Raw genomic sequence first — 52,520 nt, 5'->3', positions numbered from 1 at the left:
ATTCAGATCAACTGAATCGGAAAGCCCCCTCCTCGGAGGGGGCTTTTTGTTGTGCATGCAGTTCCTATCGTTCCGATCTCTCCACCCAAGACTCCTCGCTCTGGCATGGAGCACAACGCCAGACAACGCATTACCCGGCAGGCTGAGACAGCCATCGCCAATCGACAGTGGAGTCGTCTGCGCTTCATCGGCAATCGTTTTGAACGGGCGGGCTGCTACAGGGATTGCTGGTTGGCTCTGACGCAGGCATCGGAAGCAACAACGCGTCACCAACTCCCGATTTGGCCGGGGCCAGCCGTGAACTGCGGCGGCGTTCTTGTGCTGCCCACCACAAGGGATCTGGGAGACGAGTTGCGGATCCTCAGATTTGTCGGCGATCTCAAGGCACATGTCGATCGGGTCGTCGTCTTGAGCGATCCACGGCTCCATCCCCTGCTCAAAAGAAGCTTCCCTGGTGTGGTCTGCTGCGATACATCGGAAATCCCAGACAATGCCGAGCTCTCTCACATGGCAGCCCAGGAGCGTTTGGCCTACTGGTTTGGATCCGATCAACAACAGATTCAGAATGCCTTCCGCCCACTCACGGCACCAGTCACCGCAGGGCAGAGTCCCAAGGGCATCGGCATCAGCTGGTTTTCCAAATCCAGAAACAAAACCTTGCCTGCCGTCGAAGACTGGGCATCCGTGCTCAAGAGCATCCGCCAACCACTGCAGTCCCTGCAATATCTGGAAAAACCAGCACGCATCCGAACGTTGCGGGAGTTGAGCGGTCAACGCATTCGCTCCTCACAACCGATCGACCAGATGGTCGATCTGGATGGGTTTGCCGGACAAGTCGCGAGAGTTCGTGGCGTACTCACCATCAGCAACACCACAGCACATCTGGCGGGGGCCTTAGGCGTTCCCTGCGTTGTCGTACTCGACAACGGCTCGATCACCAACTGGCCCGATCAGGGCGAAACAACCCCGCTCTATCCCTCAACACGACTGATCCGCCGCGGCAGCGATGACTGGGCCACAACCCTGCGTCGAGGTTGGCGCACACTGAGGTCCTTGATCCCACCCCAGTAGAGAATCAGCATGCAAAGCTCCTCGATCAAAAGAGCCAGATCAGCGTGAGCAGCCCAAAGGCGAAGCGGAAACAACGCACCATCATTCAACGCGTGATCCGCTGGGGTCCATGGCATTACCGCTTCTGGCGTGAAATCGCACGCTGGTGCTACGAGCAATCGCTGCACAACCCTGCAGTCGTTTCAGCGGACGTCGGCTTCCCAGCTCACCGGCAACTGCTGAAGTCGTACCAGCAGATCCGCAGGGAAACGCTGGAAGTGGCCCTGTCGGGGCGCTTACCCGCCAACCACGAGATCATGCAGCAACAGCGAACGCTGTATGAATTCGACCGCAAGGTCTGGGGAATGCTGCCCTTGCGGGGATACGGCTACAACTACCCCGCCAATCAGGCGCTGATCCCGTCATTGCGGAGCTTTCTCAAGCATCACCCTGACGTTGTTTCAGCTGCCGTGAGCCTGTTCCCCCCTGGGAAGGTTCTACGGCCCCACAAAGGCCCCTTCAAAGGGGTGTGGAGGTATCACCTGCCGTTGTATGTGGAGGATTTTGGCGACGGCCGCAGTTCCTGCGAACTGATGATTGATGGTGAGAGCTATCACCTGCAGGAAGGTGAGGGATTTCTCTGGGACGACACCTTCATGCACTCCGCCATCAATCGCTCCAGCCAGCCAAGGGTGGTGTTGCTGTTCGACGTCTTTCGCAAAGACCAACCGTTTTGGCTGATCGGCATGAGCTGGATCTTCCTGTGGGTGGCTCAGATCTGGCAGCACGTGCAGAACATGCGCGAGCGTGCAGGGCTGCAATGAATCAGCCCCAAACCCTGATCCAGCACCTTGGCTTGATGCCCCATCCGGAGGGGGGCTGGTACCGCGAGTTGCATCGCAGTCCAGACCAAGTTCAACGACAGGACGGTGCCGAGCGATCTGCCTTGACGGCCATTCTGTTTTTGCTGCCCGCCGGTGCCGTCAGTTGCTGGCATCGGGTGATCGGTGGAGACGAAGTCTGGACCCACATTGATGGGGCGACACTGGAGCTCTTTCAATGCCAGAGCGATGGCACAGGGCTGAAACGTGATGCTCTGCAGGCATCCAACCCCGTCCAGGTGGTTCCCGCCAACGCCTGGCAGGCTGCACGCAGTCTGGGTGACTACACGCTGGTGAGCTGTTGCGTGGGGCCAGGGTTTGACTTCTGTGATTTCGAGATAGCCCGGGAGCAACCCACGACAGAACGTCCGAAATTGCCCCATCCGGAGTTGATCTGAACCGATGGCTTCGTAGCCTCACCACATCGATCAATGGCCATGGGCAGCAGCTTCGGCGACCTCTTCCGAATCAGCACCTTCGGTGAATCCCACGGGGGAGGGGTGGGTGTGATTGTTGAGGGCTGTCCACCACGGCTCAACCTCAGCGTCGAGTCGATTCAGACCGAACTGGACCGACGCAAGCCAGGCCAAAGCCACATCACCACACCGCGCAAGGAAGCGGACCAGGTGGAAATTCTCAGTGGCCTGCTGGATGGCGAAACCACGCTTGGCACCCCGATTGCCATGGTCGTGCGGAACAAGGACCAACGGCCCGGGGATTACAAGGACATGGCGGTCGCCTTTCGGCCCTCCCATGCCGATGCCACCTACCAGGCGAAGTATGGAATACAGGCCCGCAGCGGTGGTGGACGTGCATCAGCGCGGGAAACCATCGGCCGTGTCGCTGCAGGTGCGATCGCCAAACAACTGCTGAAACAAGCAGCAGGAACTGAAATCCTGGCCTGGGTGAAGCGGATCCACACCATCGAAGCCTCCGGCATCGACCCACAGCAGGTTCAGCTGAGTGATGTGGAGGCCAACATCGTTCGGTGCCCCGAGCCAGCGATCGCCGAGCAGATGATTGAGCGCATCGAAGCCATTGGCCGCGAGGGTGATTCCTGCGGCGGGGTGATCGAATGCGTGGTGCGCCATCCCGCTATTGGTCTGGGCATGCCAGTGTTCGACAAACTCGAAGCCGACCTCGCCAAAGCTGTGATGTCGTTGCCGGCCACCAAGGGATTTGAAATTGGGTCTGGTTTCGATGGAACGCTGTTGAAAGGCAGCGAGCACAACGACGCCTTTGTGCCGACCGACGATGGACGGCTGAAGACCGCCACCAACAACTCCGGGGGCATCCAGGGAGGGATCAGCAATGGTGAGCCGATTGTGATCAGAGTGGCCTTCAAGCCAACGGCCACGATCCGTAAAGAGCAGCAGACCATCGATTCCGATGGCAAGGCCACCACACTCGCTGGGAAAGGACGGCACGACCCTTGCGTTCTGCCGCGGGCCGTACCGATGGTGGAAGCGATGGTGGCACTCGTTCTGGCTGATCACCTGCTGAGGCAGCAGGGGCAATGCAGCCTTTGGTGAGCACCACCCTTTAATCAGTTCAGACGGAACTCACCGCTGAGCTAGAGCTCACCGCCGCTGCGGCCGTTTTCGTCTTTGCCGCGCTGCGGGTCCGGGTGCGGCGGGCGGGCTTTTTACTGGCCTGAGCCTTGGCTGAGGCTGGTTTCTTGGCAGCCATCGTTTTCTTCACCGTGCGGCGTGCACGAGTTGTCGTTCCGCGGCTGCGATGACTCAACACCAGGGCCCACTCCTCATCACTGAGGGTGGATGGCTTGCTGCCATGGGCATAAGACAGCTTGGCAGCCTTCTCGATGTCCTTGATCAGATTCGTCCAGGACGTGGCAAAACGCTTGTCAGACTGCGATTTCGCTCCGCTCTCCACCAGGGTCTCCACGACCCCAGCAGCCGAAACCTTCTTGCGCCGACGATTGAAAATCTCCTTCTGAAGCTGAGCGATCAGGGCATCGGCCTTGTCGCTGAGCTTGATCGTGAGCTGCGACATGACGCAGTTGGATAGCTATCTCATCTGTAGCATCTTGGACGCATGTCGCCCAGTGGTTGATATCAGCGCTGGCTTGTCGATTGGTGCAACCAGTCGAGAAGTGCCTGGAAGGCAGGAGGCGATCCCACCACCCTGCGGCCCAGGGCCACGGCGCCATGCCCAGCCTCTAGCCATACGGGGAGATCACTCACCTCAAGACCACCAGCGGCAATCACAAAAGGCAATGGGCCGAGGGGCGCCTGCAAGCGGCTCCAGTAGCCCGGCCCCAGATTGGCAGCGGGAAACAGCTTGACGACACGACAGCCGAACCGAAGGGCCTGATGAACCTCCGTGGGGCTGAAAACCCCAGGCACCAACAACACACCAAGTTCTCTGGCCTGCTCCACAAGCTCCGGGCACCAGGTCGGTGCCATGGCATAGCTGAGATCCAGCCGCGATAGATCGTTGATCGCCTTGGGGCCCGTTACCGAGGCCGCCCCCAGATTCAATCCAGGGCAATGGTCCTGCACCCGTTGCATGAACCCCATCCAACCTGGCTGGTCAAGCCATGCCACCTCAAGATGTCGAAGTCCTGCGGCATGAAGCTGCTGCACCTGCTCCAACAAACCAGAGCCTGAACCTGAAGACACGAGGTCGTCGGGCTCAGGACGAATCACCAACAAAAGAGGCTGGCGCAGCAGGGAAGCCACCAAGAGCTCCTGCCGCACCAGCCATCGGTTGGAGGACGAATCGAAATCAGACGTATTCGGCGACCCGGACGTCACGTTTGATCAGCAACTCCTGAAGCTCTTCAGCATCAACAGTCTCCTGCTCAACGAGCATCTCGGCCAATTCATCCAGAACGGCTCGGTTGTCGACCAGAACCTTGGTGGCGCGCTTGTAGGCCACATCCACCAGCTCGGAAACCTCCTTATCGATCATCGCTGCGGTTTCCTCAGAGAAGTCACGCTCCGCCGCGATGTCGCGGCCAAGGAACATGCCACCTTGCGCGCGCCCCAGGGCGACCGGACCGAGCTCGTCGCTCATGCCGAAGCGGGTGATCATCTGACGCGCCGTGGACGCAACCTGCTGAAGGTCGTTGGAGGCACCAGTGGTGACCTCATCTTCTCCGTAGACGATCTCCTCAGCCACCCGGCCGCCAAGGGCAACGGCCATCTGGTTCTGGAGGTAAGCCCGGGAGTACAGACCCGATTCCATCCGCTCTTCACTGGGGGTGAAGAAGGTCAGACCGCCGGCATTACCACGGGGAATGATCGAGATCTTCTGAACCGGGTCATAGTCCGGCATCAGAGCACCCACGAGGGCATGACCAGCCTCGTGATAGGCCACCAGGCGGGCGCGGCGCTCGCTCATCACACGGTCCTTCTTCTCCGGACCCGCCATCACCCGTTCAATGGCATCACTGATCTCGTCGTTGCTCACCTCAGTGAGCTCGCGACGGGCCGCAAGGATGGCAGCTTCGTTGAGGAGGTTGGCGAGATCGGCACCGGTGTAACCAGGCGTCCGACGGGCAACCTTGTCGAGATCGACATCCTTGGCGAGGGTCTTTCCACGAGCGTGAACGCCGAGGATTTGTAGGCGTCCTGAATAGTCAGGCCGATCAACGGTGACCTGACGATCGAAACGTCCGGGGCGCATCAGAGCCGCATCGAGCACGTCCGGGCGGTTGGTGGCCGCCACGATGATGATTCCGGTGTTGCCCTCGAAACCATCCATCTCCGTGAGGAGTTGGTTCAGCGTTTGCTCACGCTCGTCGTTACCACCGCCGAGGCCTGCACCCCGCTGACGACCAACGGCATCGATCTCGTCGATGAAGACGATGCAGGGAGCATTTTTCTTGGCTTGCTCGAAGAGGTCGCGAACGCGGCTGGCACCAACGCCGACGAACATCTCCACGAACTCAGAACCGGAGATCGAAAAGAAGGGAACACCTGCTTCACCAGCCACGGCCTTGGCGAGCAGGGTCTTACCGGTGCCAGGAGGCCCAACAAGCAAAACACCCTTGGGGATCTTGGCGCCGACGGCCGTGAAGCGATCGGGGTTCTTGAGGAAGTCGACCACCTCGGTCAACTCAAGCTTCGCCCCTTCAATGCCGGCCACATCGGTGAAGGTCACCTGAGTGGAGGGCTCCATCTGAACCCGCGCTTTGCTCTTGCCGAACTGCATGGCTGGGTTGCCACCACCACCGCCTTGGGCGCGCCGGAAGAGGAAGAACAGACCACCAAGCAGAAGCAGAGGAAAGATCAGACTTCCAGCGGCCTGCTGCCAGCCAGGGGTCTGACGGGAGGGCTGCACAGCGATATCAACGCTGTGTTCGGTCAGCAAACCGAGCAGCTCACGATCGGGTGCCAGGTTGACCTGGGCACGACGGCCGTCGTTTTCAACCACCTGAGCGGTGCCTTGATCCGGAGAAATCAGCACACGGCTGATTTGGTCATCCTTCACCGCCTCAACGAACTCGCTGTAGCGGATTGTGTTCACCTGGGGCTGGCTGCCACCGCCGCCACCAAAGAACGCTGGTGCAATCACAACGATCGCCAGAACCAGAAGGGCCCCGAGACCGATATTTCGCCAACGCTTGTTCACAGGTCGCCTCGTAGATGAAGGAATGTTAAACGGGTTCTCAGTCTTCAGGCGGCGCGGAGCACCTCAACCACGCTCTTGAAGGCGAACCACTCGGGAATCTCCTCACCACCGCGCAGCATCTTGCGGAACTGGGTGCCGCTCAGCTTCTTCACGTGCAGGCCACGGGCTTCAGCATGCTCGGCCGTTACGTAGCCCTCTTCCTGGGTGTAGACGAGGTTCAGGGAGGGAACGGTTTCCATCGTGAGCTCAGGAGCACACTCCTTGGCGAAGTTCTGAGCGTCGTAAGGACCGTAGAAGTCGTCACCGGTGAGAGACGATTTGCAGCCGGCCATATCCCGGCCAATGATGAAGTGGGTGCATCCGTAGTTGCGGCGGATGATCATGTGCTGCAACGCTTCACGCGGACCTGCCATGTGCATGGCGTAGGGCAGGTAGGCCCAGCGAATGCTGTCGTTGTTCACTTCGGCCGCCAGACGCTCATAGGTCTGGAAGCGAACGGCACCAGGGATGTCGTCCTGCTGGGTGGGGCCACAGGTGGGATGAACGAGCACCACGGCGTTGTCACTGACGTTCTGTGCATGCAGGGCACGGGTGAACAGTTCGTAGTGAGCGCGGTGAATGGGGTTACGGCACTGGAACGCCACCACGTCCTCGCCTTCGGGAAGGCCTGCACGCACCTCAGCAGGGGTCTTGCAGGGGAACACACGCTCCGGCAGAGCAAGGCCCTGGAGGCTTCCACCCAGATAGAAGCGCTTGCGCTCCATCGTGATCATCCGAACCGCAGGGTGCTCGATGGAGGTGGTGCCATAGCAGCCCTTGGCTTCGGCCACTTTGTTGGGTTCCCACTTGTCCTCTACCTCAAGGAGCGCCAGATCCTGGCCCTTGTAAGTAAGCAGCAGCTTGTCGCCGACCACCACGTCATCGCGGTCGGTGTCCATCACGATCGGCAGACCGAACAGCTGGCCCGCAGCCAGTCGATGACCACTGACCACAGCGTCGTAATCCTCCTGATGCATGAAGCCACGCAGGGGAGAGAAGCCACCAACGCAGAGCAGCTCCACATCACAGGCGTTGCGATCGGAACACTCGATCGTTTTGGTCGCGGCGGCTTTCACAGCGGCACGATCCGCCTCGGCCACCATCAGGTCCACCAGCGTTCCGCCGTAGGGAGCAATCACACCGGATCGTTGGGCGGGAGCGGAAGCACTGGCAGTCATGAGGCCTAGAGAAAGATCGGGCGATTCTCCCAGATCGCAGGAGGATTGCAATAGGCGAAAAAAGGGGGGCCTCAGCCCCCCTTGCAATTTGCTGTGATGATTTTGATCAGGCCTCTTCAAGACGGCCATAGAGATCGCCAGTGATCTTGATGTCGACCACTTCCCGACCCCCCATGTCGGAATCTGAGGGCTGGATGGCGCTGAACACACCAGCGAATTCTCCGGTTTCGGGATCAACCTTGGTGATGGAGAGGCTCATGGTTCCCACACCATCGATATAGCGCTTGTTGTTGTCCTTCTCGAGCTGCTCGTCATCACCACCAAGTGCCACAAGACCCTGGGCGTACTGAACACCGGTGGTCAGAGCCCGACCCTTGGGATCGATGAAGTTGCTGGTGCGGTAGCTGGGGGTGCGATAAGTGCCTTCAAAGTCGGTACTGGTGGTCAGAGCCGAGCCTTCAGCAGTGGCATTGAGGGACTTGCTGGAGAACGTGAAGGGGAACTCTTCGCCACCGGGCACCAGAACGGTGATCGGCTGGAAGTCGATGCCACCTTTCTCCTGGAATTGCAGGCCTGATTCCGTCACCTTCAGATCGCCAAAAACGGAGTCGAGGCTGGAGGTGTAACGGGTGAGGATCTTGCCCTCAACAAACTCGGCTTGCTGACGAATGTTCTTGGGCTCCTCCTTGGCATAGACCTGCACGGGGTGCATGCAGATCTCACGCAGCTCGTAGCTGCCACCGGCCGTCAGAGGAATCGCGCCCCGGGCTGAATCCCCGATCGTGGGGCAATCGTTGGCTTTGCCGGTGTTGTGGATGTCGTCGTAGGTGACGTTGGATCCACCACGCTGGACTGCATCACTGTCGCCACTACAGGCCGTGGTGAAGAACGCGAGGCAGAGCGCCAGCACGACGGCCAGCAGAGGACGAATGCGCATGGAAGGAGCCAATCGGCTGAACGCTAATGGGGACGGAATGCCGTCAGATCTGGATCTTACAGGGCGAAAAATGACGTCAGGGCTAGCCTTTTGCAGCTCTCAACAACTTGTCGAAAGCGCGTGACATCCAACGATCCCGATTCGACCCAGGCACGGATGGCTCAGGCAATGGCCGCCCTGGGCGAGCTGGCAGAGGAGTTGAGGGGAAATCCCGAAGCACTGCTCACCCTGCTGCGTGAGCTGGAGGCCCTGCATCGCGACGTTCAGGACGGTCCATTTCGTCAAAGCCTTCCAGAAAACCGCCAGAAATTGTTCACACTTCTGCAGGGAATGGAGAAAAACGGAGGCTGGCCCTACATCCCTCGTCTTCAGCTGCGCACCTTCATCGACCTGCTCGGTCAGGACTCCATCGACGCCGCGGCCTGATCCCGAACCTCAACCAGAGCATCTAGCAATTGATGGGCCAGAGAGAGCTTTGCCGTCACAGGCAACTCTCGTCTCCAGCCATCTCCAAGCAACCAGCCTCCATTGAGTTGGTCCCCGAAACCCTGACCATCGCGGTCCACGGGATTCACCATCATCAGATCGCAGCCCTTCGCCAGCCGCTTGCTTTCAGCCCGCTCCAGCAAATGGGCATCGCTGCCTGTGAGCGCTGAGAAACCGAGGACCAACTGTCCGGGACGGCGTTGGCGGGTCAGATTCGACAGCAAATCAGGCACTTCGGCCCAACCGGAAACAAGTGCCTGCTGAAGATCCTGCTTGGCCAGTTTGCTTGAGGGAGTGGCATCGCGCCGCAGGTCTGCGACGGCAGCAGCCATGACGAGCACATCGGATCCGGGCTGAGCCAACTGCAGAGCTGAACCGAGTTCGGAGGCACTCTCCACCGCAGTGCACTCCAGGCCTTCAAGCCAGGCGTCGGGGAGATCCAATGGACCATGCACCAGATGAACGGTGGCACCCCGGAAGCGTGCCGCCTGCGCCAGCAACACACCCATGCGGCCGCTGCTGCGGTTGCTCAGGACACGGGCCGGATCAATCGACTCTTGCGTCGGTCCAGCCGAAACAAGAACGGTCATCCCCGAGCAATCAAGGGTCACGCTAGGTATTCCCGAACCGCGGCTGAACACAGACGCAGCAGCCAACTCAATCAACAGCGGATCGGCCATGCGCCCATCGCCGACGCGATCACAGGCCAAGAGACCGGACGCCGGCACGAGGGGGATCACCCCAGGGAAGGATTGAACATGCTGCCAGTTGCGTTGCACCGCAGGGTGACGCCACATGGCCGTATTCATCGCCGGAGCCGCGATGACAGGAGCTTCCATGGCCAGCAGAACACTGGCGAGCAGACCGTCGGCTGAACCCTGGCTCCAGCGGGACAGGCTGCTGGCACTCAGGGGCGCAACGATGGCCAACTCCGCCCACTCCGCCAACTCGATGTGCAACGGCCTGGATGAGGCGGAGTCCCACTGGTCGGCCTCGAGGTAGCAGCGATGGCGACTGAGGCTGGCGAGCGCCACGGGACTCACCAAGGCAGCACCACTGGTGGTCACAAGACAGCGCACCTCAGCGCCGGCCTTAATCAGCGCGCTGACGAGCAAGGGCGTCTTAACAGCAGCAATACTGCCGCTGACGGCCACTAGCACACGCCGCCCGAACAGTGGCGACGACAGTGGCGACGACAGTGGCGACGCCTGCTCAGTCTTCATCAAAAGGCTCTTGGTCCACCAAATGGTGGTACGGAAGAATCAGTTCGGGCCGGTGAATGGCCAGCGCCCGAAGCAGGTGCCAATCCGAAAGGCTGTCGAAAGGAGAGGGGTAATCGTCCTCTTCAAGCCGGCGGGCGAGTTCGGCCGTCGAGGCCTCGTCAAAAGCTTCGAGCCGTTCCTGCGTAAGCATCGAGCCGTCCTCAGACCCCATTCATGTCAGTTTGACGCAGGCCGTGCCGGCTAGCGTTGGCTGACCGGGGAATTAGCTCAGTTGGTAGAGCGCTGCGATCGCACCGCAGAGGTCAGGGGTTCGAATCCCCTATTCTCCACTGCGCTTTTGCAGCGTCGCCTGCCACTCATTGGCCTGTTTGTCCTGGTGGTGTTCAGCACAGTGGCACGACCTTCAGCCCTGCTCACCTTCACACTCCTGGCTGCAGCCGGTGCGATAAGTCGCGCCTCATCACGCCGCACCTGACCCCCCATGAGGTAAAAGGGGTGTTGAACTCCCCCGTAGCCGATGTCGCAATCGAAGCGCGAGCAGGTCGTGAGCCACCTGCGCTACATCCGCCAAGAGCTGCGCGAGATGCACCAAGGAGTCATGGAAGACGGCCTTCTTCCCGAAGCGGGCGAAGTTCGGGGTGTGATGGCACAAATGGAAGCTCTGCTGGAGCTTCTCGAAGGCAAAGCGTCCAGAAAAGCGAAGGCTGAGTCCAAATAACTTTCAACGCAAGCCGTTGTCAAAGCCCTCAGCTCTGGCTTTGCTGCGCCAATCCCCATCACCTGGCCCGGGCTTGCCCCGGGTTTTTATTGAAATCTCCTATCCGTAGTGTCTGATGCCTGCAGGTTGCCTACGGGTGGTGTAAACAGGGGCTGGCAGGGGCATGGCCGGGTGATGGGGATCACTGGTTTCGACCCTGCCTCTTCCCCTGAAACCAGTGCCGTGCGACGGCTTCAATCCACCCGGCTGCAAACCAACGTTGGAGCAGCATTTCAAAGGCTGGATCACTGGGCGCGCAATCCTTGGCGGCGGTTTTCCTTGCTGGCCCTTGCCGGACTCATCGGCTTTTTGATCGGTAGCGCCATCACATCAGTGGCAGGCGTTCTCGGGCAGATGGACCCCGTGGCTGCGCTTGTGGTGGTTCTTGGCACTGAACTCACGATCCGGCGCCGACGCAGCTCCGAACCATCACTGAAGCTGCCCCAACAGCTCCTGGAGCTTGGTCGTATTGGCTTTCTCTACGGTCTCTTTCTCGAAGGGTTCAAGCTGATCTGAAGCAGAACCGTTCAAAACAGACAACCAAGATTGCGATTCATACCCTTCGGAAAGAATCCGATGGGATGCAAATGGCGAGCAACCATTACTTCCTGGAGCTTGAACCACCAGCGGAGCGGTTACGTCATGCACCGCATGTGGTCATCGTCGGCGGAGGCTTTGCAGGGGTGCACGCCTGCAAGGCCCTGGCCAAGGCGGATGTGCGCATCACCCTGATTGACAAGCGCAACTTCAACCTGTTCCAGCCCCTGCTTTATCAGGTGGCCACAGGTTTGGTCTCAAGAAGTGATGTGGCCACACCTCTGCGCGAACTGGTGGGCAAGCAAGACAACGTGCAGGTGCTGCTGGGGGAGGTCACAACCGTGAACCCCGAAGGCAAACAGATCGTTTTCAACGGCAAGGCCTACAGCTATGACCATCTGATCCTGGCCACAGGATCAGGCAGCACTTATTTCGGCCACGAAGACTGGCGCACCTTTGCGCCCCCGATGAAAATCCTCGAACACGCCGAGGAAATACGCCGCCGTCTGCTGATGGCGATGGAGCAGGCGGAGCAGACACCGAACCCCGAGGCACGCCAGTTTCTGCAGACGGTGGTGATCGTTGGTGCCGGCCCCAGCGGCTGCGAGATGGCTGGTGCCGTTTCTGAGCTGATGCGTTGGGCCCTGAACAATGCCTTCAAACAGCTGGATCCCCAGAAAACACGGATCGTGTTGGTGGACCCCGGCGACAGAGTGCTGAGAGCGATGCCAGCGGAGCTCTCCGAAGCGGCCCTTGCGGCTCTCGAACGCGACGGGATCGAGTTTTTGCCCCAGGGCCGCGTCCAAACCATGCGGCCCGGAGAGGTGGTGATCAGCAGCCCCGATGGTGATGTCCGGGTCCAGGCGGCCACGGTGATCTGGACCGCTGGCGTAAAGCCATCCCATCTGGGACAGAAGCTGACGGAAGCCACCGGTTGCGACGTCGATCGCGGTGGAAGGGTCATCGTCAACCCCGATTTCTCGATTCCCAGCCATCCCGAAATCCGCATTGCCGGTGATCTCTGCAGCTACAGCCACACCGTGAATGGAAAGCCTCTGCCGGGCATGGCGGCTCCCGCCAAACAGGCCGGCACATTCATCGGCAAAGACATCGCTGCAATCGTCAACGCACGTGCGCGTCCCACCTTCCGCTACGTCGATTTCGGCAGCATGGCTGTGGTGCACGCCAGTGCAGTCGCCGACCTGCATGGCTTCAAATTTTCCGGGCGCCTGGGCCTGCTGCTGTGGGCCATCGTTCACCTGGCCTTGATCCCCAACCGAGAGAACCGGATCACCTTGAGCATCAAATGGCTGTACGCCCTGGCGACCCGGCAACGGGCCTCGATTCTGCTAACTGGCATGCCCAGCCAGCATCTGGCGCTTGATGCTGAGGATGCCCACTTCCCGATGGCCAGCTGCAAAGGTCCCTCCATCGCAGAACCCGATGCCGCCCTCAAGGCAGCGATGGATTACTACGCCCATCAGCTCAGTGGCCTCCCCCAAACTCAGGAGCTGCTCGACACCAAGGAGGCCTCAGTTGCGGATTCGGAAGCTGCCATCAAATAGAGCAAGGCCATCCGGGTGGGCACGCCATTCCTGACCTGCTCTTCCACAAGGCTGACGCGCGGGTCATCCAGAAGCGAGCCACTCAATTCGACGCCGCGATTGACCGGGCCGGGGTGCAGTACGGGAACGTTCTCTCCGCAGAGCTGCATGCGCTCATGGCTCAGCCCGAAGTCCCGGTGATAGCGCTCCAAGCTGGTGAGCAACTGCTGGCCCATCCGTTCCTTCTGAAGCCGCAGGGTCATCACGGCATCGGCGCCCGGCAGCGCATGCTCCAGGCGCCGCACCACGCTGACCTTGCCCCGTTGCGGCACCGGATCCTTCAGCAGACCCGGGGGCGGAGCATCCACGAAGGCCGAAAAATCCTCGGGAACAAGGCTGGGAGGACCGCACAACACCACATCCGCGCCACAGGCCGTCAAAGCCCAGAGATTGGAACGGGCCACCCGCGAGTGAAGGATGTCTCCGACAATCACAATCCGGCGACCTTGCAGCGCTTCCGGCATGGGGTACTGGGGCGAGAAATGCCGAGCAAGAGTGAGCAGATCCAGCAGTCCCTGACTGGGATGACTGTGAAGTCCATCGCCCCCATTGAGCACCACGGTGCGCTCACCCATCTGCTGCAGATCCAGCGCCAGTTGCTGCGGAACACCGGTGGAACGGTGGCGCACCACCAGAACGTCGGCGCCCATGGCCACGTAGGTGCGCGCTGTGTCGAGAACGCTTTCCCCTTTGCTGAGTGAGCTGCTGGAGGGTGAAAAGCTCATCACGTCTGCCGACAGACGCTTGGCCGCCAACTCAAAACTGCTGCGAGTTCGGGTGCTGGGCTCGAAGAACAGCGTTGCCACCAGACGGCCCTGCAAGGCGGGCAGTTTGCGGGCACCAGTGACGGGCAGTGAACGAAACCGCTGGGCCAGCTCAAGCACAGCTGCAAAGTCTTCCCGCGAAAACGAGGCGAGATCCAGCACGTGTCGATGCGGCCAGCCACTCATGACGACGGCTCCAGCGATGGCGCCCAGCAGCGTGCCTTGGACGGCATGCGGTCACCCCGGGCTCGCCTGCTGACACTGCGACTGCTCCGCAGGTACCAGCGCCATGGGATTGCAGCGCCCTGGGAGATGCCGATCCGCGTGGTTGTCACAAGATCCTGGCTGGCAAACGTGGCTGACCTCGGGGCCATCCACACCCCATGTTCGCCCGTCACCGGACGACTGTCATCACGGCGATCCAGCCCGAAACGACGCGCCAGCAGGCCGGGCCCTGCCGCAATCCGCTCCGGTTCATCCGGCAAGGCCGCAGCACGCAGCAACACGCCATTGGCCCAATCGCTCCGATCGGTGACCACGTTCACGCAGTGGTGGATGCCATAGCTGACATACACATAGAACCGCCCTGGCTCACCGAACAGGGTTTCGTTTTGCGGTGAACGGCGGCGGTAGCCATGACAGGCGGGATCGTCCTGGGAATACGCCTCCGTTTCCACAACCACGCCCCAGAGCAGGCTGCCGTTGTCTTGGCGTTTCACCAACCTGCAGCCCACCAGATCAGGGGCGACAAGTTCTGCGGGGCGACAGAAGAAGATGCGGGGAAGGGCTGGAAAATCTCGGGCGATAGAACTTGTGGCTATTGGAGCGGCTTAAAGCCGAGGAGACATATACGCCTGAAATGAGTTTACTCAACTTAAGCTTAACAAGCCAATCCAGAAATTAATTAAAAAACAGAAGATTGGTAGACACCAATGCGATTCCCAGCCATAAAGAGATTAGCTCGTGCTTACTGGCAGCCATGACCATCTCTTCTCAAATGCAAGAAAAGATAGAGAAAATAGAAAAGCTAGTCCAAGATGGCTATACCCTCAAAAAGACAGAGTACGGATTTATTGATTTCAGAAACTCGTCTGGAAAACCAGTAAGTATTTTCGGGGCATTTAAATCTCCCGCAGGGTTTTCTTGGATAGCATTCTTTTTCCCATTTGCGGTTTGCACCCAAATAAAAGAATGGTCTTATTTCTATATAAATGGCTGCCTATTCGCAATCATAGCCGTCGTCCATGGCATAACCAGCTATGACCCCAACTCGGCTGGTGCTACTGCCATTGGGGTAACCTATGGGTACATGTTTCCTTATCTTAGAAAAATCGCAAAGGACAATGGCGTTTTAGAAAACCCAAAGGGGAAATCAATTTTTGTCGGAATTTTACTTAGCATACTTTCCATAATCCCGTCTCTAATTATTGACACCTTTTTTGGAAATTTCTAACAAAGCCAAAGCTCTTATTCCGAATATCGGATATTGTTGACAGCCAGGTTGGTGACCGTTGAAACCTGGCATATCTTCTGCCGTGACTTGGAGTCCCAGGGTAACTGCTTAGTCCTTAAAACCTAACCTTGAGACTTCTGCTTCAGGGCTCGCTGCACCTGGTAGGCGAAGAAATTTCGCCTTCACAGCCTCCCAATTAATCCTTGCAGGTCTCGCATCTTCTCTTTCTTCAGCACCACAGCAAGAAGGCGTCTGCCTCGCTCTGGAACCTGATTGGTTGCCCGTAACCCTCCAACAGAAGGCATGGATGGCAGCTGCCTGACGCTTCTGCTCTGCTCTCACCCTCAGTGCCTCCAGCAGACACACCTGCTTGCCCTCCACGAGCGGCTGATTGCCATCAGGCTGCGGTCAAAGCTGCCCTGCTGGTAGTCGCTCCAGATCTGGGCACTGATCGCCTGTGCCCTGGCAACAGCGACAGGGTCACTCCAACGACCCAAGCGGTTGATAAACGCATCCCGTCCATCAATCCGCACCCTCACCTGAAGGCTTCCGTTGTTATTCCGCAGGGAGGGAGGCTTCTTCACGGGAAGTCCGCGTCTGATGCCTGGGCTAGAGCCGCCTCCAACACCAAGCCAAGGCAACCGGGTGCACCCGTAGCTCTTCGTAGCTGGGGGGCTCGGAGAAAAATCTGGGCGTGGCTTGGGAGTTGGCTTGGAGATCCAGGGCGACCACTGAAACTTCAAGCCCAGCCAGTGCTCCTTTACCTCAGGGCTCGCTTCACGCAGTGGTGGATGCCGTAGCTGACATACACATAAAACCGCCCTGGCTCACCGAACAGGGTCTCGTTCTGCGGTGAGCGGCGGCGGCAGCCGTGACAGGCAGGTTCATCCTGTGAATACGCCTCGGTTTCCACAATCACGCCCCACAACACCCCTCCATCGCTCTGGCGTTTCACCAATCTGCAACCCACCAGATCGGGACCCACGGTCTGAGCCGGACGGGCAAAAAAATTGAGCGGAAGCGAAACGAAATCGATGACAGGCTGCCGGCTGGCGGCCACGCTTGTTCCAGCTTGAACTTTGCAGGCTGTGGACAGCAACCTCCAGGCACGACGTGATGGGGTGTTTCTGGTGCTGGCGGGTTTGTTCCTCGGAACCCTCGGCATGCTCAACATCCTGGGCCTGACGCGCTTCCTGCAACTGGGCAGCATCGGCGGCTGGCCGATCGTGGTGGCCGTTGGCGCACTGCCTTACCCGATCACGTTCCTCTGCACTGACCTGATCAGCGAACTCTGGGGAGAGCAGAAAGCCAATCAAGTGGTGTGGGTCGGGCTGCTGCTCAACGGCTGGGTGCTGCTGATCCTCTGGCTGGGGGGCGTTCTGCCGGGCATGAGCGGCAGCGATGACACCACCTTTCGCACCATTCAGCAGCTCAGTTTCGGTTCGGTTGGCGCCTCGATGGTGGCTTACCTCACGGCGCAGTTCGTGGACGTGCGGCTGTTCCATTTCTGGAAACAGCTCACCAAAGGCAAGGCGCTCTGGCTGCGCAACAACGGCTCCACCCTGGTGAGCCAGTTGGTGGACACCAGTGCAGTGGTGCTGATCAGCCATTACGGCGCCCATGTGCTGCCTGTGCAGCCGGAACGGTCCGTGCTGCCCCAGCTGATCAGCTTCATTGGCAGCGGGTACCTGTTCAAAGTGCTGGCGGCGTTGACCGACACGCTTCCCTTCATCTGGCTCACGGGATGGCTGCGGGAGTGGCTGGACATTCCTGAAGAGGAAGGCGAACTCACAACAGAAGCCCCGTCATCGATGCATGAAGGGCGCATCCCCTCCAAACTGAGATGAGTTCAGGCCAGGTGATGGACGCAGCCACCTCCAGCTTCAACCTCGGCACTGTGCTTCTTGCCAGCATCGTGCTGTTCCCCTTGGCCTGCCTGTTCTTCGGAACCCGCGGCGGCTACTACAACACCGATCAGTACGACGGCAACGGCACCGCCCACTGATCGGCTGGAGTTGAGCGATCATCAGGTCACTGGTTCAGCCTGAATGACCGCTGCAACTCCCGGTCCTGTCGACAGCACGGACGCCATTCGCCTCGCCCTGCGCAGTTGGCCTGAAGTGGAGAGCTACCTCCAAGGCTGCAAGGGGGTGATCATCCCCCTGGGATCCACCGAGCAGCACGGTCCCACGGGCGCCATCGGCACAGACGCCCTCACCGCAGAAGCGGTGGCCCTTGAGGTGGGTCGTCGCACCGGCGTTTTGGTCACCCCAGCTCAAGCCTTTGGCATGGCGGAACACCACCTTGGTTTCGCGGGAACGATGAGCCTGCAGCCAGCAACGCTTCTGGCCGTTCTGCACGACCTGGTGTTGTCCCTGGGCCGGCATGGCTTCGAACGGGTGTTCGTGATTAATGGCCATGGCGGCAACATTGCAACGGCCAAAGCCGCCTTTGCCCAGGCCCACGGCACCGCCGCCACCCGCAATCTCCCCGTTGCCCCGCAGCTGCGTTGTCGGCTGGCCAACTGGTTCATGGCCGGCCCCGTGATGCGCCAGGCGCGCGATCTGTATGGCGACAAAGAAGGCCATCACGCCACGCCCAGCGAAATCGCTGTCACCCTCGCCATGGAGCCGAGCCTGCAGAGCAAGCAGCGACCGCTGCCCGACCCCGCGCCAGCAGGCCCCATCCATGGACCGGACGACTTCCGGCGCCGTCACCCCGATGGACGCATGGGGTCCCACCCCTCCTTGGCCACCGCCCAGCACGGTGAGGCCTTGCTGGAGACAGCCGCCACCGCGTTGAGCGAGGATCTGCGCACGTTCCTCGGCGAGTCATGAGCCAGATTTCCAGCGACGACGTCCGCAAAGTGGCCCAGCTCGCCCGACTTGATCTACCCGAGGACAAGATTGCGACCTACACCAGTCAGCTGGAGTCCATCCTCGAGTACGTGGGTCAGCTCCAGCAGGTGGACACCGAAGGCGTTCCGGAAACCACGCGAGCCGTGGAGGTGACCAACGTCACCCGGGCCGATGGCGTGGAGCCGACCCCCGTTCGGGAAGACATCCTCAACCAAGCACCCCAGAGAGAGGGGGACTTCTTCCGGGTTCCGAAAATCCTGGCCGACTGAACCCAAATCAGCGGGACACCCAACGCTTGGGCTCGGTTTTGATCGCGATGCGATCAACAAAACCGAGCCAGTGGCGACGCAGCCCCCGACCGGGCATGAAACGGGCTGCGCGCCTCATCTTCCCGCTGCGGCGCTTGTGGCTGCGCACGCCCACAAGGATGTCGTAGAGGAAGTTGTAACCATCCCGGCGGGTCTCAAAAATGCCCAACCGTTGGGGAGATCCCTTGGCATCGAGCAGAGGCTTGGTGGCCTCGTAGGCCGGTTTGTATTCGAACCAGGGAATGGATGGCCAGAGGTGATGAACCAGGTGATAGTTCTGCCCCATGATCAGCCAGTTCATCAGCCTGCCTGGATAGATCCGGGCGTTCGTCCAGCGATTGCGGGAGGTGAACGGCCGATGCGGGAGGTAGTCGAAGAACAAACCCAGCGTCACGCCCACCATCAGGGCAGGGGCAAACCAGCAGTTGAAGATGAACGGCAGGAAGTCAAAGCGTGCCGCCGCCAGCACAATCACCACAAAAATGCTGCGCTCCAGCCCCCACTGCATCAACTCCCAGCGGCGCCAGAGGCGACGCTGAAAGAAAAACCACTCGTGATAGAAAAATCTCGGGGCGATCAGCCAGAGCGGCCCGAACGTGCTGACGATGTGGTCCGGGTCGTTCTTCGGGTCATTCACATGGGCGTGATGCTCAAGATGCACCCGCGTGAACACGGGAAAGCTGAACCCGAGCAACAGCGCCGAGCCATGGCCCATGGCCTGGTTGATCCATCGATTGGGATGGGCTGCGTTGTGGCAGGCGTCATGAATCACCGTCCCTTCCAGATGCAGCGCAAGAAAGCCCGTGCACAGCAGCACCGGCAGGGGCAAGGCCGCCACAAACCAGCCCCAGATGGTCAGAGCCGCCAGGGCATAACCGCCTAGGAAGAGGCCAACGGTGGGGTTCCAGAAGGCCGGCGGGTCAACGAATTCGCGCGGAACCGAGCGATAGCCCATTCCGACCGGACGAGGCTGCTGTTGTTGAGCAGTGCTCTGATGCATCCGGAGGTCAGGCAACAGGTCTGTAACGATCCCGAACCACGGTAGGGAAAGGAATGCCCACCGGGGGACTTGAACCCCCACGACCAAAGCCACTGGTACCTAAAACCAGCGCGTCTACCAATTCCGCCAGGTGGGCAACGCCCCGACTTTAGAGATCGCACCAGAATGGGAGCAGACCGCCACACCTCGGATGCTTGCGACCCTCAGCGGCGATCTCTGCCTCCTGCTCGGCCTGGCACTCCTGTTGCTTCCCCTTCTGGCCGTTGAACTCAGTCGTCCCCGCGATGGTGTTTGGGGCGCGGTGGTCTTGCTGCTGGGTCTCGTTCTGGTCACCAGCACAGACCGTCTACGGGGAGCGCCGATGCTGGCGGTTCTCTGCGCCGGCCTGTTGATCGCACGCTTGGGATCCGAGGTCGGACAGGCCCGCTGGAACAGCCTCAGCGAAACCGAGCAGCAGCGGTTCACCTCGCTCGATCATTGGCGCACCAGCCTTCAACAACTGTTGATCACTACGGGCCGAGTGGGCGAAGGCATCAGCGGCATTGCCAAACAACTCAAACCGGCCGGGAAATCAGGGGTTACGGGCAAAAAATGGGTGCGTCCCGAGTCCCCCGAAACCACTGACGCAAGCGACACCGAATCAGCCGAAGCCGCCAAGGTCACATCTCCAGAGGGCGAAGACTGATAATCCCGAGGCCAGAGCAGGGACCCCGTGAGCAAGGAGACGCGCGACGCCGCCGCTGAGGAACGCCCCTCCTACAAACACACCCTCAATCTGCTGCAGACGGGATTCGGCATGCGCGCCAATGCCGTCCAACGCGAACCTGAACTGCAGGGCTTCTGGAAAGACCACGGCATCGACGGCGAGCTGGGCCTGAACAACAGCGGCCCAACCTTCACCCTCCATGACGGCCCGCCCTACGCCAACGGTGCGCTGCACATGGGGCATGCCCTCAACAAGGTGTTGAAGGACGTCATCAACAAATATCAGGTACTGAACGGGCGGCGAGTGCGCTACGTACCGGGCTGGGACTGCCACGGTCTGCCGATCGAGCTCAAGGTGCTGCAGTCGATGGATCAGGAGCAGCGCAAGGCGCTGACACCGATCAAGCTGCGCAAAAAGGCTGCCGCCTACGCCCGCAAACAGGTGGATGGCCAGATGAAAGGCTTCCAGCGCTGGGGCATCTGGGCGGACTGGGAGGAGCCGTATCTGACTCTGCAAAAGGAGTACGAATCGGCTCAGATTCGGGTGTTTGGCGAGATGGTGCTCAAGGGGCACATCTACCGGGGTCTGAAACCAGTGCACTGGAGCCCAAGTTCACGCACCGCTTTGGCCGAAGCGGAACTGGAGTACCCCGACGGCCACACCAGTCCCAGCGTCTACGCCGCCTTCCCAGCCGTGGAGCTTCCAGCGGCGCTGCGGGATGCACTCAAGGCCGAGGGCCTGGACCTGCCCACGGATACGGACGCCCTTGGGAAGGCCCTGCAGGTGGCGATCTGGACCACCACCCCCTGGACGCTGCCGGCCAACCTGGCGGTGTCGGTGAATGAAAGGCTCGAATACGCCCTGGCCGACGACGGTGAAGGCCGACTGCTGCTGGTGGCTGCCGATCTGATCGAGACGCTGAGAGGCACCCTGGCGCGCCCACTGAGCCGGCGCGCCACCGTCAAAGGTGCTCTGCTCGCTGGGCTGACCTACCGCCACCCGCTGCTGGATCGCACCAGTCCGGTGGTGATCGGAGGCGATTACATCACCACCGAATCAGGCACAGGCCTCGTGCACACCGCACCTGGTCACGGCGTCGACGACTTCCACACCGGCCAGAAGAACGGCCTGCCGGTGCTCTGCCCTGTGGACGAAGCCGGCAACCTCACGGACGAGGCCGGGCCGTTCGCGGGCCTGAATGTGCTCAAGGATGCCAACCCCAAGATCATTGAGGCGCTGGAGTGCGCCGGGGCCCTGCTCAAGCAGGAGGCCTATGGCCACCGCTACCCCTACGACTGGCGCACCAAGAAACCCACCATCTTCCGAGCCACGGAACAGTGGTTTGCCTCCGTGGAAGGGTTCCGTCAACAGGCCCTGGATGCGATCGCCGCCGTGGAGTGGACCCCTGCCTCCGGTCGCAACCGGATCGAATCGATGGTCAAGGAGCGGGGCGACTGGTGCATCTCCCGTCAGCGCACCTGGGGGGTGCCGATTCCCGTCTTTTATCACCGCAGCAACGGCGAGGTGCTGCTGAACGCCGACACCCTGGAGCACATCCAGGCGTTGATCGCCGAGCACGGTGCCGACGTCTGGTGGGAGAAAGACGAAGCGGATCTGCTGCCGCCCGCCTACGCCGACCAGGCCGATCAGTGGCGCAAGGGCACCGACACCATGGACGTGTGGTTCGACTCCGGCTCAAGCTGGGCTGCCGTCGCCAGCCAGCGGGACAACCTGAGCTATCCCGCCGACCTGTACTTGGAAGGGTCCGACCAGCACCGCGGCTGGTTCCAGAGTTCACTGCTCACCTCTGTTGCCGTGAATGGCCACGCTCCCTACAAGCGGGTGCTCACCCATGGCTTCGCCTTGGATGAGAAGGGCCGCAAGATGAGCAAATCCCTCGGCAACGTGGTCGACCCGATGGTGATCATCGAGGGGGGCAAGAACCAGAAACAGGAACCGCCCTACGGCGCCGATGTGCTGCGGCTCTGGGTGAGCTCGGTGGATTACTCCGCCGATGTGCCGATCGGAGCGGGGATTCTGCGCCAGCTGGCCGATGTGTATCGCAAAGTGCGCAACACCAGCCGCTATCTGCTGGGCAACCTGCACGACTTCAATCCGGCAACCGACGCGATCCCGATTGCGGAACTGCCGTTGCTGGACCGCTGGATGCTGCAGCGCACGGCCGAGGTGATGGACGACATCACAGAAGCCTTCGAAGGTTTCGAGTTCTTCCGCTTCTTCCAGCTGCTGCAGAACTTCTGTGTCACCGATCTGTCGAACTTCTACCTCGACATCGCCAAGGACAGGCTCTACGTGAGTGCCCCCGCCGACCAGCGCCGGCGCAGCTGCCAGACCGTGATGGCCCTGATCATCGAACGCCTGGCCGGACTGATCGCCCCTGTCTTGTGCCACATGGCCGAAGACATCTGGCAGAACCTGCCTTACCCCGTGGAGGAGACATCGGTCTTCCACCGCGGCTGGCCGAAGGTCCCAACCGAGTGGCGTGATGCTGCTCTCAGCGCTCCGGTACAAGAGCTGCGGGAGCTCCGCGCCGCCGTCAACAAAGTGCTTGAAGATTGCCGCGGCCGTCAGGAACTTGGCGCGTCGCTTGAGGCAGCCGTACGGATTGACGCCCGCCGTCCGGAACTCCAGGCCGCTCTCTCCTGGCTGAGTGAGACGGGGGATCCCGAGGTAGACGGTCTGCGGGACTGGCTGCTGGTCTCACAACTGCAGATTGGCGGCGAGCCCTGGGCCGAAGTGCTGGCCAGCCAGGACGACGAGCTCGCATCGATCGAGGTGAGCCGAGCGCGGGGAACCAAATGCGAGCGCTGCTGGCACTACGAGGGGGATGTGGGTCAGCACCCGGAACATCCCCACATCTGTGGGCGCTGTGTTGGGGTTCTGGAACGCCGGACTCACCAGTTGGCCTGAGCCAGGAGATCGTTCGGCGGCATCGGTCCAGCCAGGACAACCTCTTGACCTGGCGACAAGGGCCCCTGCAGCAGCTCAGCCTCATCGAGGCTGGTTCCCTCAGGGAGAACGGAGGCATCAGGGTCAAAGGCGGTTGGATGGGTGGTGCTGCTGCTGAACCCACGGAAGATCAGCAACTCAAACGGCTCATCCACGACCTGACCCCGTAGGCGGACAACTCGCTGGGGCTGAACACGCGTTCGCTCTTCCAGGGCCTGAACCAGCGCCTGGTCAGTCATCAGAAATCCCCCGCCACGCGGCCGTAACGGGGCAAACGCACCAACAGCCACTGCAGCAAACCAGCCAGATAAGCCACCAGGGCGACGTACCCCACAAAGGCAGCAACGGCCTCGGTCCACAAACCACCGAACAGAAAATTGAACACCGTGGCCGCAAGACCATGGATGCCCTGAGGAGCTTCCAGCCAGGTGAGGCATGCCGGGGACTCCAGCTGTTGCATGCAGCCCAAACCCGTCACGCTCATGCCCAGGCTGATGAGAGCAAACCCACTGAATGCCCAACGCCACACCTTCACGGCAAGGGGCAGCGGACGCCAGAGCGGCTGGTCGGCCAGCTCCTCATTGATGTCGACCCAGAACCACAGGCTGATCACCATCAACACCGGTGCGACAACCGCCATGGCGTAGCCCAAGGGCCGCTGATCCGTCAGCAGCAAGAGGCTGATCGCCATCAGGCTGGCCACTTTCCAATAGATCCCGAGCAGCCGAAGCACCAACGGCTCGCGACGCCAGGACGACCAGATCAACAGGACCAGAGGCACGCCAACGGCGAAGGTGGCGGCCAGGCGATAGGTCAGCCACACCAGAGCGCGGTACGTGAGCTCGTTCACTGGGGACTGTCACAGTGCCGCCATTATCAACGTCCCGAGCTGTGCTCCAGGGTTGATAAGGTCCGCTTCATGGCACCGTTCGCACCGTTCAGCTGGTTTCGCTCCGGGGGCGCTGAAGCCAGTTGCCGGACAGGGTTGTCTGGCAAAGCGTCCCTGGATGAAGCCGTAAGGGATGTGGTCGAGCAACTGGGCCGATCCAAGGGCGAAGCCGATCTCGCCCTAGTCTTCACCTCCACGGGTTACGCCACCGACCTGCCGCGGCTGCTACCAATGCTTCGCGCCCAGATCAGCGCGAAGCATTGGATCGGATGCACCGGTGGCGGCGTGGTGGGCACCCGCGGCGACGGAAGCGCCGCGGAACTGGAGCAGACACCTGCTTTGAGCGTGACGCTGCTCTCCCTGCCGGGGGCATCGATCGCCACTCAACACCTGAGCATCGAGGAGCTGCCTGATCTGGATGGAGCCGCCCAGCAATGGCAAGACTGGGTTGGCATCACCCCCGAGGCTGCCCGCAGCCAGATCCTGCTGATCGACCCCACCAGCAGTGGAATCAATGACCTGATCAGCGGGCTGGACTACGCCTATCCGAGTGCCGAAAAGATTGGCGGCATCGCAGCACCCCACAACAGCCCGCACGGATCGTTGCTGCTGGATGACCAGGTCGTCACCGGCGCAGTGGTGTGTTCCATCGGGGGAAGCTGGCGGCTCGAAACCGTTGTGGCCCAGGGATGCCGCCCCATCGGCCCGGTCTTCTCAATCGAGCAGGTGCAGCGCAACGTGTTGCTGGAACTCAGTGATGGCAGCACCAAGGCCAGCCCCATCAATTGCCTGCAACGGGTTCTGGCGGACCTCAGCGAACGGGAGCGCGAACTGGTGCGTCACTCGTTGTTCCTCGGTGTGGAACGTAGCAGCCTGCGGCTGAACGCCAACGGAGCAGCCTCGGAAGCGAGTGCCTTCCTGATCCGCAACCTGATCGGAGTCGATCCCAACAATGGCGCCGTGGCCGTTGCAGAGCGGGTGCGCGCCGGCCAAAACGTGCAATTTCACCTGCGCGAAGCAACGGCCTCCCAGGACGAAGCCGTTGCCCTGCTAACGGCAGCGACAACTGATTCTGACGACACGGTCCACTTCGGACTGCTCATGGCCTGCCTGGGACGGGGGCAGGGGCTGTTTGGTCGAGCCGATGGCGACATCAGCCTGGCGCGTCAACTAATGCCAGACCTGCCTGTGGCGGGAGCGTTCTGCAACGGTGAGATCGGACCCGTCGGCGGGACAACACATCTGCATGGCTACACCGCCTGTTGGGGCTTGCTGCGCAAGGACCCCGACAGCTCCTCCGGCAGTGGCTCTGACAATCTCGATTGAACCGGATCGCACCGCTTCAGAACCTTGCGTCAGCACGTCAATCCCCTCAGCAGCTTCTTCCAGTTGCCGCTGGAATTACCACCACCCGAGCAGCTGTTTCGCGTTCCTGATCAGCCGATCCACCTTGATATCGGCTGCGCCCGTGGACGCTGCCTGCTGGGCTTGGCCGAGCGTGATCCCCACTGGAACCATCTCGGCGTTGAAATCCGCCGACCGCTGGTGACGTCTGCCGATCAAGACGCGCTCGCCTCGGAGCACGGCAATGTTCGGATCCTGTTCTGCAACGCCAACATCAGCCTGGAAGGCTGGATGAAGGCCCTGAGGCAGGACCGACTGCAGCGGGTCTCGATCCAATTCCCCGATCCCTGGTTCAAACGCAGGCACCACAAGCGCCGGGTCCTGCAGCCGGCGCTTCTGCTCGCCATCGCAACAGCCCTGCAGCCCGGCCGTGAGCTGTTTCTGCAGAGCGATGTTCTGGACGTAATTGAGCCGATGGTGGCTCTCACCGAACTCAGCGACTGTTTCGACCGCCCCGCCGAGGACCAACGTCCCTGGCGCGCCAGCAACCCGCTTTCGGTTCCCACGGAACGGGAGCGCTACGTGCTTGAGCAAAACCTCCCCGTCTACCGGGTGCTCTATCGCCGGAACCAGAATCCACTTCCTTCCGTGTCAGATCTGGAACAGCGCTGGCAGGAGATCGATAATCCGGCGGAAGCACTCACCACCTGAAGCCCCACGATGGCCTCTGCGGATGCAACCCAGACGGCAAGCAGTGGGGCCCTGTTGGTGCGCTGGCAGGGGGTGATCACTCCGGATCAGGCGGTGCCGAAACGCCTTGAAAGGCTGGCGGGACTCCTGCTGCTGGCCTTGTTCACGGGTCTTCCTTTCTTCACACGCACAGGCCTGGCCCTGGTGATTGCAGCCTGCGGCGTTCTGTGGCTGCTCTGGTGCCTCTGCAGTCCGCCACCTCAGCGAGTCGGAACCATCTCGCGCTGGCTGATGCTTTTTCTGGCCATTGCGATTGTGGCCACGGGGTGTTCTCCAGTTCCAATCGCCGCCAGCAAAGGCCTGATCAAACTGCTCAGCTACCTGGGCGTTTATGCCTTGCTCTGCAAGCTGCTGCTGAGCAACAGCCGATGGTGGAACTGGCTGATCGCCGGACTGCTGAGTGGCGGCCTCTTCAGCAGTGTTCTGGCTTTGCGACAGCTGTATGCCTCCAGCGAGGCACTGGCGGGCTGGGCCGATCCGAATTCCATCAGTGCCGGCACCGTTCGGATCTATGGCCCCCTGGGAAACCCCAACCTCCTGGCGGGTTACCTGCTGCCGCTGATTCCCTTCGCAGCGATCGCACTGGTGCGCTGGCGTGGGGTGGGAGCCCAGCTGTTTGCCGGAACCACATTGGTGTTGGCATCAACAGCCACGCTGTTCACCTACAGCCGCGGCGGCTGGCTGGGAATGGTTGCTGCCGGTGCCGTGCTGCTGTTGTTGCTGCTGCTGCGCTGGACACGCCACTGGCCTCCGCTTTGGAGACGTCTTGTGCCTCTGGCCGTGCTGCTGGTTGGAGCCGCTTGCCTTGTGGTGGCGGCCACCCAGATCGATCCGATCCGCACGCGCATCACCAGCCTGCTGGCGGGACGGGGGGATAGTTCCAACAACTTCCGCATCAACGTCTGGATGGCGGCCATCCAGATGGTGCAAGACCGTCCCTGGCTGGGCATCGGCCCTGGCAATACGGCGTTCAACAGCATCTATCCCCTGTATCAGCAACCGAAGTTCAACGCCCTCAGTGCCTACTCCGTTCCCTTGGAAATCCTGGTGGAAACCGGCATTCCCGGGCTGCTGGCCTGCCTGGGATTGCTGGCCAGCTGCCTGAGGCAGGGCCTCAAGCAGCTCAATGCCGATGCTCCAAGCGCTTTGGCATCCATCGCCAGCCTCGCTGCCATCGCTGGCCTGCTGATGCAGGGCAGCACCGACACAATTTTCTTCCGCCCCGAAGTGCAGCTGATCGGCTGGTTTGCTCTTGCCAGCCTGGTGAGTCGACCCAGGGAATCATGAGACTGCTCGCTGGATTCGATGCCGGACAGACGCACACCCGCTGCCGCCTCAGCGTGGTTCAGAACGACATGCACCAGCCTGTTGGAGAAGGCGAGGGCCCCGGAGTCAGCCACCTGGATGCCCCCCAGGGTGAACGTCGTTTCCTCGAGGCGATCAGCACCAGTGCGCAACAGGCCCTGAAAAATCATCCCGATGGCGTGATCCAGGCGGCCGTTGTGGGAGCCAGCGGCATCGAACACGGAACAGCGTTGCAACAGCGTGCTGAACGTTTGGTGGGGCAAGCCCTGGCCATCGGTGATGACACAGGCTTGACCAAGGTGCTGGTCACTGGAGACGAACGCACCGCCTTGCGAGGTGCGATCCCTGAAGGCGCAGGAATCCTGGCGATCAGCGGCACCGGAATGATCGTGCTGGGCCGAGACGAGAAGGGCCATGAACACCGCTGTGGCGGCTGGGGATGGCTGCTCGATGGAGCCGGCTCGGCCTTTGATCTGGGCCACCAGGGATTGCAGCTGACCCTGCGCATGGCCGATGGACGCCTGCCCGACCATCCGCTGCGCCTGCAGATCTGGAATCAGATGGGCTGCGACAGCCACGCCGCAGTGAAAGCCCGGGTGGTGCAGCAGGACTTCGGCACGGCTGACTTTGCAGCCTTGGCTCCACTGGTGGTGGAAGCCGCAGCCAAGAACTGCCCTGGCGCGGAGGAGATCGTTCAGGGATCGGCAGCAGCCCTCTCCCGCTGCATCAGCACCGTGGCCCAGCAGCTTTCCCTGCGCTCCCCCCTGGTGGTCTGCCATGGAGGAGCCGTCACCCGTCTCCAGGGGTTCCGCACAGCCGTGCAACAGGCCATCCATCAGTCGATTCCCGAAGCCCGATGGGGCAAAGCCAGGGGCGATGCCTGTGATGGCGCCCTCTTGATGGCCGCGGGCTTAAGCCTCAGGCCGCGTTGAGATGATCCTCGGCAACGGCGGCCAGATGCCCCGTCCAATGCTCCACAGCGTCCGACTGCTCGGCTTCCACCATCACCCGCAAGACGGGCTCTGTACCACTGGCCCGCACCAAAATGCGACCGGTCTCACCCATCGACTGCTCCGCTGAAGCAATGGCGTCGGTGAGAGCAGTGCAAGCGCTCCAGTTCTTACGGCGCAAACGGTCGATCACCCGCACATTGACCAATTTCTGCGGGTAGGCCTGAAAACTGCGGTCCAACCAATCGCTGAGGCTGATGCCCTGGGCATGGCACAAGGTGGCCAACTGAACGGCGGTCAGAACACCATCGCCACACAGCCCATGGGAGGCGGAAAGGATGTGGCCGGATTGTTCTCCACCGAGGCCCGCGCCACTGGCCACCATCGCGGCATGGACGTGCTGATCTCCCACCGGCGTGCGATCAAGGGTGCCGCCCCGCTGCTGCCAGGCACGCTCGAAGCCAAGGTTCGACATCACAGTGGCCACCAACCGCTGATCGGGGAGCGCCTGCTGCTCCTGCAGCACGGATCCCCAGAGAAACAGCACGTGGTCGCCGTCGATGATCCGGCCGCGGCCGTCCACCGCCAGCATCCGATCGGCATCACCATCAAAGGCAAAACCCATCGCCGCTCCGCGCTCGATCACAGCCCGTTGCAGCGGTTCCAGATGGGTTGACCCGCAAGCCACGTTGATGCGGGAGCCATCGGGTTCCCCATGGAGCACGGTGAGATCAGCCCCCAGGGCACGGAAGGCATCGGCACCGCACGCCGTCGCGGATCCCCAGCAGAGGTCCAAAACGATGGGAACGCCATCCAGTCGCCGTTCAGCCACCGATTGCTGCAACACCTCTCTGTAGCCATCCAGGAGATCGGCGCTGGATCGCGCCACACCGCAGCGGAATGTTGCTTGCTCAGCCATGGGCGTCTGCCCCTGCAGACCGGCTTCCACCTGGGCTTGACGGGACGCGCTGAGTTTGGCGCCATCGGCCCCAAACACTTTGATGCCGTTGTCTGCAGGGGGGTTATGGCTGGCGGAGACCATCAGGCCGCCGGCGGCCCCCAGCTGGCGGATCAACAACGGAACCGCCGGCGTCGGACAGAGCCCAAGGGTCCACACATCGCGACCAGCGGCCGTCAAGCCGGCCGTCAGGGCAGCAACCACCATGCTGCCGCTGGTCCGGGAGTCCATCCCGATCAGAACAGGACCTTCCGCCTGCAAAACCCGACCGACCCAATAGCCCACCTGAAGACATAGAGCGGGGGTGAGAACCGTGCCGGCGAGCCCACGGATTCCATCGGTCCCAAACCCTGGCGCAGCGTCACCGAGAGCGGGGCCGATCGGGGAGCACGCCTCTTGAACCATGGGTCTCAATCGTGGACAGCACCATAGGAAGCACCTCTGAGGCTGATTCCCAGGGACGTGACAGGTGCAGCTCTGCCCTCCACGGCCCACAGGCGATCAAAGGCTCGCCAACTCTCTTTGAAGCATCAGAATGAAACAAGTTCAAGGTTGGGTGTGCAGGCAGGGCCGCGAATCGGAACGCTGCTGCTGCTTTCGGTTGCTGGTTTCAGTGGGTTGGCTGCATGGGGCGGGCAGCTGCTTCTGAACAAGCAGCATCAGCGCCTCACGCCTGAGATCTCGCAGGCAAGGCTCTGGCAGCACTACCGCTGGGCCATCGATCCGCAGACCCGTCGAGAGGCCGCCCTGTTGATGGTGGCGAGGGATGGGTCACCGCAACTGCTCCATGGCCAAGGCTGGGGGCGCGATCCGATGGCGGCCGTGGTGCTCGAACGGGCAGCCCTCACCGCTGCCACGCAGGGCAAGCCATCGGACGCTGCTGAGACCTGGCAGCGCCTGTTGGATCGCTTTCCCGAAGCACCCGGCTCCGCTTGGGCTCGATTGGCGCTTGGCAACAACAATCCCGTTCTTCATCAGCAGCTGCTCCAACAGCAACCCGCACACCCCGCAGCACTGACCCTGGCGGCTCGGGATGGCTCCGAAGCGCTAGCAAGCCATCAAGGCGCCTTGCACCTGGCCCGTTGGAATGCGCGCCGAGCCGGCGCCCTTGGGCTGATGCGTGACGCCTGCGAGGCCACGGGGGCGCGGGCACCTCAACCCGACCAACGCCAAACCTTGGCGCAAGCACTGGCAAAACAAGGCCATGCAGACACCGCAGTGACCTGTCTTCAGGAGCTTGAGGCCTCCCCTGAGACCCAGCTGGCCATCGGTCGTTCCCTGATGCTGCATGGCGACCCTGATGCAGGCACAGCCCGGCTGCTGACCCTGGCGCAGAACCACCCAAACCACCCCGCCAGCCTTGAAGCAGCACGGATCTTGAGCGAACCGCTCGATGCCCAGCCTGGGGTTCTGGATGCGCTTCCGGCTGCCCTTGAGGAGCGCTCAGCCGCTGTTGCAGCAGCTCGCGTGCGACTCGCCGGCGGCGATGGGGCGGATGCCGCCCTGAGCCGCTGGCCCAACGACCCCGACATCTGGCAACTGCAATGGGACCTCGCCCGCGAGGCATTTCTGGCTGGAGATTGGGATCGTGCCCGTGCCCTGCTGGAACGCCCCGATAAAAATGGCCCCCTGCCTCCACCGTTGGAGACGCGGCGGCTGTTCTGGTTGGGGCTTAGCCACAAGCAACTCGGCGAAACGACAAAGGCAGAACGCAGCTGGCGCCGCCTGATCGGGGCCTTCCCGGGGGGCTACTACCGCTGGCGCGCCATGGAGCACCTGGGTGTGGCCGAACCCCTGGCGTTGCGATCCCCAGACCCGCAGCAGGAGCCGCCAGCCTGGCAACCGCTCAACAGCCATCACCGCCTGGTGAACGAGCTTTGGCGCCTGGGCCAGGTGCACGCCGCCTGGGAGGCCTGGCAGGCCCAGGCAGACCCTGCAGTCCCGCCGCCACCTGAAGAACGTCTCGCCGAAGGCAGGCTGCGCCTCGCCATCGGGGACACCTGGATGGGACTGGACCAGCTCTGGTGGCTCAGCCTCCGCTGGCGTAATCCGAGCTGCCATCAACGGACTCTCCTGCATCGCAGCCAATTCCCTCGCCTCTTCGAAGCTGAGATACAGACAGCGGCAGAGCAAGCAGGCGTTCAGGCCAATCTGCTGCGAGCGATCGCCAAACAGGAATCACGCTTTGCTCCTGGTGTCGTCTCCCCTGCTGGGGCTGTAGGCGTGATGCAATTGATGCCCTCCACAGCCACAGAGATGGCTGACGCACCAACCAGCACGCTGATGCTGAAGGATCCCGCCGACAACTTCGAACTGGGCGCGCGCTACCTCAACCACTTGCTGGAGCAATGGGAAAGCGACCCCTTTCGCAGCATTGCCAGCTACAACGCCGGGCCTGGTGCTGTGGCCTCTTGGGCACAACCCTCGGATCAAGACGACGATGCACTCTGGGTGGAACGCATTCCCTACCCGGAAACACGCTTCTACACCAAGAAAGTGCTGGACAATCTGCTCGGCTACCTAGGCGGCAATCAATCGTTCTGCAACGAGACTGGCGCTGGGATGGGGCAGAAGCGTGCCGGCGACGATGCCAGCGATCACGACCAAACTCATCAGAAGCAGGCAGATCCCGGCGGCGGGCAGAACACCGATGCGGATGAGATCGAGCCTGGCCAAGAGCACGGCTGAGGCCAGGATCAACACGTCGGTGAGCACATTGAGCTTCAGCAGATAGATGCCACCGGTGATCACCACCAGCAGCGTGACCACCAACGTCATCACCCGGCTCGACGCCATCAGCAACGACACCTGGCGCAACAGCAGATCGGGCATGGTGCAGAAGATGACAACCACCTGGGTCTGCAGCAGCACGAGACACCAGAACCAGGCCGCACTCACGCCATTGAGAGACGTGAAGGAGGGCTGAACAATCTGCCAATGGTTGCCGAGCACAACCGCAACGAGAAACAGCACCGTCAGCAACGGCGCCCGAACCGGAAGGCTTAGCAGTCGCAGAATTGGCATGGCGTCAAGGTAGCGGCGGCCTTTCGAAGGAGCTGCCAGAGTGATCGCTGCGGTTGACGTGCGATGACAGGCACCCCGGAGTCTTCGCCCCTGGGCACAGCGCAGCGATGGGTGCTGGTGCTGATTGCGGTAGCTCTGGCCATGGGCCTGGTTGTCCTACGCGGAGGCATTCAGAGCGAAAGTCCGATGGAGCAGCTGGCGAGACGATCCCTCGACCCACAAACAGCGTTAACCAACGGACGCCCAACGCTGATCGAGTTCTACGCCGATTGGTGCCAGGTCTGCAGAGAGATGGCACCTTCGATGCTGGCTTTGGAGAAGCAATCGCGAGATCGACTCGATGTTGTTCTGGTCAACGTCGACAACCCCCGTTGGCAAGATCTGGTTGATCGCTACGACGTCAACGGCATTCCCCAGTTGAACCTGTTCAACGCTGAGGGGGAAGCCAAGGGGCGATCCCTCGGCTTGCGCAGCGCTGAGGAACTCCAGCTGCTCACCACAGCTCTGCTTGAAAATCAGCCGTTGCCGGCCTTGCCTGGCGTCGGCAACGTCAGCCAACTGCTGACGCCCCCCTCTGCGAACAACGCGGTGGCAGGGGCCTCGAGCCCAGCCAACGCGGGACCCCGCAGCCATGGTTGACACGCCTCGCCATGATCACCACAACTCGTCACTCTGACGCTCCCATGGACCGCTTTCGGGTCGATCTGATCGCAGCTACGCCGAACCCGCAGCAATGCGTGTACGCCGCCATGCATCAGGACTACAGCGAAGGATTCGTGGCCGGAGATCGTGCCAACTGGCCCGATGAGCAGCGGGCTGGAGAGATCTGTGTGAAACGCCTGCTGTCTGGAGAGCGCGGCCACTACGGCCCTATGGAGCATGCGCAGATCGTGCTGAACGTGGGCTGGTTCCCGCACTCGGTGATGCAGCAGGCCCGCACCCACCGGGTTGGGGTGAGCTTCGATGTGCAGTCGATGCGTTACACCGGTGAACGCATCTGCCGTGCAGCGGATGGGGCCCTGGACCTGGAAGAGGTGTTCTATCTGCGGCCCATCGGCGAGTACAGCGATCGGCAGGGCAAGAAATACGCCTACACCGAAGCACTACGCCAACAGGATCTTGATCTCTGCCGTAGCGCCGCCGAGCGCTACAGGGATCTGCTCAGGGCGGGCTTCTCCGAGGAGCACGCCCGCGGCATCCTTCCCTTCGACTACCGCCAGCATTTTGTGGTGAGCTTCAGCCTGCGGGCGTTCCTGCACTTCATGGACCTGCGGGCCAAGCTCGATGCCCAGCTGGAGATCCGCCAGCTCTGTGATCTGATGTGGCCCCACATGGTGGAGTGGGCCCCTGAATTTGCAGCCTGGTACGAGAAGAGCAGGCTGCACCGGGCGCGTTTGGCCCCCTAATCAGAGAGAACTAGACCTTGGCCAGCGTCACCCGTTCCGGTTGGTGCTGGTACTTGCCTTGTCGATCGCTGTAGGTGGTCGAACATGGATCACCCTCAAAAAACAGCAGCTGACAGATGCCCTCATCGGCATAGATGCGGCAGTCAGCACCAGAACTGTTGCTGAATTCAAGGGTGAGGTGACCCTCCCAGCTCGCTTCTGCCGGGGTGGTGTTCACGATGATTCCAAGGCGGGCATAGGTGCTCTTGCCCAAACAGATCACGGTGATGTTGGGGGGAACCCTCAACTTCTCCAGGGCCACACCGAGGCCATAGGAATGGGCCGGGAGAATGAAATATCGCCCATCTTCATCCTCATGAAGGGGAGTGGGTTCGAGGTTGGCCGGGTTGAACCGCTTGGGGTTCATCACCGTGCCTGGAACATGCCGGAAGATCAGAAATTCCTGGGGAGAAAGGCGTAGGTCGTAGCCGTAGGAGGAGCAACCAAAACTCAGCACTGGCCGCAGCTTCTGCTCGGGCTCCAGGTGACGGACCAAACCGCTCTGGAATGGCTCGATCATTCCCTGCCCGGCCTGTTCAGTGATCCAGCGATCGCACTTGAGCATCAGAAACCTCGGCGCAACTCCGTGACTTGATCTGCCATCTCCACCACACCGGCGGGGATTGCAGGTCCAGTGATGATCACATCCATCGAAGCGGGCCGCTGCTCAAGGGCTGCAATCACGTCCGCCTCATCCAGGTATCCGAAGGCCACGGCAAGGCCGAGTTCATCCAACACCAGCTGGTCGAGATCTCCCTGGATCAGATGCTGACGGCAGATGGACCAAACCTCAGCCACCGCCTCCGCACCACCGGGATGCCCCGGCGAGGAGAGGCAGAGGGGCACTTCCGGCCGCAGCCAGACGAGGCCTCCGCAGAGCTGCACCCGGCCGGCCGGTCCCTGCTGCACGCCCCCTTTAAGGAACTGACTGATCAGAACACGACTGCCCAAGCCGGCAGCTCGCATGGCCTGGCTGAGAACACTGGCGAAACTGCCTCGATAAGGCGCCGTATGCACTTGCAGCTGCCCTTCGGGAGCCACCAGATGTAGGGGTGGCGGATCAGTGACGGCAGGCAAGGGCCTCAGGCCCGCCCGTTGCAAGGCCTGCTGATCCCGATCCAGGGAATTTGGGAAGGATTGGGGGTCGGCGAGGCTTGTGGTCATCACGGAAGCATCTGTCCGGGCGACCCCGGCGAGACCTTGAATGTAGCGGCGAGATCACATTCCACAAGGGGATTGACACCACCCATGGTGTTTGGACAGGGCGAGAACCAACCGCCTGCGAGGCTTGACGAACTGCACACCACCGATGAGCCAATCCCCTGAACAACGCACTGATGGCCGTCGCCCGCAGCAGTTGCGACCGTTCTCGGTGACCTGGAATCCCATGGGGTTTGCCTTGAGCTCCCTTGTGGTTCACACCGGCCGAACCGCTGTTCTCTGCAGCGTTTGCTTGGAGGACAAGGTTCCCCGCTGGCGCAAGGGAGAAGGATTGGGATGGCTCAGCGCCGAATACCGGTTGCTGCCCGGATCCACCCCACAGCGGCAATCACGGGAGCTGATGAAACTCTCGGGTCGCACCCAGGAAATTCAGCGGCTGATCGGCCGAAGCCTGCGCGCCGTGATCGACATGGAGCGCTTAGGGGAGCGCACCTTGCTGATCGACTGCGACGTGATCCAAGCGGACGCCGGCACCCGGACGGCCTCGATCACCGGGGCTTGGCTCGCCCTGGACCAAGCCTGCCGATCACTGGTGGACCAGGGAGTGCTGGAGCAATCGCCCCTGATCGATCAGGTGGCGGCTGTATCCGTGGGCTTGGTTGATGGCCAGGCCTTGCTGGATCTGGACTACAGCGAAGACAGCCGAGCCGAGGTGGACCTGAACGTTGTGCAGTCCGGCGATGGCCGTCTGCTGGAAATCCAGGGAACTGCGGAGGGTGCGCCCTTCAGTCGCAGCCAACTCAATGAGCTGCTGGATTTAGCAGAGCCGGGATTGACATCCCTAATGCAGGCTCAACGCCAGGCCTTCAACGAGCACAGCAGCGTTACGTAATAACCGCTACATGGCGGCCACCGCCGGCTCCGTAACTTCGCCACACCAGGGGGTTGTCATGACCAGTAGCCGAGGTTTCAGCCGATACGCCCCGCAGATGGTGGCTCCAGCTCCCAGCGCAGAGCCCGCCAATCGTTCTCTGCTGGAGATCATCCGGGATCTCGATGGCGCCAGCAGTGAACTGGTGGATCGCAACAAGACCATCTTTTTCCCTGGAGATCCCGCAGAACGGGTGTATCTGATCCGCCGGGGGGCCGTTCGTCTGTCCCGCGTCTACGAATCGGGAGAAGAGATCACCGTGGCCCTGCTCCGCGAGAACAGCCTCTTCGGGGTGCTGTCACTGCTGACAGGCCAACGGTCCGACCGCTTCTATCACGCTGTGGCCTTCACCCGGGTCGAAATGGTGACGGCACCAGCGACCTCCGTGAAGGCCGCCATCGAAGCAGACACCAGCGTTGGCCTGCGCTTGCTTCAGGGTCTCTCCAGCCGGATTCTGCAGACCGAGACGATGATTGAAACCCTCACCCATAGGGACATGTCATCCCGACTGGTGAGCTTCCTGCTGGTGCTTTGCAGGGACTTCGGCGTGGCAGATGAGCTGGGCATCACCATCGACCTGCGCCTGTCCCATCAAGCCATCGCTGAAGCAATTGGCTCAACACGCGTCACAATCACGCGTCTGCTGGGAGACTTGCGTCAATCCGGTCTGGTTCAGATTGACCGCAAGAAAATCACCGTTCTGGATCCGATCGCGCTGGCCAAACGCTTCAGCTAGGCCTTCCATCGCCCGACTTGTGCAGCGATGAGCGGCTGGGCACTGATTCTGGTTCTGTTGGTGCTCGGGGGCGTGCTGTCGACCCTGGGCGACCGCTTGGGCAGCCGCGTCGGCAAAGCGCGACTGAGTTTGTTCAGCATGCGCCCACGGCGCACTGCCGTTTTGATCACGGTGTTGACCGGCAGCCTGATCAGCGCACTCTCACTTGGCCTGATGCTTCTGGTGAGCCGGCAGTTGCGGGTGGGCCTGTTTGAACTGGATGCCCTGCAGGAGAAACTCCAAGACAGCCGTCAGCAGCTAAAGGCAGCCGAGCGGGAACGGGACAAGACCCAAACGGAAACCAAACGGATCGCCATTGAGCTCGAGCAATCACAGCAACGGGCCAACACCCTGCGCCTCGAACTGGCTCCTCTTCAGAAGGAGCTGGCCCAACTCGAAGCCGAACGTGAACGCCTCAGTCAGGACATCGCCTCCCGCGATGCGGACATCCAGCGCACAGAAGCCGAACTCAACAGCGTTCGCAGCCGCATCCGAGCCGGTGAGCAGGAACTCAAAGAACTGGAACGCAATCTGGTCGCCTTGCGGCGTGGATCGGTGGTGATCAGCAGCGGACAGACCTTGGCAAGAGCAACGGTTCGACTCGATGCTCCGGACCAGGCCAAACAGGCTGTCGACAGGCTGTTGCAGGAGGCCAATCTCAACGCCTACGGGAAAGTGCGACCTGGCGAAGCACCCGAACGGCAGTTGATCCGCGTTCCGCGCAGCGATGTGGAACGCCTGCAAAGCATCATCCGCAAACCAGAGACCTGGGTGATCTCGCTGCGCTCAGCCACCAATGTGCTGCGAGGTGAAACAGCGGTGTACGCCTTCCCCGAGGTGCGTCCGAACCGGCCGGTGACCCAACGCGGAGACGTGCTGGCCACCACCACACTGCAACCGGATGAACGCACTTCAGAGGGCATTCGCACACGATTGAACCTTCTCCTTGCCTCGGCCTATGCCGAAGTGCAGCGGCGGGGATCCCTGACCGAAGGCCTTCAGTTCGATGGATCAGCCCTCTCCCAACTGGCCCAGACCCTGATGGAAGGACCCAGCCAAAGCGTGGTCTTGGAGGTGATTTCCGCAGGGGTCAGCGACAGTGCCGATCCTGTCGTCGTCACCATTCAGGCCTCCCCATGAAACGGGTGGCCGTCCTCGATCCAGGCCGCTGCAAATGTGGTCTTGTGCTGGCCGATCTTCAGCTCGGCCTCGTGCGCGAAGGGCATGTGCTGGCCCCGGAGGCCGTCGAACCCTGGCTGGAGCACTGGAATCAAGACCAAGCTCTCGACCGCATCCTGATCGGCGATGGCACGGGAAGCCGAGCCTGGATCCAGCGACTGGAACGGCTGGGCCATCTCACTGTGGTTCCGGAGCAGGGAACAACCCTGAGGGCGAGACAGCGTTACTGGGCGCTGTGGCCAGCTCGAGGTTGGCGACGGATGCTGCCAGCAGGACTGCGCATTCCACCGGTGGATCTGGATGCTGTTGCAGCTTTGGTGATGCTTGAGGAGCACCTGCAATGCCGCCTGAAATGGCCTGAGCCTGATCCCACGTTCTCGCTCAGAACCTGGCCCGGACCATGAAGGTGTAATCACCCCCTGGTTCCAGCCTGTAATCAGAACGCACCAGAAACCGCCGCAGGGCATCCTCGATCAGGGCACGTCCCAGGGATGGCTCAACCACAAGTTCACCGCGATCAAAGGCCCAGGAAAACTGCCACTCAAACCCTCCAGCAGAAACTTCGCCCTCCACGCACTTGGCTTGAAAACACTGGCGGAGCACCCGCAAATGGGCCGTTGTCGCCGGAAGTGCCGGCATCAGTCGACCGACTCCAGGTCATAGCGGAACCCGTTGATCCAGGTTCCAGCGCGCTCAAAGCTCTGGCGCTGAAGACGTTGAATCCCATCCAGAACAGCATCGAGAACAGCGCCGACACAGGGTTGCTCCGCCTTGCTGAACGGACCAAGAACATGGGACACCGTTCGGGCGCGGCGTTCGGCAGGGTTCTCAGCCGGCGCACCAATGCCGATCCGCAGCCTAGGGAACCCCTGGGTACCGAGATGCTGGATAGTGCTGCGCAAACCGTTGTGCCCGCCGGCACTGCCCTGGGCCCGCAACCGCAAACGACCCAGCGGAAGATCCATGTCGTCCACCAGCACCAACAATTGGTGAGGCTCCAGGCCGAACCAATCGAGAGCCGCACGAATGGCACGACCGCTGTCATTCATGTAGGTCTGAGGCATCAGCAAGCGCAGCCGCTGCTCACCAACCCCTGTATCGGCTGCAAGACCGTGCAACTTGGCCTGCTGACGAAAACTGAACCCAGAGCGCTCACCCAAAAGCTCGAGGGCCATGAAGCCGATGTTGTGACGGGTGCCGGCGTATTTCGCACCCGGATTTCCCAGACCCACCACCAGCTTGAGATCAGTGGTCATACCGCTGGAACGACTCAGTCGCTGGGGGGAAGTTCTTCAACCGGCTTCGCAGCCTCACCGGAAACTTCCGGATCAGCCATGGCTTTGTTGATCTCTCGTTCGAATTCCTTGGAGGCGGATTGGAAGCCCTTCAGGGTTTTACCAAGAGTCCGACCAAGCTCGGGCAGGCGTTTCGGCCCGAAAACCAACAAGGCAACGGCGCCGATAACCGCCATTTCGGGGAGACCGACGCCGAAGATGTTCATGGGTGCAGATCAGCCGAGGCCGTTCCAGTTCACGTTGATGCCCTCGAGGATGAGGGACTTGTTGTACAGCTGAAGAATCACCAGCAGAAACACCAGGAACAGCACCATGAAGATGCCCATCACGGGAGTGGTGCCCCATCCGGGAACCACCTTGCCGTACTCGGAGTTCAGTGGGCGGAGAAGGTCTCCCAGACGGGTGCGTTGTGCCATGGCGACGCCGGGTCTCGGGTGGTTTGAAGTCTCGATACTGTAGGGGCCGACTCCGGTTCGGGGTTGATCCTGTCGAGAGATGTGATGGAAACGTCGTCCCCAGCCCTGTCCGTCGCCATTGGCGTGCTCGCCGTTTTGTTCGGACTCACCGGATTTGGCGTGTATCAGGCCTTTGGCCCTCCATCAAAAGCACTCGACGACCCGTTCGACGATCACGAGGACTGATCCACCACCAGGGAGACGAGTTCCCCTGGGGTGATCACCACGGCGGGAGCGGACATTGAGTCGGCTTCCCTGCGGACCCTCCACCCCGCTCCGGGGGTCCAGCGACAGCGCGCTGATCCCGAATTGAGCAGCTTCAGCACGCAACCATCGGCATGGCGCTCCAAACCCACCGGCGTGAGTGGAAACGGCAGCGATGGAAACCATTGGCGCTGCTCCGCCGGCAAGTCCGCACACCACCCGGGCTCACGAAACGCAATGGCCGCCTGAGACACACCGGCATCGCTCCATGAGCCGGCGAACGGCATGAGGGCCAAGCGCTGGCGATGCCACCCCCGATCAGCACTGGGATCTGGCCAGGTCGGGCCCCGCAGCAGCGAAATGCCAAGTCGATCTGAAGACCAATCCACACCCTGGGGGCCGTCCAGCAACACGGCCATCCCGCCTCCGGGAGCCGCCGACTGCGAGGCGAACCAGGAGATCACAGGCACTTCCCAACGGGCTTGTTCCCGAGCCGTCATCGGTGCAGCCGGCCGTTCGATCACCCCTCCACTGGTGTCGGCAGCGATGCGGACGGCGGGGGTCGCCAGCGGCAGCTCAAAACGCAGCAACTCATGGGTCTGGCGCCAGTCGATACCGCAAATCAGCTCCAGCCAGGGCGTGTCGGCCTTCAGCCGCAGGTCCAGACGCAGGCAACTGGCACCGAGCTGGCGCCGCAGCACCAGATGCGCCACCAGGGGGCCCTGATCGAGCCACTCCAGGGAATCCGTACAGAGCACACCCAGGGGCTGAGATCGGTAGTCCACCGCAAGATCCCAGGCATCCCAGAATTCGTCCCGATCCCGATAGCGCTCCAACTGCAGGGAAGACGACAACTGATCCCGTCCATCGCGATCCCGCAAAGCCAGCAGTCCGGCCGAGGAGACATCGAGCTCGATCAGACCGTTGCCCACACGCCAAGCTCCCGCCCCCAGCGACGTGATAACCACAGCCTGACGGGGCTCAGCCGCACAGGACGTCAAGCCTGGTTCACGCCGGAGCGGCACCGAACAAATCCCGTGCTGACGCGGTAGCTGCACCCAGGTACCACCAGCAGCGGCATTTTGCTGCGGTAGTGAAACGGCATCCGCTGACCACGATCCCGCAGGAAGGCGAACCAGAGGCGACCAGGACGCCAAAGGCTGCAGACCCCACCAACTCCACACCGCTGCTGTGTCCTCTGGACGCGGCAGCCTTGCCAGCCGCCGATCGCGTTCCTGGCGGGCCTGGCGCCGGGCCGAGCGCCAGACCGGTTCCGCCTGGTCAAACACCTCCGGGATAGAGGTTCCCGGAAGGATGTCGTGAAACTGCTGAAACAACAGCGGGCGCCAATCGCTGCTGCCGCTGTCGCGACCTGCGATCGCCAACAGGGCTGAGACTGCATCAGCCTCCCGTAAGAGCCGTTCAAGCGTTCGGTTGTGGCGCTTCTGATCCGGACGGCTGGTGGCGCAACCGCGGTGCAACTCCAGGAAAAGCTCATCTCGCCACACAGGCCAGGCCTGATCACCCTGCTCCAGCTCGGCCAAGAACTCCCGCACCGTGCCGGCTCGGGTGGGCAAGGCGGCTGCTTGCCCTTCCCAGAGCTCGATCTGCTCCAGCAACTCCTCGGTGGGACCACCACCGTGATCACCAACACCTGGAATCCACAGCGCCGCCTCCAGCCCCGTGGCCTGATGCCAGGCCCGCTGCTCGTCCAGCATCTCCACAGGATCGGCGCGGCGCCCGATCGGCGGCAGCATCAGGCTGTGCAGTTCCGACCGTCCCCGTCCGCGCCAGCGGAACAAGCGGTGGGGGAAAGGGTTGTCAGCATTCCAGGCCAGCTTGTGGGTGCAGAACCAGCGCACACCGGTGGCTGACGCCACGGCAGGCAGACCAGCAGAGAAGCCAAAGCTGTCCGGCAACCAGGCCAACTCATGGGTCCACTCCGGGAAACGGCGGCGGCTGTCGTCCTGACCGAGAGCGAACTGGTTCCACAACGACGCCGTGCTGACCAGCACACAGTCGCTCTCCACCCAGGGGCCATTGATCGGTTCCCAGCGGCCGGCCCGACTGGCCGCCTGGATTTCCGCAAAAAGAGCTGGCCGATGTTGCTCCACCCAGGCGTAAAGCGCCGGCGTGGAATGGGCAAAGCGCAGCTCGGGCCAGCGACGCATCAACGCCAGCGCTGATCGGAAGGTGCGTTCAGCGGCCTGCCAGGTATCAGCGACCGGCCAAAGCCAAGCCAGATCGAGATGTGCATGACCCAGCCAATGCAACAACCCTCGTGGCGGCTCTGCCTGGTGCAGGTGCGCTGCAACAGCAGCCTGCGCCTCTGTACCGCTGGGATCCAGCTCCGCCCAATGCGGCGGCAGGTCTCCGTCCGCCGCCAGATGCAGCTCCAGGGCCGCAGGCAACAGCGTGCCCTCGTGATCGGGGCCTGCGGTCTGCGGCTCCAGGTCGAGATGGCTGCTGATCAGAGCTCCATCGTCATGCAGGGGGCTGCAGAGCTCCAGCACAAGATCCAGTGCAGCCCCCTGACGACAACGCCCAGGCAGCGGCCAGCGACAGGCGGTATCGAACAGATCCCCCTCATGCACCAGCACGCCATCCACCCAGAGACGCATCTGCTCGGCCCACCAGCTCAGCACCAGCCGGGCACGGCAGGAATCACGGTTACTCCAGCCATCAGGCCAGCTCAACCGCTGCTCAAGACGCAACCATTGGCGTCCCCTGGGCCAGATCAGCAGGCCGCGCTTGGCCCAGTCCGGCCGGTGCGTTGCTCCCCAGCTTTCATCGAGAAAAAACCCTGCCTGGGCGGCGCCTAAGCGGCGCCAACCGGCACGCAGATCACGCCGCGAGCGACTGCGAAACGTTTCAATCCACTCCGATCGACCGACTTGATCAGGGTTCATTCCCCTGCTGACGCTGTCATGCCCCATAGGATGATGCCCTTGTCACAGACGCCGGTCGGTCTCCATGCTCGCCCTCAAGATCTCCGTTTACTCGGTCGTCTTCTTCTTCCTCGGCATCTTTGTGTTCGGGTTCCTTGCGAGCGATCCAAGCCGCACCCCTAGCCGCAAAGACCTGGAAGATTGATTCAGCCTCCCGATCAGACCGCGCCACACACTGGTCTGATCGGAGCTTGATTTCTGAAATGAGCTGGCAAGCTCATGGGCCGCAGCAGGAATGCCTTGGCGGCGCACCGCCTTCTTTTTGTCTTGACCGGAACCCTGATCACAGGGTCGATGTCCGTGTTGCCCGCATCGGCAGGTTCAGCTGAATCAACGCCAGAGAAAGTTGCTTCTACACCGGCGAGCCTGAAAGTACGAGCTGACCGCCAACACACCCATACAAAGTCGAAGGCCACGATCGCCGAAGGCAACGTTTCTGTTCAGCTCGGAAACGCTGAACTGCGCGCCGATCGGATCGAATTTGATGCGGCCTTCCGCACCCTCTATGCCCGCGGCGCCGTTCGTTTCAGGCGCGGCAATCAGTTTTTCCAAGCGTCGAGCTTTCGCTACAACCTCGTCCAGAACGAAGGGCAGCTCAACGATGTTTACGGGGTCATCGACCTTGAAGAGCCCCTCACCAACCCATTAACCACGTCTCGAACGGCATCAGCCCCACCGGAGCCACCCACGCCAGCCAGCCGTGAAGGCATGCCGACCGTGGCCTGCCCGCCACTGCTTCCTCCGGTTCCCGACTGGCATCCACAACCGTGGGCAGTGACGGCCTGGGGCGGGCAGATGATTGATGCCGCCTTCGGTGACACCTTCCTGTTCAACGGTCGGATGCGTCCCGAAGCCGTGTTGGGCGTCGGCGTGCAGAAACGGATCATGCGTGCAGGTCCACTCGCCGTTGAACTTGAGGCTGACCTGTTCAGCCACATCGCCAAGCAGCAACAGGGCGGCGAGTTCAACCAGAGCAAGCCCTATGCCGATCTGCCGGCACAGAGCTTCGGCGAGGGGGTGCTGGGGATTGGAGCACGCGTCTGGGTTCAGCCTTGGCTGAGCTTCAGCGTTGTTGAAGGCATCAGCTACAACTCCAACGTCAGCCTTTACGAGAAAACATTCCGCGAGAACTACACAAAGCTGTTGAACTACCTCGGCTTTGAGGTGGAGGCAGCAGTGTCCTCCGACCTGTCGCTCGTGGGCCGGATTCACCACCGTTCCGGTGCTTTCGGCACCTATGGAGGCGTCTCTGAGGGGAGCAACGCCTACTTGCTGGGCCTGCGCTACCGCTGGGGACGGGAGACACCCAAGCAGGAGAGCGTCGTGATGCCGCCCCTGCCGGAATGTGACGACCCTGATCGCGGCCAGCGCGTCAAGCCCACCTCTCTCTCCGAGCGCCTCGACTCGATTGCCCTCGGCGATGGAGGAAGCCCTCAACGCCTTATCAGCAGCGATGGAACAACAGAGCAACCCACGATTCCGCCAGCCCAGCAGCAGGCCATGCGGACTGAAGCGATCGCCAGGATCGACCAACGCATCTCAGACGTCGACCTCCAGGGCAGCTTCAGCATCGAACGGCGCAGCGGCATCCCCGTTCAACGCCTGAATTCCTCGGTCAGGGATGAAAACCGCTTTGGCGTGGTCAAAGTTCCCCAACTGAAGAGCCTGGGAAGCACGAATTTCCTCAACGGCACGATCAGCCGCTGGAGGGTGCAAGCCTCGAAGATCCTGATCACGGCGGATGGCTGGGAGGCTGATCGCATGGGCTTCAGCAACGATCCCTTCACGCCGACGCAAACCAGAATCGATGCAGAGGACGTGATCGCCCGTGAGCAAGCCAATGGCGATGTGCTCATCTCGGCGCGACGCAACCGGCTGATCGTTGAAGAGCGGCTGCCCATCCCGGTCACCCGTCGACAGCTCATCCAGAAGGAAGAGGAAGTGGAGAACCGCTTCGTTGTTGGCATCGACAACCGGGACCGAGACGGACTTTTTGTGGGACGCAACCTCAAGCCACTCACCATCGGTACGAGCACGGAACTGTCCGTTCAACCCCAGTTCATGGTGCAGCGCGCCATTGACGGCGACTTCAACAGCGCCGCTGATCTCTTTGGCTTGGACGCCAAACTGCGCGGCCGCTACGGGAACTACAACCTGGACGCCGACGCAGACATCAGCAGCTTTGATCCCGCAGACATCCTGAGCAGCAGCCGCTATTGGGGAAGCTTCGGCCGGGATATCGACATGGGCGGCTTGGGCGTGCTGAGCACCAATCTGTTCGGGGCCTACCGCTACCGCACGTGGAATGGATCCCTCGGTGAAACCGACATCAATGCGGCCTACGGCGTCTATGCCCAGACCAAGGGCAAATGGTCGACAGGCGAAGTGGATCACGATTACCTCATTCGCGGTGCTGTCGGGGACTACGACGCCGATCGCTTCAACAGCAACCGCCATTTGCGCAGTGGGCGGGGCAGCTTTTTCGCCTCCGTCACCAGCAAGATTCCTTTGCTCAAGGGGAAGACAGCTGAGCTCATCCCAACCGCGGCTTACCGCTACTCCCCCGTTCCCATCGTTCCGGGGCTGAGCTTGAACACCAACGTCAACACCTCGATTGCTGTGTACGGCGATGGCCGTCACCAGGAGACCCTGAGTCTCAGCGGTGGCCCCACCATCACGCTGGGCACCTTCAGCAAGCCCTTCCTCGATTTCACGCAGATCTCGATCGTCGGCAGCGGCTCCCTGAAAAACGGCGACAGCCCGTTCGCTTTTGATCGCAACGTCGATCTCGCCACACTTGGGGTTGGCCTCACCCAACAGATTGTTGGGCCGGTCGTGCTGAGCACAGGCGTCAGCTACAACGTCGATCCCGGTTCGAAGTACTACGGCAGCACCGTCAACTCCAACATCGAATTGCGCTGGCAACGGCGCAGCTACGACGTGGGGGTCTACTTCAATCCTTACAAGGGCATTGGTGGCGTTCGCTTCCGGCTCAACGACTTTGACTTCAAGGGCACAGGTGTGCCGTTTGTGCCTTACACCCCAACGAACTGGATGGACACGACCAACGCGGATCGGCCCTTCTGATCAATCACCGCCACCGATGATCAGATCGCTGCCGAATAGCGAAGCTCCGGCGTAGCGCATGCCGGAGGTTTTCACGTTCGGTGCATAGGCATTGATCACCTGGGCCTCCCGAAGATCGGCATTGCGCAGGTCCACGCCGGACAGCTCAGCATTGGTGAGGTTGGCTCCCCGCAGGTCAGCACCTTCCAGCAACGCTCCCGTCAGGTCAGCACCTTCCAGATTCGCCTCCCGCAGATCGGCGCCGCGCAGATCACTGCCTCGGAAATCTGCGCCGATCAGATGGGCCTGACGGAAATCCGCCTCGCGGAGGTCACAGCCTGGACAGCTGCGGTCCAACGGATCATGGGGCTCAATCTGAAGTGGAACGGCACCAACGGGAGCCACACCGGCAACAACCAACAGGGGCGCCAACGGCAACAACAACCGCGAAAGCAAATGAGCCATTGAGATCCAACCTCCGAATGCAACCTCCTATCTCTTTCATAGACACAGGAGTCGCGCTTGGCTGTTACTTGGCGGCGAACTGGTTGATGTAGGGCAGTGTTTGCATCAATTCCGCAACCTGGGGCCCATGGTCCAGGAGCTGAGACGTTGCATCCCAACGACCGCTGCGCAGCATGTCCAGAGGGCCGGGATCGATTGACACAGGCCAACTGGAGTCGGCTGAGGTCAGTTGCAAACCGGCAAGATCGAGGCTCCAGGAGCGCCCCGGATCGCCATCCACCTGGGCCTGAATCGCCTTGATCTGCTCTGGAGCGGCCGTTGCACAGGGAATGCCAAGGGCGAGGCAGTTGCCGTAAAAGATCTCGGCAAAACTCACCCCAACCACCGCGCGAATTCCCCAGCGCATCAACGCCTGAGGGGCATGCTCACGACTGGAACCGCAGCCGAAATTGCCGTTCACCACCAGGATCGAGGCCCCCTGATAACGGGCCTGATCAAAGGGATGCTCACCGGAGAGTTCAAGGCGGTCGTCGGCAAACACCTGGTCACCTAGCGCCTCGAAACTCACGCATTTGAGGAACCGTGCCGGAATGATCCGATCCGTGTCGATGTCTTCACCGGGGACGGCGATGGCCGTTCCACTCACCTGTTGAATCGGACCAGTGGGGAAGAGAGCCATCACGATGCGGACGGAGAAGTCAAAGTACGGACATCGGTCACACGACCGTTAACAGCAGCGGCAGCCACCATGGCTGGACTCATCAACAACGTCCGGCCACTGGCCGATCCCTGCCGACCCTTGAAATTGCGGTTGCTGGAGCTGGCACTGATCTGACGCCCCTCCAGCCGATCCGGATTCATCGCCAGACACATCGAGCAGCCGGGCTCTCGCCACTCAAAACCTGCGGCACGGAACACTGCATCCAGCCCTTCCGCTTCAGCAGCTTTCGCCACCTGCTCTGACCCGGGGACCACAAACGCCTTGATGCCTTCAGCCACCTGGCGCCCACGGGCCACATCGGCAGCGGCACGCAGATCACTGAGACGACCATTGGTACAGCTGCCGATGAAACAGACATCCACAGGGACCCCTGCAATCGCCGTTCCCGGCTGGAGATCCATGTAGCGGTAGGCCTCCTCAGCAATCGGACGCTCGCCTGGATCCAGCTGATCAAGGCTTGGCACCGCTTCATCGATCCCCAGTCCCTGGCCCGGGGTAATGCCCCAGGTCACCGTGGGTGGAATCGCAGCGGCATCAAACACCACCTCGTCGTCGACCGTTGCATTGGCATCAGTGGCCAGGGAGCTCCACCAGGCGACAGCACGATTCCAGGCCTCACCCTCGGGCGCATGGGGGCGACCTTTCAGATAGTCAAAAGTGACCTGATCGGGATTGACGTAACCGCATCGGGCGCCCCCCTCGATCGCCATGTTGCACAGGGTCATCCGCTCTTCCATCGACAACGCCTCGATGGAAGAGCCGGCGAACTCATAGGCGTAGCCAACGCCGCCCTTCACCCCCAGGTGGCGAATCACATGCAGGATCAGGTCCTTCGCTGACACGCCCTCGGCGAGAAGGCCATTCACCTGAATCCGGCGCACCTTGAGCTTGTTCATGGCCAGGCTCTGGCTGGCCAACACATCGCGCACCTGACTGGTGCCGATCCCGAAGGCAATCGCCCCGAAGGCGCCGTGCGTGGAGGTGTGGGAGTCACCGCAGGCCACCGTCATGCCCGGCTGGGTCAGGCCCAGCTCGGGGGCAATCACATGCACGATGCCCTGCCGGCCGCTGCCGATGTTGTTGAGAGGGATGCCGTGCTCCTGGCAGTTCCGCTCCAAGGTGCTGAGCATCTCCTCCGCCAACGGATCGGCGAACGGCCGTTGCTGAGACGTGGTCGGCACGATGTGGTCCACCGTGGCCACCGTGCGCTCAGGACAGCGCACCGTCAGCCCCTTGTCCTTCAACGCCGAGAAGGCCTGAGGACTGGTGACCTCATGGATCAGATGCAGACCGACAAACAGTTGGGTGGAACCGCCGGGGAGCTCCGCCACCCGATGCAGGTCCCACACCTTGTCGTAGAGGGTGCCGGAACTCAACAGTTCAGCCGCAAGAACCGTCGACCCTAAACCTGAGCGAGCAAGCGAAGACGCAGACGGTCCAAGCCGCGGATCACGCTCATCCTCTGAATGGCCTCACGGCCCCGCCGCTCACCGAAATGCTGCACCCAGGCCTCACAGCCATCGGGACCAGCCAAGGCCAGGTGCACCAGACCCACCGGCTTCTCAGCACTGCCACCGCCAGGGCCGGCGATGCCGCTGACGGCAATCGCCCAATCGCAATTGAGTTTCTCCCGGGCTGCCCGCGCCATCGCCTCGACCACAGGCTGTGAAACAGCGCCATGGGCAGTGAGCAGATCCGGAGACACCCCAAGCACAGTCTGTTTCACCGCATTGCTGTAGGCGACGACGCCACCCTGAAAAACCGACGAGGAGCCTGGAACAGCCGTCAGGGCTGCCGCCAATCCACCACCGGTGCAGGACTCCGCCACCGCCAGCGTCTGGTGCCGTTGCTTGAGCAGGTCGATCACCACCGACGCCAGGCTGTCCGCATCGACGCCGTAGCAGTGGTTGCCCGTGCGACGGCGCAGCTCAGCTTCCAGCGGCACCAACAGCTGAGCGGCGGTATCGGCACTGGGCGCACAGGCCGTGAGCCGCAATTTCACATCGCCGAGGGAGGCATAGGGAGCCACTGTTGGGTTGGTCGACGCGAACAAATCGGCAACGCGCTCAGCCAGATCGGATTCACCAATGCCGGTGAAGCGGAGCTGACGGCTCACGAACACACCGGAAGCTCCACCATTGGCTTGTAGCCAGGGGGCGGCTGTTTCCGCCCACATCGCCCGCATCTCCGCAGGCACACCCGGGAAGGTGAGAATCGTGAAATCAGGCCGGGGAGACCAGATCATTCCCGGTGCCGATCCCTTTGGATTGGGGAGAACCTCCGCTCCACGGGGCAGATAAGCCTGGCTACGGTTGCTGGGAGCAACCGGCCGGCCAACGGCCGATAACTTCCGCTGGATCTCCTGCCAGAGCTCGGGCCGCTCCTCCAAGGGAGTCTCGAAAGCAGCGGCCAGGGCCTCAGTGGTGAGGTCATCGGGGGTTGGGCCCAAACCCCCTGTCGTCACCAGAACCCTGCAGCGCTGCGATGCTTCGCGTACGGCAGAGATCAAACGCTCTTTGTTGTCGCCAACAACGGTTTGGCGGTAATGCGGCAGACCCAAGCCGGCCAACTGTTCGGCAATCCATCGGGCATTGCCGTTGAGGATGTCCCCCAACAACAGCTCTGTGCCCACGCACAGGATTTCAACACCCGATTCAGCCACGCGGTTCGCCAAGGGCCGCAGGATCAACAGGGGTGGAACAGGGGTTGGTGTTCAACAGAGCCCGCTCATGCTGCAGCTGGCGACGGCTGATCACCACCGTGGCCACAAGGATGGCCGTGGCCAAGGCCAGCCAGAGGAAGCGCATCTCGGCATTGGCCACCACAAGGGCCAGGGCAGCAAGCCACTGGGTGAAGACGTAGATCAACAGCACCGTGCGCCGATGACTGAACCCCGCGCGTAACAGGCGGTGATGGAGGTGACGGCGGTCGGGATAGAAGGGGGAACGGCCTTCCCGCAGACGGCCCATGATCACGGCCGACATGTCAGCCAGAGGCAGCGAGAGAATCAGCAACGGCAACAGCAGGCTCACCGTCGTGAGCCCCTTGGCGGGTCCCACGATGCTCACGGCAGCGAGGGTGAAACCAAGGAAATAAGAGCCCCCATCCCCCATGAAGATGCGGGCAGGGTTGAAGTTGTGCCTCAGGAAGCCGAGGCAGCAGCCCGCCAGCGCTGCGGCAAGGAATCCAGCGGCCACCTGATGCAGCGAAAAGCTGACGGAAACCAGCCCAACAGCGGCAATGCCAGCAACTCCCGCAGCAAGACCATCAAGGCCATCCAGCCAGTTGATGGCATTGGTGATCCCTACCAGCCAAACCACAGTGGCCAGCAGGCTGAGGCTGTCAGGCAGAGCAATCGGACCGGCTGAAGCGGTGAACCAGGGGAGATCGATTGCCCCGATCCGAACGCCCTGGCTCCACACCGCACAAGCCACGGCAACCTGTCCAGCCAGCCGCGGCCAGGGCGAGAGAGCAAAGAGGTCGTCGGCCAGGCCGATCAGAAAAAAACACAGCGAACCGGCCAGGGTGCCCCAGATCAGCTGATCCTTGGCCGGCGCCAGCAGGCCGAAGCCCCCCATGGACCAGACCGTCGCCAAAGCCAGGGCAAAACCCAGGACCATGGCAATGCCCCCCAACCTCACCATGGGGGTGATGTGCTGCTTGCGCTCATCCGGTTGATCAGTCCACCCAAAGCGCAAACCCAGCCGGCGCACTTGGGGCACCAGCACCATGGTGGTCACCGCAGCCAGAAGAAAGCTGACCGAGGCGACCGCAATAGGGCTGGCCAAGAGGTTCACGCAGGCTCCAGGGAAAAGACGATCCCCCGGTCAGAAGGAGTCACCCCAATCCTAGGGAGCTTGCAACCGTTCAACCAGGCAGTGCCTCGGCCCATTCGAGAGCCAAGGCCAAGCCTTAGGCCAGAACCGGCTGCTTGCGGTCGGCGTAAAGGGGAAAGCGCTCACAGAGGGCGGCCACCCGATCGAGGCAACGCTGGCGAATCGCATCATCCTCAGGATTGAGAAGACGATCAGCAATCACATCAGCAACCTCCCGGAAGGCCTGCGCGTCAAAACCACGGGTGGTGAGAGCAGCTGTTCCCAGCCGCAGGCCGCTGGTGACGAAGGGCGATTCGGGATCGAAGGGAACGGTGTTTTTGTTGGCCGTGATGTGCACATCACTCACCAACAGATCAGCCACCTTTCCGGTCATGCCGATGCCACGCAGATCCAGCAGCACCACATGGTTGTCGGTGCCGCCGCTCACGACATCGATGCCGCGGGCGATCAGCTGTTCAGCGAGGGCTGCCGCATTGGCAACCACCTGCTGGCTGTAGGCCTTGAACGAAGGCTGCAACGCTTCACCGAAGGCCACAGCCTTAGCAGCAATCACATGCTCCAACGGGCCGCCCTGACTGCCAGGGAACACGGCCTTATCGAACTTCTTGGCGAACTCAGCATCACGGCAGAGGATCAGGCCGCCGCGGGGGCCGCGCAGGGTCTTGTGGGTGGTGGTGGTCACCACATCGCAATGGGGCACCGGGCTGGGGTGCACACCAGCAGCCACGAGGCCAGCGATGTGAGCCATGTCAGCCAGCAGATACGCACCCACTTCATCAGCGATGGCACGGAATGCGGCGAAATCGATGGTGCGTGGATAAGCGGAATAGCCGCAAACGATCAGCTTCGGCTTGTGCTCCAACGCCAGCTGGCGGATCGCCTCCATATCAAGGCGTTGGGTCTCCTTGTCGACGCCGTACTGAACAACGTTGAACCACTTGCCGCTGACGTTGACCGGGGAACCATGGGTGAGGTGGCCGCCATGGGACAGGTCCAGCCCCATGATCGTGTCACCGGGCTGCAGCAGGGCGAGGAAAACAGCGAAGTTGGCCTGGGCACCGCTGTGGGGCTGGACATTGGCCCAGGCGGCACCAAACAACTGCTTGGCCCGCTCGATGGCCAGCTCCTCAATGGCATCAACGTGCTCACAACCGCCGTAATACCGCTTGCTGGGCAACCCCTCGGCGTACTTGTTGGTGAGCACAGACCCCTGGGCCTGCATCACCGCACGGGAGGCAAAGTTCTCCGATGCGATCAGTTCCAGGTGGGTTTCCTGACGCTGACGTTCTTGATTGATGAACGCGGCGATATCCGGATCCGACTGAGCCAGATCAGCGTCGATGGCGCGTCCAGAAATCTGGCCCATGAAATGTCAGTAAAGCTTTGACCAATCGTAAGAAACCGCAGCGATCAGCCCGAGCGATCAACCAAAAAAAAACTGCCCGTTGAGGGCAGTTGAAACGCGCCTG

At 61.6% G+C, this 52,520-nt stretch carries 56 protein-coding genes, 3 tRNA genes and 2 pseudogenes (1 of these 61 cut by a window edge); 31 read left to right on the top strand and 30 right to left on the bottom strand.

Translation table 11 applies throughout. From position 1 onward, the window contains the following. Positions 1 to 105: 105 nt before the first annotated feature. The 4 genes from DXY35_RS06490 to aroC are packed head-to-tail and all read left to right on the top strand — an operon-like array spanning position 106 to position 3,463. Complete coding sequence (locus tag DXY35_RS06490) at positions 106 to 1,071, top strand: hypothetical protein (RefSeq protein WP_115081593.1); 966 nt, start codon at positions 106 to 108, stop codon at positions 1,069 to 1,071. A gap of 44 nt (positions 1,072 to 1,115) precedes the next feature. Further along, complete coding sequence (locus tag DXY35_RS06485; RefSeq protein ID WP_115081592.1) at positions 1,116 to 1,874, top strand: aspartyl/asparaginyl beta-hydroxylase domain-containing protein; 759 nt, start codon at positions 1,116 to 1,118, stop codon at positions 1,872 to 1,874. Continuing rightward, positions 1,871 to 2,329, top strand: a complete 459-nt coding sequence (locus DXY35_RS06480; protein WP_115081591.1) for a cupin domain-containing protein — start codon at positions 1,871 to 1,873, stop codon at positions 2,327 to 2,329. The genes DXY35_RS06485 and DXY35_RS06480 overlap by 4 nt, the downstream gene beginning before the upstream one ends. A gap of 39 nt (positions 2,330 to 2,368) precedes the next feature. Beyond that, a complete protein-coding gene (gene aroC / locus DXY35_RS06475) occupies positions 2,369 to 3,463 on the top strand; it encodes a chorismate synthase (RefSeq protein WP_115081634.1) in 1,095 nt (364 codons plus the stop codon). A gap of 19 nt (positions 3,464 to 3,482) precedes the next feature. On the opposite strand, the gene DXY35_RS06470 is transcribed toward aroC, so the two are convergent. The 5 genes from DXY35_RS06470 to DXY35_RS06450 all read right to left on the bottom strand — a co-directional run bounded on the left by DXY35_RS06470 (position 3,483) and on the right by DXY35_RS06450 (position 8,684). Next, positions 3,483 to 3,944: a hypothetical protein gene (locus DXY35_RS06470; RefSeq protein WP_115081590.1), complete on the bottom strand. Its 462-nt coding sequence runs from the start codon at positions 3,942 to 3,944 to the stop codon at positions 3,483 to 3,485. Between the two features lie 62 nt (positions 3,945 to 4,006). Beyond that, the gene (locus DXY35_RS06465) at positions 4,007 to 4,651 is read right to left on the bottom strand and encodes a bifunctional 4-hydroxy-2-oxoglutarate aldolase/2-dehydro-3-deoxy-phosphogluconate aldolase (protein ID WP_244272950.1); all 645 of its coding nucleotides are present in this window, start codon (positions 4,649 to 4,651) and stop codon (positions 4,007 to 4,009) included. 28 nt (positions 4,652 to 4,679) lie between these two features. Continuing rightward, positions 4,680 to 6,530 carry an ATP-dependent zinc metalloprotease FtsH gene (gene ftsH, locus DXY35_RS06460; RefSeq protein ID WP_006851961.1) on the bottom strand — a complete coding sequence of 617 codons (1,851 nt, stop codon included), beginning with the start codon at positions 6,528 to 6,530 and terminating at the stop codon, positions 4,680 to 4,682. A gap of 44 nt (positions 6,531 to 6,574) precedes the next feature. After that, on the bottom strand, positions 6,575 to 7,747 hold the full coding sequence (gene sat, locus DXY35_RS06455; RefSeq protein WP_115081588.1) for a sulfate adenylyltransferase: 1,173 nt from the start codon (positions 7,745 to 7,747) through the stop codon (positions 6,575 to 6,577). Positions 7,748 to 7,853: 106 nt separating this feature from the next. After that, a complete protein-coding gene (locus DXY35_RS06450) occupies positions 7,854 to 8,684 on the bottom strand; it encodes a photosystem II manganese-stabilizing polypeptide (RefSeq protein ID WP_115081587.1) in 831 nt (276 codons plus the stop codon). 156 nt (positions 8,685 to 8,840) lie between these two features. Between DXY35_RS06450 and DXY35_RS06445 the strand changes: the two genes are divergently transcribed. After that, positions 8,841 to 9,110, top strand: a complete 270-nt coding sequence (locus DXY35_RS06445; protein WP_244272948.1) for a hypothetical protein — start codon at positions 8,841 to 8,843, stop codon at positions 9,108 to 9,110. Here DXY35_RS06445 and coaBC read toward each other — a convergent pair. Beyond that, positions 9,083 to 10,393 (bottom strand): bifunctional phosphopantothenoylcysteine decarboxylase/phosphopantothenate--cysteine ligase CoaBC, encoded by a 1,311-nt coding sequence (gene coaBC / locus DXY35_RS06440; protein WP_115081585.1) that lies wholly within the window; start codon positions 10,391 to 10,393, stop codon positions 9,083 to 9,085. The two genes, DXY35_RS06445 and coaBC, sit on opposite strands and share 28 nt — an antisense overlap. Beyond that, the gene (locus tag DXY35_RS06435; RefSeq protein WP_025362051.1) at positions 10,383 to 10,583 is read right to left on the bottom strand and encodes a DUF2555 domain-containing protein; all 201 of its coding nucleotides are present in this window, start codon (positions 10,581 to 10,583) and stop codon (positions 10,383 to 10,385) included. The genes coaBC and DXY35_RS06435 overlap by 11 nt, the downstream gene beginning before the upstream one ends. A gap of 66 nt (positions 10,584 to 10,649) precedes the next feature. Here DXY35_RS06435 and DXY35_RS06430 point away from each other — a divergent pair. From DXY35_RS06430 to DXY35_RS06415, 5 genes are all read left to right on the top strand, one after another. Next, a tRNA-Ala gene (locus DXY35_RS06430) sits at positions 10,650 to 10,722 on the top strand. 8 nt (positions 10,723 to 10,730) lie between these two features. Further along, on the top strand, positions 10,731 to 10,868 hold the full coding sequence (locus DXY35_RS12655; RefSeq protein ID WP_170950527.1) for a hypothetical protein: 138 nt from the start codon (positions 10,731 to 10,733) through the stop codon (positions 10,866 to 10,868). Between the two features lie 42 nt (positions 10,869 to 10,910). After that, positions 10,911 to 11,111 carry a hypothetical protein gene (locus DXY35_RS06425; RefSeq protein ID WP_011363323.1) on the top strand — a complete coding sequence of 67 codons (201 nt, stop codon included), beginning with the start codon at positions 10,911 to 10,913 and terminating at the stop codon, positions 11,109 to 11,111. A gap of 174 nt (positions 11,112 to 11,285) precedes the next feature. Beyond that, entirely contained in the window at positions 11,286 to 11,666 is a 381-nt protein-coding gene (locus DXY35_RS06420; RefSeq protein ID WP_115081584.1) for a DUF565 domain-containing protein, read from the top strand. A 71-nt stretch (positions 11,667 to 11,737) separates the two neighbouring features. Next, positions 11,738 to 13,252, top strand: coding sequence for an NAD(P)/FAD-dependent oxidoreductase (locus DXY35_RS06415; protein WP_115081583.1), 1,515 nt, complete (start codon positions 11,738 to 11,740; stop codon positions 13,250 to 13,252). On the opposite strand, the gene DXY35_RS06410 is transcribed toward DXY35_RS06415, so the two are convergent. Both DXY35_RS06410 and DXY35_RS06405 read right to left on the bottom strand, forming a co-directional pair. Beyond that, on the bottom strand, positions 13,192 to 14,241 hold the full coding sequence (locus DXY35_RS06410; protein ID WP_115009533.1) for an aspartate carbamoyltransferase catalytic subunit: 1,050 nt from the start codon (positions 14,239 to 14,241) through the stop codon (positions 13,192 to 13,194). The genes DXY35_RS06415 and DXY35_RS06410 overlap by 61 nt on opposite strands. Next, a complete protein-coding gene (locus DXY35_RS06405) occupies positions 14,238 to 14,876 on the bottom strand; it encodes a DNA-3-methyladenine glycosylase (protein WP_115081582.1) in 639 nt (212 codons plus the stop codon). Before DXY35_RS06405 ends, DXY35_RS06410 begins: the two co-directional genes overlap by 4 nt. Before the next feature lie 158 nt (positions 14,877 to 15,034). Between DXY35_RS06405 and DXY35_RS06400 the strand changes: the two genes are divergently transcribed. Then, positions 15,035 to 15,508 carry a hypothetical protein gene (locus DXY35_RS06400; protein WP_115081581.1) on the top strand — a complete coding sequence of 158 codons (474 nt, stop codon included), beginning with the start codon at positions 15,035 to 15,037 and terminating at the stop codon, positions 15,506 to 15,508. Positions 15,509 to 16,286: 778 nt separating this feature from the next. Here the strand turns inward: DXY35_RS06400 and DXY35_RS06390 are convergent. Next, positions 16,287 to 16,568: pseudogene (locus DXY35_RS06390) on the bottom strand (DNA-3-methyladenine glycosylase); the annotation flags it as partial. A gap of 28 nt (positions 16,569 to 16,596) precedes the next feature. On the opposite strand from DXY35_RS06390, the gene DXY35_RS06385 reads away from it, so the two are divergent. The 4 genes from DXY35_RS06385 to gatC are packed head-to-tail and all read left to right on the top strand — an operon-like array spanning position 16,597 to position 18,635. Next, positions 16,597 to 17,355, top strand: coding sequence for a queuosine precursor transporter (locus DXY35_RS06385; RefSeq protein ID WP_170950526.1), 759 nt, complete (start codon positions 16,597 to 16,599; stop codon positions 17,353 to 17,355). A gap of 14 nt (positions 17,356 to 17,369) precedes the next feature. After that, positions 17,370 to 17,513, top strand: coding sequence for a hypothetical protein (locus DXY35_RS12650; protein ID WP_170950905.1), 144 nt, complete (start codon positions 17,370 to 17,372; stop codon positions 17,511 to 17,513). Positions 17,514 to 17,556: 43 nt separating this feature from the next. Further along, positions 17,557 to 18,345, top strand: coding sequence for a creatininase family protein (locus DXY35_RS06380; protein WP_115081579.1), 789 nt, complete (start codon positions 17,557 to 17,559; stop codon positions 18,343 to 18,345). Continuing rightward, positions 18,342 to 18,635: an Asp-tRNA(Asn)/Glu-tRNA(Gln) amidotransferase subunit GatC gene (gene gatC, locus DXY35_RS06375; protein ID WP_115081578.1), complete on the top strand. Its 294-nt coding sequence runs from the start codon at positions 18,342 to 18,344 to the stop codon at positions 18,633 to 18,635. Before DXY35_RS06380 ends, gatC begins: the two co-directional genes overlap by 4 nt. Positions 18,636 to 18,642: 7 nt before the next feature. Here the strand turns inward: gatC and crtR are convergent, their stop codons facing one another. Both crtR and DXY35_RS06365 read right to left on the bottom strand, forming a co-directional pair. Further along, positions 18,643 to 19,674 (bottom strand): beta-carotene hydroxylase, encoded by a 1,032-nt coding sequence (gene crtR / locus DXY35_RS06370; protein WP_115081577.1) that lies wholly within the window; start codon positions 19,672 to 19,674, stop codon positions 18,643 to 18,645. Positions 19,675 to 19,728: 54 nt separating this feature from the next. After that, a tRNA-Leu gene (locus tag DXY35_RS06365) sits at positions 19,729 to 19,810 on the bottom strand. A gap of 54 nt (positions 19,811 to 19,864) precedes the next feature. Here DXY35_RS06365 and DXY35_RS06360 point away from each other — a divergent pair. After that, positions 19,865 to 20,359, top strand: a complete 495-nt coding sequence (locus tag DXY35_RS06360; protein ID WP_115081576.1) for a Ycf66 family protein — start codon at positions 19,865 to 19,867, stop codon at positions 20,357 to 20,359. 27 nt (positions 20,360 to 20,386) lie between these two features. Then, complete coding sequence (gene ileS, locus DXY35_RS06355; protein ID WP_115081575.1) at positions 20,387 to 23,311, top strand: isoleucine--tRNA ligase; 2,925 nt, start codon at positions 20,387 to 20,389, stop codon at positions 23,309 to 23,311. On the opposite strand, the gene DXY35_RS06350 is transcribed toward ileS, so the two are convergent. Together DXY35_RS06350 and DXY35_RS06345 are read right to left on the bottom strand one after the other, a co-directional pair. Beyond that, on the bottom strand, positions 23,296 to 23,589 hold the full coding sequence (locus tag DXY35_RS06350) for a hypothetical protein (RefSeq protein ID WP_115081574.1): 294 nt from the start codon (positions 23,587 to 23,589) through the stop codon (positions 23,296 to 23,298). The two genes, ileS and DXY35_RS06350, sit on opposite strands and share 16 nt — an antisense overlap. Further along, complete coding sequence (locus DXY35_RS06345) at positions 23,589 to 24,200, bottom strand: DUF3177 family protein (RefSeq protein WP_115081573.1); 612 nt, start codon at positions 24,198 to 24,200, stop codon at positions 23,589 to 23,591. Before DXY35_RS06345 ends, DXY35_RS06350 begins: the two co-directional genes overlap by 1 nt. A gap of 69 nt (positions 24,201 to 24,269) precedes the next feature. Here DXY35_RS06345 and DXY35_RS06340 point away from each other — a divergent pair, with 69 nt between their 5' ends. Genes DXY35_RS06340 through DXY35_RS06325 form a run of 4 tightly spaced genes read left to right on the top strand, consistent with a single transcriptional unit; the run spans position 24,270 to position 28,570 of the window. Further along, on the top strand, positions 24,270 to 25,565 hold the full coding sequence (locus tag DXY35_RS06340; protein WP_115081572.1) for an FIST N-terminal domain-containing protein: 1,296 nt from the start codon (positions 24,270 to 24,272) through the stop codon (positions 25,563 to 25,565). 24 nt (positions 25,566 to 25,589) lie between these two features. Then, positions 25,590 to 26,294, top strand: coding sequence for a tRNA (guanosine(46)-N7)-methyltransferase TrmB (gene trmB, locus DXY35_RS06335; RefSeq protein ID WP_115081571.1), 705 nt, complete (start codon positions 25,590 to 25,592; stop codon positions 26,292 to 26,294). Positions 26,295 to 26,303: 9 nt separating this feature from the next. Continuing rightward, entirely contained in the window at positions 26,304 to 27,620 is a 1,317-nt protein-coding gene (locus DXY35_RS06330) for an IctB family putative bicarbonate transporter (protein ID WP_115081570.1), read from the top strand. After that, complete coding sequence (locus DXY35_RS06325) at positions 27,617 to 28,570, top strand: BadF/BadG/BcrA/BcrD ATPase family protein (RefSeq protein ID WP_115081569.1); 954 nt, start codon at positions 27,617 to 27,619, stop codon at positions 28,568 to 28,570. Before DXY35_RS06330 ends, DXY35_RS06325 begins: the two co-directional genes overlap by 4 nt. Here the strand turns inward: DXY35_RS06325 and glmM are convergent. Further along, the gene (glmM, locus tag DXY35_RS06320) at positions 28,557 to 29,951 is read right to left on the bottom strand and encodes a phosphoglucosamine mutase (protein ID WP_115081568.1); all 1,395 of its coding nucleotides are present in this window, start codon (positions 29,949 to 29,951) and stop codon (positions 28,557 to 28,559) included. The genes DXY35_RS06325 and glmM overlap by 14 nt on opposite strands. A gap of 348 nt (positions 29,952 to 30,299) precedes the next feature. Here glmM and DXY35_RS13185 point away from each other — a divergent pair. Beyond that, positions 30,300 to 31,979: pseudogene (locus tag DXY35_RS13185) on the top strand (transglycosylase SLT domain-containing protein); the annotation flags it as partial. A gap of 87 nt (positions 31,980 to 32,066) precedes the next feature. Here the strand turns inward: DXY35_RS13185 and DXY35_RS13100 are convergent. Then, entirely contained in the window at positions 32,067 to 32,570 is a 504-nt protein-coding gene (locus tag DXY35_RS13100; RefSeq protein ID WP_244272945.1) for a hypothetical protein, read from the bottom strand. Positions 32,571 to 32,633: 63 nt separating this feature from the next. Between DXY35_RS13100 and DXY35_RS06305 the strand changes: the two genes are divergently transcribed. Both DXY35_RS06305 and thyX read left to right on the top strand, forming a co-directional pair. Next, positions 32,634 to 33,209, top strand: a complete 576-nt coding sequence (locus DXY35_RS06305) for a thioredoxin domain-containing protein (protein ID WP_115081567.1) — start codon at positions 32,634 to 32,636, stop codon at positions 33,207 to 33,209. Between the two features lie 44 nt (positions 33,210 to 33,253). After that, positions 33,254 to 33,976, top strand: a complete 723-nt coding sequence (gene thyX, locus DXY35_RS06300; protein ID WP_114988139.1) for an FAD-dependent thymidylate synthase — start codon at positions 33,254 to 33,256, stop codon at positions 33,974 to 33,976. 10 nt (positions 33,977 to 33,986) lie between these two features. On the opposite strand, the gene dcd is transcribed toward thyX, so the two are convergent. Together dcd and DXY35_RS06290 are read right to left on the bottom strand one after the other, a co-directional pair. Continuing rightward, complete coding sequence (gene dcd / locus DXY35_RS06295; RefSeq protein ID WP_006849961.1) at positions 33,987 to 34,580, bottom strand: dCTP deaminase; 594 nt, start codon at positions 34,578 to 34,580, stop codon at positions 33,987 to 33,989. Continuing rightward, positions 34,580 to 35,179 (bottom strand): cob(I)yrinic acid a,c-diamide adenosyltransferase, encoded by a 600-nt coding sequence (locus DXY35_RS06290; protein ID WP_115081631.1) that lies wholly within the window; start codon positions 35,177 to 35,179, stop codon positions 34,580 to 34,582. The genes dcd and DXY35_RS06290 overlap by 1 nt, the downstream gene beginning before the upstream one ends. 145 nt (positions 35,180 to 35,324) lie before the next feature. Here DXY35_RS06290 and rph point away from each other — a divergent pair, with 145 nt between their 5' ends. From rph to DXY35_RS06270, 4 genes are read left to right on the top strand one after another with little or no spacing between them, the layout of a single operon-like run. After that, entirely contained in the window at positions 35,325 to 36,068 is a 744-nt protein-coding gene (rph, locus tag DXY35_RS06285; protein WP_115081566.1) for a ribonuclease PH, read from the top strand. 58 nt (positions 36,069 to 36,126) lie between these two features. Beyond that, a complete protein-coding gene (ntcA, locus tag DXY35_RS06280) occupies positions 36,127 to 36,843 on the top strand; it encodes a global nitrogen regulator NtcA (protein WP_006850810.1) in 717 nt (238 codons plus the stop codon). A 27-nt stretch (positions 36,844 to 36,870) separates the two neighbouring features. Next, the gene (locus DXY35_RS06275; protein WP_115081565.1) at positions 36,871 to 38,022 is read left to right on the top strand and encodes a DUF3084 domain-containing protein; all 1,152 of its coding nucleotides are present in this window, start codon (positions 36,871 to 36,873) and stop codon (positions 38,020 to 38,022) included. Then, on the top strand, positions 38,019 to 38,465 hold the full coding sequence (locus DXY35_RS06270; RefSeq protein ID WP_115081564.1) for a resolvase: 447 nt from the start codon (positions 38,019 to 38,021) through the stop codon (positions 38,463 to 38,465). Before DXY35_RS06275 ends, DXY35_RS06270 begins: the two co-directional genes overlap by 4 nt. Here the strand turns inward: DXY35_RS06270 and DXY35_RS06265 are convergent. Genes DXY35_RS06265 through psbH form a run of 4 tightly spaced genes read right to left on the bottom strand, consistent with a single transcriptional unit; the run spans position 38,443 to position 39,772 of the window. Next, entirely contained in the window at positions 38,443 to 38,700 is a 258-nt protein-coding gene (locus DXY35_RS06265) for a DUF3146 family protein (protein WP_011363294.1), read from the bottom strand. The genes DXY35_RS06270 and DXY35_RS06265 overlap by 23 nt on opposite strands. Continuing rightward, positions 38,700 to 39,317 carry an aminoacyl-tRNA hydrolase gene (gene pth, locus DXY35_RS06260; RefSeq protein ID WP_115081563.1) on the bottom strand — a complete coding sequence of 206 codons (618 nt, stop codon included), beginning with the start codon at positions 39,315 to 39,317 and terminating at the stop codon, positions 38,700 to 38,702. Before pth ends, DXY35_RS06265 begins: the two co-directional genes overlap by 1 nt. 14 nt (positions 39,318 to 39,331) lie before the next feature. Continuing rightward, positions 39,332 to 39,562 (bottom strand): TatA/E family twin arginine-targeting protein translocase, encoded by a 231-nt coding sequence (locus DXY35_RS06255; RefSeq protein ID WP_115081562.1) that lies wholly within the window; start codon positions 39,560 to 39,562, stop codon positions 39,332 to 39,334. Positions 39,563 to 39,571: 9 nt separating this feature from the next. Then, a complete protein-coding gene (gene psbH, locus DXY35_RS06250; protein WP_006849996.1) occupies positions 39,572 to 39,772 on the bottom strand; it encodes a photosystem II reaction center phosphoprotein PsbH in 201 nt (66 codons plus the stop codon). Positions 39,773 to 39,856: 84 nt separating this feature from the next. On the opposite strand from psbH, the gene psbN reads away from it, so the two are divergent. Then, positions 39,857 to 39,997 carry a photosystem II reaction center protein PsbN gene (gene psbN, locus DXY35_RS06245; RefSeq protein ID WP_011363291.1) on the top strand — a complete coding sequence of 47 codons (141 nt, stop codon included), beginning with the start codon at positions 39,857 to 39,859 and terminating at the stop codon, positions 39,995 to 39,997. On the opposite strand, the gene DXY35_RS06240 is transcribed toward psbN, so the two are convergent. Beyond that, positions 39,985 to 42,924 carry a glycoside hydrolase family 38 C-terminal domain-containing protein gene (locus tag DXY35_RS06240; protein ID WP_115081561.1) on the bottom strand — a complete coding sequence of 980 codons (2,940 nt, stop codon included), beginning with the start codon at positions 42,922 to 42,924 and terminating at the stop codon, positions 39,985 to 39,987. The genes psbN and DXY35_RS06240 overlap by 13 nt on opposite strands. 64 nt (positions 42,925 to 42,988) lie before the next feature. Between DXY35_RS06240 and DXY35_RS06235 the strand changes: the two genes are divergently transcribed. Both DXY35_RS06235 and DXY35_RS06230 read left to right on the top strand, forming a co-directional pair. Then, positions 42,989 to 43,108: a photosystem II reaction center protein I gene (locus tag DXY35_RS06235; protein ID WP_006042333.1), complete on the top strand. Its 120-nt coding sequence runs from the start codon at positions 42,989 to 42,991 to the stop codon at positions 43,106 to 43,108. A gap of 149 nt (positions 43,109 to 43,257) precedes the next feature. Further along, positions 43,258 to 46,050: a DUF3769 domain-containing protein gene (locus DXY35_RS06230; protein WP_371681749.1), complete on the top strand. Its 2,793-nt coding sequence runs from the start codon at positions 43,258 to 43,260 to the stop codon at positions 46,048 to 46,050. Here the strand turns inward: DXY35_RS06230 and DXY35_RS06225 are convergent, their stop codons facing one another. The 7 genes from DXY35_RS06225 to DXY35_RS06195 form a co-directional block, all read right to left on the bottom strand. Then, the gene (locus DXY35_RS06225; protein ID WP_115081560.1) at positions 46,051 to 46,494 is read right to left on the bottom strand and encodes a pentapeptide repeat-containing protein; all 444 of its coding nucleotides are present in this window, start codon (positions 46,492 to 46,494) and stop codon (positions 46,051 to 46,053) included. Between the two features lie 64 nt (positions 46,495 to 46,558). Beyond that, entirely contained in the window at positions 46,559 to 47,173 is a 615-nt protein-coding gene (locus tag DXY35_RS06220) for a 3-isopropylmalate dehydratase small subunit 2 (protein WP_115081559.1), read from the bottom strand. Further along, entirely contained in the window at positions 47,173 to 48,591 is a 1,419-nt protein-coding gene (gene leuC, locus DXY35_RS06215; RefSeq protein WP_115081558.1) for a 3-isopropylmalate dehydratase large subunit, read from the bottom strand. Before leuC ends, DXY35_RS06220 begins: the two co-directional genes overlap by 1 nt. 26 nt (positions 48,592 to 48,617) lie before the next feature. Continuing rightward, positions 48,618 to 49,877, bottom strand: a complete 1,260-nt coding sequence (locus tag DXY35_RS06210; protein WP_115081629.1) for a competence/damage-inducible protein A — start codon at positions 49,875 to 49,877, stop codon at positions 48,618 to 48,620. After that, positions 49,870 to 51,012 carry a glycosyltransferase family 4 protein gene (locus DXY35_RS06205; protein WP_115081557.1) on the bottom strand — a complete coding sequence of 381 codons (1,143 nt, stop codon included), beginning with the start codon at positions 51,010 to 51,012 and terminating at the stop codon, positions 49,870 to 49,872. The genes DXY35_RS06210 and DXY35_RS06205 overlap by 8 nt, the downstream gene beginning before the upstream one ends. 115 nt (positions 51,013 to 51,127) lie before the next feature. Next, entirely contained in the window at positions 51,128 to 52,417 is a 1,290-nt protein-coding gene (gene glyA, locus DXY35_RS06200; RefSeq protein ID WP_115081556.1) for a serine hydroxymethyltransferase, read from the bottom strand. 95 nt (positions 52,418 to 52,512) lie between these two features. Continuing rightward, positions 52,513 to 52,520, bottom strand: a tRNA-Arg gene (locus DXY35_RS06195); it runs 66 nt beyond the window's last position.

The sequence above is a fragment of the Synechococcus sp. N32 genome (assembly GCF_900473895.1).
In the GTDB taxonomy this organism is placed as follows: domain Bacteria; phylum Cyanobacteriota; class Cyanobacteriia; order PCC-6307; family Cyanobiaceae; genus Parasynechococcus.
This window is presented reverse-complemented; position numbering and strand designations above follow the sequence as displayed.

Excerpts from the sequence above, each read along its gene's own strand:
- rph (WP_115081566.1), top strand. The coding sequence starts at position 35,325 with ATGAGCCAATCCCCTGAACAACGCACTGATGGCCGTCGCCCGCAGCAG.
- DXY35_RS06330 (WP_115081570.1), top strand. The coding sequence starts at position 26,304 with ATGGCCTCTGCGGATGCAACCCAGACGGCAAGCAGTGGGGCCCTGTTG.
- DXY35_RS06270 (WP_115081564.1), top strand. The coding sequence starts at position 38,019 with ATGAAACGGGTGGCCGTCCTCGATCCAGGCCGCTGCAAATGTGGTCTT.
- DXY35_RS12650 (WP_170950905.1), top strand. The coding sequence starts at position 17,370 with ATGGACGCAGCCACCTCCAGCTTCAACCTCGGCACTGTGCTTCTTGCC.
- psbH (WP_006849996.1), bottom strand. The coding sequence starts at position 39,772 with ATGGCACAACGCACCCGTCTGGGAGACCTTCTCCGCCCACTGAACTCC.
- DXY35_RS06225 (WP_115081560.1), bottom strand. The coding sequence starts at position 46,494 with ATGGCTCATTTGCTTTCGCGGTTGTTGTTGCCGTTGGCGCCCCTGTTG.
- sat (WP_115081588.1), bottom strand. The coding sequence starts at position 7,747 with ATGACTGCCAGTGCTTCCGCTCCCGCCCAACGATCCGGTGTGATTGCT.
- DXY35_RS06450 (WP_115081587.1), bottom strand. The coding sequence starts at position 8,684 with ATGCGCATTCGTCCTCTGCTGGCCGTCGTGCTGGCGCTCTGCCTCGCG.
- coaBC (WP_115081585.1), bottom strand. The coding sequence starts at position 10,393 with ATGAAGACTGAGCAGGCGTCGCCACTGTCGTCGCCACTGTCGTCGCCA.
- DXY35_RS06480 (WP_115081591.1), top strand. The coding sequence starts at position 1,871 with ATGAATCAGCCCCAAACCCTGATCCAGCACCTTGGCTTGATGCCCCAT.
- dcd (WP_006849961.1), bottom strand. The coding sequence starts at position 34,580 with ATGCTCAAGTGCGATCGCTGGATCACTGAACAGGCCGGGCAGGGAATG.
- pth (WP_115081563.1), bottom strand. The coding sequence starts at position 39,317 with ATGACCACTGATCTCAAGCTGGTGGTGGGTCTGGGAAATCCGGGTGCG.
- psbN (WP_011363291.1), top strand. The coding sequence starts at position 39,857 with ATGGAAACGTCGTCCCCAGCCCTGTCCGTCGCCATTGGCGTGCTCGCC.
- DXY35_RS06230 (WP_371681749.1), top strand. The coding sequence starts at position 43,258 with ATGTCCGTGTTGCCCGCATCGGCAGGTTCAGCTGAATCAACGCCAGAG.
- DXY35_RS06470 (WP_115081590.1), bottom strand. The coding sequence starts at position 3,944 with ATGTCGCAGCTCACGATCAAGCTCAGCGACAAGGCCGATGCCCTGATC.
- gatC (WP_115081578.1), top strand. The coding sequence starts at position 18,342 with ATGAGCCAGATTTCCAGCGACGACGTCCGCAAAGTGGCCCAGCTCGCC.
- DXY35_RS06305 (WP_115081567.1), top strand. The coding sequence starts at position 32,634 with ATGACAGGCACCCCGGAGTCTTCGCCCCTGGGCACAGCGCAGCGATGG.
- DXY35_RS06400 (WP_115081581.1), top strand. The coding sequence starts at position 15,035 with ATGACCATCTCTTCTCAAATGCAAGAAAAGATAGAGAAAATAGAAAAG.
- DXY35_RS06255 (WP_115081562.1), bottom strand. The coding sequence starts at position 39,562 with ATGAACATCTTCGGCGTCGGTCTCCCCGAAATGGCGGTTATCGGCGCC.
- DXY35_RS06275 (WP_115081565.1), top strand. The coding sequence starts at position 36,871 with ATGAGCGGCTGGGCACTGATTCTGGTTCTGTTGGTGCTCGGGGGCGTG.
- DXY35_RS06240 (WP_115081561.1), bottom strand. The coding sequence starts at position 42,924 with ATGAACCCTGATCAAGTCGGTCGATCGGAGTGGATTGAAACGTTTCGC.
- DXY35_RS06425 (WP_011363323.1), top strand. The coding sequence starts at position 10,911 with ATGTCGCAATCGAAGCGCGAGCAGGTCGTGAGCCACCTGCGCTACATC.
- DXY35_RS06435 (WP_025362051.1), bottom strand. The coding sequence starts at position 10,583 with ATGCTTACGCAGGAACGGCTCGAAGCTTTTGACGAGGCCTCGACGGCC.
- DXY35_RS06340 (WP_115081572.1), top strand. The coding sequence starts at position 24,270 with ATGGCACCGTTCGCACCGTTCAGCTGGTTTCGCTCCGGGGGCGCTGAA.
- DXY35_RS06380 (WP_115081579.1), top strand. The coding sequence starts at position 17,557 with ATGACCGCTGCAACTCCCGGTCCTGTCGACAGCACGGACGCCATTCGC.
- DXY35_RS06235 (WP_006042333.1), top strand. The coding sequence starts at position 42,989 with ATGCTCGCCCTCAAGATCTCCGTTTACTCGGTCGTCTTCTTCTTCCTC.
- DXY35_RS06265 (WP_011363294.1), bottom strand. The coding sequence starts at position 38,700 with ATGCCGGCACTTCCGGCGACAACGGCCCATTTGCGGGTGCTCCGCCAG.
- glyA (WP_115081556.1), bottom strand. The coding sequence starts at position 52,417 with ATGGGCCAGATTTCTGGACGCGCCATCGACGCTGATCTGGCTCAGTCG.
- DXY35_RS06350 (WP_115081574.1), bottom strand. The coding sequence starts at position 23,589 with ATGACTGACCAGGCGCTGGTTCAGGCCCTGGAAGAGCGAACGCGTGTT.
- DXY35_RS06360 (WP_115081576.1), top strand. The coding sequence starts at position 19,865 with ATGCTTGCGACCCTCAGCGGCGATCTCTGCCTCCTGCTCGGCCTGGCA.
- DXY35_RS06445 (WP_244272948.1), top strand. The coding sequence starts at position 8,841 with ATGGCTCAGGCAATGGCCGCCCTGGGCGAGCTGGCAGAGGAGTTGAGG.
- glmM (WP_115081568.1), bottom strand. The coding sequence starts at position 29,951 with ATGGTTCAAGAGGCGTGCTCCCCGATCGGCCCCGCTCTCGGTGACGCT.
- DXY35_RS06290 (WP_115081631.1), bottom strand. The coding sequence starts at position 35,179 with ATGACCACAAGCCTCGCCGACCCCCAATCCTTCCCAAATTCCCTGGAT.
- thyX (WP_114988139.1), top strand. The coding sequence starts at position 33,254 with ATGGACCGCTTTCGGGTCGATCTGATCGCAGCTACGCCGAACCCGCAG.
- crtR (WP_115081577.1), bottom strand. The coding sequence starts at position 19,674 with ATGCATCAGAGCACTGCTCAACAACAGCAGCCTCGTCCGGTCGGAATG.
- DXY35_RS06220 (WP_115081559.1), bottom strand. The coding sequence starts at position 47,173 with ATGGCTCTCTTCCCCACTGGTCCGATTCAACAGGTGAGTGGAACGGCC.
- ntcA (WP_006850810.1), top strand. The coding sequence starts at position 36,127 with ATGACCAGTAGCCGAGGTTTCAGCCGATACGCCCCGCAGATGGTGGCT.
- DXY35_RS06490 (WP_115081593.1), top strand. The coding sequence starts at position 106 with ATGGAGCACAACGCCAGACAACGCATTACCCGGCAGGCTGAGACAGCC.
- DXY35_RS06410 (WP_115009533.1), bottom strand. The coding sequence starts at position 14,241 with ATGAGTGGCTGGCCGCATCGACACGTGCTGGATCTCGCCTCGTTTTCG.
- DXY35_RS06420 (WP_115081584.1), top strand. The coding sequence starts at position 11,286 with ATGGGGATCACTGGTTTCGACCCTGCCTCTTCCCCTGAAACCAGTGCC.
- DXY35_RS06415 (WP_115081583.1), top strand. The coding sequence starts at position 11,738 with ATGGCGAGCAACCATTACTTCCTGGAGCTTGAACCACCAGCGGAGCGG.
- aroC (WP_115081634.1), top strand. The coding sequence starts at position 2,369 with ATGGGCAGCAGCTTCGGCGACCTCTTCCGAATCAGCACCTTCGGTGAA.
- DXY35_RS06325 (WP_115081569.1), top strand. The coding sequence starts at position 27,617 with ATGAGACTGCTCGCTGGATTCGATGCCGGACAGACGCACACCCGCTGC.
- DXY35_RS13100 (WP_244272945.1), bottom strand. The coding sequence starts at position 32,570 with ATGCCAATTCTGCGACTGCTAAGCCTTCCGGTTCGGGCGCCGTTGCTG.